This window comes from Streptomyces thermodiastaticus, from assembly GCF_014656135.1.
Classification (GTDB): Bacteria; Actinomycetota; Actinomycetes; order Streptomycetales; family Streptomycetaceae; genus Streptomyces; species Streptomyces thermodiastaticus.
Map to the genome: position 1 here is coordinate 398,070 of NZ_BNBV01000001.1, position 55,050 is coordinate 453,119.

The following is a 55,050-nucleotide window of genomic DNA, read 5'->3' on the forward strand; positions in this document are numbered from 1 at the left end:
TCGAACCTGTCCTGGCGGAGGAACAACCAGCACAGGCCGACGACACCGGTTGCCGCGGTGAGCATGCTGCCCGACTCCCGGCCCAGCCGGATGCCCTCCGCGAGCGCCTGGTACGCCAGGTCGCACTGCCTCACCTGGGTCAGGTACTTCCCGGCCAGGAGAAGGGCGTCCGCTCGCACGAGTACGGCCTTGTGACGAGTCTCGTCATCTCCGGCCGCCGCCGTCGCAGCCTCCGCGGACCGCAGCAGGGCGGGGAGCGTCCGGGCCACACTGTGAGTGGGCCATACCGGGACCTCCCGTCCAGACGTCGACACTCCCACGGTACTGCCGTCAACGCCCCGTCGTGGCGCCGAGTTGACAGGGCGTCGATGTCCTGGCATGCCGGGCGGGCCGGTGATGGCCGCGGCCTTGGCGCGGTGGCGGACTTGGCGGATCTTGGGCGACTTGTTCTGGACGAGTTCACGGCGCGCCGGGAGGTGGCCCGGATGGAGACGCGGCTGGTGTGCCGGCAGGGCACCGCGGCCCCGTGCCGCCGCCGGGCACCGCGGCCAGGCCGCCCGGCAGCGGCAGGTGCGGGGATCGGATCTCGGACGTCCCGCGGCACGCCCTCGCCTATGAGGGCTGACGTGGGCCGTGTCCTCGTACGAGGATGGTCCGCATGTCAGAGACCAACAGCCTGCTGCCCCGTCAGGTCGCCGACGCCTATGTCGACGACCTCATCGCCCTCGACCCGATCACCGGCACCTACCTGGGGGTGAAGGAGAGTTCGAGCAAACTGCCCGACACCTCCCCCGCGGGCCAGGAGGCACTGGCCGAGCTGGCGCGGACCACCCTGGCCCGGCTGGACGAGGCCGAGCGCCTGCCCGGAGCGGACAGCGCCATCGAGCGCCGGTGCGCGCGCCTGCTGCGCGAGCGGCTGACCGCCGAACTCGCCGTGCACGAGGCCGACGAGGGCCTGCGTGTGGTCAGCAACATCCACAGCCCCGTCCACTCGGTGCGCGAGGTCTTCACCGTCACCCCCGCCGAGACCGAGGAGGACTGGGCGGCGATCGCCGAACGGCTGCGTGCCGTGCCCCAGGCGCTGCGCGGCTACCGCGAGTCCGTCGCGCTCGGCCTGGAGCGCAAGCTGTACGGCGGTCCGCGGCCGACGGCCACCTTCATCGACCAGCTCACCGAGTGGGCGGACACCGGGAAGGGACGCGGCTGGTTCGAGGACTTCGCCTCCGCCGGTCCCGAGGCGCTGCGCGCGGAACTGGACGAGGCCGCCCGGGCGGCGACCGCGGCCGTGGCCGAACTGCGCGACTGGATGCGCGACGTGTACGCGCCGGCGATCGAGGGCGCGCCGGACACGGTCGGCCGGGAGCGCTACGCCCGCTTCTCCCGCTACTTCAACGGCACCGACCTGGACCTGGACGAGGCGTACGCCTACGGCTGGTCGGAGTTCCACCGCATCCTCGGCGAGATGAAGCAGGAGGCGGAGAAGATCCTGCCGGGTGCCGAGACGCCGTGGGTGGCGCTGCAGCACCTGGACGAGCACGGGGCGCACATCGAGGGTGTGGACGAGGTGCGCACCTGGCTCCAGGGGCTGATGGACGAGGCGATGGACGCGCTCGACGGCACCCACTTCGATCTCGCCGAGCGGGTGCGGAAGGTGGAGGCGCACATCGCGCCGCCCGGCGGTGCCGCCGCCCCCTACTACACGCCGCCGTCCGCCGACTTCTCCCGCCCGGGCCGCACCTGGCTGCCGACCATGGGGCAGACCCGGTTCCCCGTCTACGACCTGGTGTCGACCTGGTACCACGAGGGCGTCCCCGGCCACCATCTGCAGCTGGCGCAGTGGGTGCACGTGGCGGACGACCTGTCCCGCTACCAGGCGACCGTGGGCATGGTCAGCGCCAACGCGGAGGGCTGGGCGCTGTACGCGGAGCGCCTGATGGACGAACTCGGTTTCCTGACCGACCCGGAGCGGCGCCTGGGCTACCTGGACGCGCAGATGATGCGGGCGGCGCGTGTCATCGTCGACATCGGCATGCATCTGGAGCTGGAGATCCCGGAGCACTCGCCGTTCCACCCCGGTGAGCGCTGGACTCCCGCGCTGGCGCAGGAGTTCTTCGGCCGGCACAGCAGCCGGCCGCGGGACTTCGTGGAGAGCGAGCTGGTGCGGTACCTGTCGATGCCGGGCCAGGCGATCGGCTACAAGCTGGGCGAGCGTGCCTGGCTGACCGGCCGGGAGAACGCCCGCAAGCGGCACGGCGACGCCTTCGACGCGAAGGCCTGGCACATGGCGGCCCTGTCCCTGGGATCCCTGGGCCTGGACGACCTGGTGGACGAGCTGTCGCAGCTCTGACGCCCGGCCGGCGTGTGCGACGGGGGACGGCCGGCGCCCGGTCGTCCCCGGTCGTTCCCGGTCTCCGGGTTCGGCGTCCCCGATCGGTCATCCGGACCGCTCGCCGGTGCCTGCCCGGTCTTAGGATCCGTGCCGGACCGCCGCATGTGCCGCGCGACGCCCCGAAGGCGGCCCGTGCCGGTTGTCGTTCAGCCCGCCCCGTGCTGCCGCAGCGACGACCCCGAGCGGTCCTTGACGACCTCCAGGCGGGCGTGGATGCGCCGGCGCAGGTCGGCGACGTGGCTGACGATGCCGACGCTGCGGTCGCGTTCCCGCAGGGAGTCCAGTACGTCCAGAACCTCGTCGAGGGTCTGCTCGTCGAGGCTGCCGAAGCCCTCGTCGATGAAGAGGGTGTCCAGGCGCACCCCGCCCGCCTCCTCGGTGACCACGTCGGCGAGGCCGAGGGCGAGGGCGAGGGAGGCGAAGAACGTCTCGCCGCCCGAGAGGGTGGCCGTGTCCCGCTGCCGGCCGGTCCAGGCGTCCACCACGTGCAGGCCGAGGCCGCTGCGGCCGCGTCCGGTGCGGTCGTCGGAGTGGACCAGGGTGTAGCGGCCGGAGGACATGCGCTGCAGCCGTACGGAGGCAGCGGCCGCGACCTGTTCCAGCCGGGCGGCCAGGACGTAGGACTCCAGGCGCATCCGGCGTTCGTTCTCGGCGGAGGTGCCCGCGGTGAGGGCGGCGAGGCGGGCCACACGGTCGTACTCCTGCCGCAGCGGTGCCAGGCGGGCCGCGCCGCGGGCGGCGCGAGCGGAGAGCCGGTCCAGTTCGGCGCAGCGGCGGGCGGCGGCGTCCCGCGCGGAGACGGCCTCGCGCAGCAGGCGGCCGCCCTCGGCCTCGGCGGCCTCGGCGGCGGTGACGTCGGCGGGCGGCTGTGCGGCGGCGGCCACGGTGTCGGCCTCGGCGAGCACCGCGCGGACGTTGGCCTCCTCGCGCTGCCAGGCGTCCAGACGGTGCTGCAGCTCACGGTGCGTGGCGTCGTCGAGGAGGGCCGCGGCGGCGGCCTCGGGGGTGTCGAACCCGGCCTTGAAGGCGGCCTCGGCGAGCCGTCCGTCGGCTTCCTTGAGCCGCTCGGCGCTCTCCGCGGCGACGCGCGCGGCCTGTGCCGCCTCGGTGAGCAGGGCCGCCTGCCGTTCCAGCTGTGCGGCGCGCGCGGCGACGCTCGGCGCGTCGCCCCGTGCCTCGGCCAGTTCGGTTTCCAGGGCGGCCTGTTGCCGCTCCAGTTCCTCCCGGCGGGTGAGCCGGGCGGCGGCCCGGACCTCGGCCTGCCGCCGGTCGGCCAGGCGCCGTTCGCGTTCCTGCTCGGCGCGGCGCAGCTCCTCCTGCGCGGCGTGCAGTCCGGAGGCGGTCTCGCGGGCCCGGGTGAGCTGCCGTCGCAGGTCCTCGGCGGCGTCGGCGAGTTCGCCGACGGGGGTGTGGCCGGCCTCGGCGCCGGCGGCGGCCAGGGCGGCGCGCAGGTCGCCCAGGCGGCGTTCGGCGGTGCTGCGCCGTTCCTCTGCGTCCTGGTAGGCGGCCAGCGCCTGTTCCTCGGCCTCGGGGTCGACGTGCCCGGCGGTCTTCCGGGCCGGTGCGGGGTGTTCGGTGGCGCCGCACACGGCGCAGGGCTCGCCGTCGGTGAGGTGGGCGGCCAGCTCGGCGGCGATGCCGTTCAGGCGCTGTTCCTTCAGGTGCAGCCAATGGTCCTTGGCGCGGGCCGCGTGCTCGGCCGCGTCGAGGGCCCGCTGCCGTGCCTCGTCGGCCTCCTCGGCCAGCCGGTCCCGGGTCCGGGCCGCCTCCAGGCGCGTCCGTGCGGTGTCGTACCGCACGGCGAGCTGTTCGGCCCGCGCGGCGGCCTCCTGGGCGGTGTCGATGCGGCGCCGCAGCGCGGCTCGGGTCGTCTCCCATCCGTCGAGCCAGGCCTCGGCCTCGCGCAGGGCGTCCTCGTCGGCGCGTTCCTGGCGGTCGGCTTCGGAGCGTTCGGCGACGAGGGCGGCGAGGCGGCGTTCGGCGCGGCGGGCGGAGTCCAGGCCGCCCAGTTCCTCGGTGGCGCGACGTGCGGCGGCGGCGAGCCCGGCCGCGCCGTCCTCGGCGTGCTCCCGCGGAAGCCGGGCGCGAGCGCGGGCCTCGGCGGCGGCGGCCCGCCGGTGCTCGGCGTCGGCGGCCTGCCGCAGCTCGAACGCCGGGGCCACGGTCTGCGCCCTGCGGCCGCGTTCCATGCGTTCCACCGCTTCCCGGTGCGCGCCGGCCCGTTCCTGAAGGCGTGCGGCGCGCTCGCGGGCCTCGGCGAACCGGCGCTGCAGACGGCCCCGTTCCCGCACCTCGGCCAGGGTGTCCTCGGCGGCCCGCTGGGCGGTCTCGGCGGCCGTGAGCCGCATCTCGGCGATCGTCAGCTGCTCGCGTGCGGTGCTGCGGGCGACAGCCGCGGCGCTCAGCACGGTCTCGGCCAGCCCGGGCTCGCCGGGGGCGAGGTCCGGCAGGGGCAGGGTGTCCCCGGCCTCCTGCTGCATGCGGTGGGCGTCGGCGAGCAGTGCGGCGTCGCCCTCGCGTACCTGGGCCTCGGTGGCGCGGCGGCGGTCGGCGAGGCGTTTTTCGACGTCGGCGAAGCGCTGGGTGTCGAACAGCCGGCCCAGCAGCTTGCCGCGGGCCTCGGCGTCGGCGCGCAGGAAGCGGGCGAAGTCGCCCTGCGGCAGCAGCACGACCTGGCAGAACTGGTCCCGGCTCATGCCGATCAGCTGGGTGATCTCCTCGCCGATCTCCTGGTGGGAGCGGCTGAGGTCCTTCCAGGTGCCGGTGCCGGCGTCCCACTCGCGCAGCCAGGTCTGCGCCTTGTCCACGGTCGTGCCGGTGCCGCGACGCTTGGGACGCTCCCACGGCGGCTGCCGGGTGATCTCCAGGCGGCGTCCGGCGACGGTGAGGTCGAGGGTGACCTGGGTGCGGGTGGACGCGGCGGCGTGGTCGCTGCGCAGCGTCATGCCCTGCCCGCTCTGCCGGGCGCCGGGCACCGAGCCGTACAGGGCGTAGCACACGGCGTCCAGGACGGAGGTCTTGCCGGCGCCGGTCGGCCCGTGCAGCAGGAACAGCCCGGCGGCCGAGAGCGCGTCGAAGTCGATGCTCTGGGTGCCGGCGAAGGGGCCGAAGGCGGTGATGTCGAGCCGGTGCAGCCTCATGCGGTCCGCCTCAGCTCGTCACCGCCGGGCACGCGCCCGCGGACCGGGCGGGAGTGCGCCCCCGTGCCGCGCGCCTCGTCACCGCCTACCTGTGTGCTCACCTGTGTGCTCACCGGCGTGTTCACCGGGCCACCGCCTCTCGTTCCGCGGCGTCCACGCGGACGGCGTCGAAGGCCTCGCGCAGGATGTCCCGCTCGTACGGGTCCGGGCCGGCGCCGCGGACGTGGGCCACGAAGTCCTCCGCGATCTGCTGGTCGCTGCGGCCGGCGAGCCGGCGGGCGTAGGTGAGGACCGGGTCGCCGGGGGCGCGTTCCGGGGCGAAGACCAGGCTGAGGATGTGCGGGAAGCGTTCGGCGAGCCGGGCCATGGGCTCGACGGGCCGGACCGCGTCGGTGAGCGTGGCCTCCACCCACGATGCCTCGTGACGGGCGAGCGCGGGATCGGCGAGCAGCTCCTCCAGGGTGCCGCGGATGCGGGCCAGCGGGCGCGGCACGGGGCAGTCGATCCGCTCTGCGCTGACCTGCCCATCGGCGTCCAGGTCGACCAGCCACATGCTCTTGCGGTGGCCGGCCTCCGAGAAGGAGTACGGCAGCGGGGAGCCGGAGTAGCGCACCCGCTCGGTGATGGTCTGGCAGCCGTGCAGGTGGCCCAGCGCGACGTAGTCGACGCCGTCGAAGACGCCCGCGGGGACGGAGGCGACACCACCGACCGTGATGTCCCGTTCACTGTCACTGGGCTCGCCGCCGGTGACGAAGGCGTGCGCGAGGACGACGGAGCGGGTGCCGGGCGCACGGCCGGCGAGGTCGGCGCGCACCCGGTCCATGGCGGCCGTCAGCACGTCTTCGTGGCCGGCCCGGTCCACCCCGAACTCGCCCTTGACGACAGCGGGTTCGAGGTAGGGCAGCCCGTAGAAGGCGACGTCGCCGAAGGCGTCGCGCAGCACCACGGGGGTGCCGCAGCCGGCCGGATCGGTCCGCAGATGTATGCCGGCGCGGTCGATGAGCCCGGCGCCGACACCGAGCCGGCGCGCCGAGTCGTGGTTGCCCGAGATCATCACCGTGGGCACACCGAGGCCGGCGAGCCGGTGCAGCGCGTCGTCGAACAGGTCGACCGCGGCCAGCGGGGGCACCGCCCGGTCGTACACGTCTCCCGACACGACCACCGCGTCGACGTCCCGTTCCCGCACGGTCGTCACGAGGTGGGCGATGAAGTCGGCCTGGGCGCCGAGCATGTTCACGCGGTGGAACGCCCGGCCCAGATGCCAGTCGGAAGTGTGCAGCAGCCTCATGGTCGTCGAAGACTATCGGCCGGGTCTGACAGCGGGGGCGGCCGCTCCTCCGCGCGGCCGCCGCGTGCACCTGCCGCCGCCCCGCCGGGGCACTCCGTCAGGGGGGAAGCCGGCCGCCGTGCCATCGCACGACCGCCCGCCGCGAGGTTCGCACCGCCGGCTCCAGCTCGCCGCCCGGCTCGGCCTCACGATTCCGCCGACGCTGGTCGCCAACGACGTCTCGAGCGCGCCCGCAAGTCCGCCGCCGGCCACGGCGCTGTCGGCTCCAGAACTCGCCGCGGCCTCCCGCGATGAGGACGCACACACCGGCGCGGTCTGGGCCCAGCGCGTGGACTGCGGGACTTCGACGAGACGCTCGCGGGTGGCCGCCCACCTGTTCCAGGGAGAACTGAGGTCGGTGACGTCTTCGATGACGCCACCGCCTGCCTGACCGATGAACTGTGCGGTACAGCGGTGCGGAAGGGTCTGGCATGAACACCTACGGCATGCGCGAGTCGCGGGGCGAGCGCGAGCATGAGCCGCGGCGTTTTCTCATCGCCACCGCCGTCTCCCGCTGCCCCAAGAACCCCGCGTGGGACCGTGCCGGCCTGGAGCAGGCCCGCCAGGACGTCATCGAGCTGTTCACGACCCAGCTGGGCTGTCGCCACGAGACCGCGCTGGGCCTGGACCCGACCGGTACTCAGCTCACTGGCCATCTGCGAGCCTTCTGCACCTCTCCTCGAAGGCGGAAGGCTCACACGTCCCCGTACGTCTCCCCGCCCAGCTCGAAGCCCGCGGTGCCCGCGGTGGCGTCGGCCAGCCAGGTCCGGAAGGCATCGACCTCGGCGTCCGGCAGACCGATCTCCAGGGTGACCGCCTCGCCGTAGCGCACGTCGCGCACCACGCGGCCGGTGGCCCGCAGGTCGTTCTGCACCTTGCCCGCCCGCTGGTGGTCCACGGTCACCGTGGCGAGCCGGAAGCGCCGGCGGGTGCGGGTGCCGAGCACGTCCAGGGTTTCGCCGACCGCGCCCCCGTAGGCCCGGATGAGGCCGCCGGCGCCGAGCTTGACGCCGCCGAAGTAACGGGTGACGACGGCCACCACGTAACGCATCTCGCGGCGCAGCAGCATCTGGAGCATGGGCACGCCGGCGGTGCCGCCCGGTTCGCCGTCGTCGCTGGCCTTCTGGATGCCGGCGTCGGCGCCGATGACGTAGGCCCAGCAGTTGTGGGTGGCGGTGGCGTGCTCCCTGCGGACCGCCGCGATGAAGTCCTGTGCCTCCTGCTCGGTGGCCGCGGGCGCGAGGGAGCACAGGAAGCGAGAGCGGTTGATCTCGATCTCGTGCGTGCCCGGGCGGGCGACGGTGCGGTACTCGTCCTGCATCCGGCCAGCCTATGCGCACCGCGCGGGCGCCCGGTCCCCCGCACCGGCCGAGCGGGCGGCGCGGTGCGGGGAATGGGCGGCCCGGGCGCGCTGTTGCCTGGACGCACCCCTTTCGGGGCGCCGCGGGCGGCCGCGACGGGCGCACGCGTCGCGAGGCTGAAGGAGACCGGAGCAGTGGGGTACGGTGACGAGGCGACGATCCGGAGGATCCTGACCGAGGCCGGTGACACGTGGGCCGTGGTGGGCCTGTCGAACAACCGCGACCGCGCCGCGTACGGGGTGGCGCAGGTGCTGCAGCGGTTCGGCAAGCGCATCGTCCCGGTGCACCCGAAGGCGGAGACCGTGCACGGCGAGCAGGGGTACGCCTCGCTCGCGGACATCCCGTTCGACGTGGACGTGGTGGACGTGTTCGTCAACAGCGCCCTGGCCGGTGCGGTGGCCGACGAGGCGGTCGCCAAGGGCGCGAAGGCGGTGTGGTTCCAGCTCGGGGTCGTCGACGAGGACGCCTGCGCACGGACCCGGGCCGCGGGGCTGGACATGGTGATGGACCGCTGCCCGGCGATCGAGATCCCCCGTCTGCGGTAGCGCGCCGCCCTGCCGGCAGCCGCCCTGGCCAGGGCCTGCGGACGTGGGGCCGGCCGGGGGGCGGCGACAGGGATGCACCCGGAGCAGGGAGCTGACCGTGCACCGTCATAATGCGCGGGTGATACACGATTCCCAGCACCCGGACACGTCGTGCCGTCCTGAATACGTCCCGGTCGTCGTCCTCGGCGCCGGTCCCGCGGGACTCACCGTCGCCGGCATCCTGCGTGCCGCCTCCATCGACTGCCTGGTCCTGGAGACCGAGTCCCGGTCGTTCATCGAAGAGCGGCCGCGCGCCGGGGTCCTGGAGGAGCCGGCCGTCCGCGGGCTGATGCAGCGCGGCCTGGCGGTGGAGCTGCTGCGGCACGCCGAACGGCACACCGCGTGCGAGTTCCGCTTCGACGGCGAGGCCCGCCGTCTGGACTACGCCGGGCTGACGGGGCACCACCACGTGGTCTGTCCGCAGCCGCGGCTGGTGAAGGCCCTGGTGCACGAGTACGCCGACGTCCGGGGCGGCGCCATACGCTTCCAGGTCCGGGACGTCGCCCTGCACGACATCGACACCGGCCGGCCGTCGGTGTCCTACGTCTGCCCGGAGACGGGCCGGCGCCGGCAGGTGCACTGCGACTTCATCGCCGGGTGCGACGGTGCGCGCGGCGTGAGCCGGGCGGCGCTGACCGGTGCCGGGCACGCCCGGATCGCCCGGTACGACCACGGCGTCGGCTGGCTGGCGCTGCTCGCCGAGACCCCGCCGTCCTCCGACTGCGTCCTGTTCGGCGTCCACCCGCGGGGCTTCGCCGGCCAGATGCCCCGCAGCCCCGAGGTCACCCGGTTCTACCTGCAGTGCCCGCCCGGCGACGACCCCGAGGCCTGGCCGCACGAACGGGTCTGGGCCGAGCTGCGGGAGCGGCTCGCGGCGGCGGACGTGCCGCCGCCGCAGGAGGGCAGACTGCTGGAGAAGCGGGTCCTCGGCATGCACGACTACGTCGTGGAGCCGATGGCGGCCGGCCGTCTCTTCCTGGCCGGTGACGCCGCCCACCTCACCGCGCCCATCGCGGCCAAGGGCATGAACCTGGCCCTGTACGACGCCTTCCTGCTCGGCGACGCGCTCACCGCCCGTCTCACGAAGGACGACGACAGCGGCCTGGCGGGCTATTCGGCGGCGAGCCTGCGGCGGGTGTGGGACTACGAGGAGTTCTCGCACTGGCTGTCCGACGTCTTCCACGGCGCGGCCTCCGGCGACCCGTACCGCGCGGGCACCGCCCTGGCCCGTCTGCGCCGTCTGTTCGCCTCGCGGGCCGCCGCCTCCGCCTTCGCCGAGCGGTACCTCGGCACGGCGAGCCACTACTGAGGAATGGTTCCTGCCGGGGGCGGGTACGCCGGCGCCCGTGCCCCGAGTGCCAGGCCGGGCGCCGGCGCGGTCAGATCCCGAGCCCCTCCAGCACCTCGGCCCCGGGCAGCTCGGCGAAGGCCTTGCCGGGCACGAGCAGCTTGCCGCGGCGGCGGCCGCTGCCCACCAGGACGTACGGCAGCTCGACGACCGCGGCGTCGACCAGGACGGGCCAGTGTTGCGGCAGGCCGATCGGCGTGATGCCGCCGTACTCCATGCCGGTCTCGCCCGTGGCCACCTCCCTGGGCGCGAACGAGGCCTTGCGCACGCCGAGGTGCCGGCGCACGAGCCCGTTGACGTCGACACGGGTGGTGGACAGTGCCAGGCAGGCGGCCAGCCGGGTCTCGCCGGCGCGCTTGCCCGCCACCACCACGCAGTTCGCGGACGTGTTCAGCAGGTCGCGGCCGTAGTGCTCGACGAAGACGGCGGTATCGGCCCAGTCCGGTTCGGTGTCCACGTACAGGATCTGCCCGGCGGGCACGCCGCCGCGCCAGTGCCGTACGGCGTCGGCGACGGGACGGATCAGCTCGCCGAGGCAGTCGGGAGCGGGGGTGGCCTGGTCGAAGTTGCCGATGGGTGCACGCATGACGGCACGCTAGCAGTGGTCTCGCCGGGCCGGGCGGCGTCCCGGGTGCCCGGGTCCGCCCGCGGTGACCGGGCTGTCCCGCGCCGCGCGCATCCGGCCCAGCGGGACGGAGCCTCAGGGCCGTGCGCCCTGGCTCCGCTGGGTCTCGCCGAGCGCGGACAGCCGGGCGGCGGCCTCCTCGTCCAGCTCGTCCAGGGCGATCAGCTGCTTCGAGGTGACCCCGTCCGGTATCGGCACCGGCGGCGGGGTGCGCAGGGGCGGCTGCCAGCCCTCGTCCGGTGTCCAGCGGCGGACGACCCGGGCGGGTGCCCCGGCCACGACGGCATGGTCGGGCACCTCGCCGCGGACCACCGAGCCGGCCGCGACCACCGCGTTCCGTCCGAGCCGCGCGCCGGGCAGGATCACCGCGCCGGTGCCGATCCAGCAGCCGGGTCCGATCTCCACCGGTTCCATGCGCGGCCACTGCTTGCCGACGGGCTGGTGCGGGTCGTCGTAGGAGTGGTTGGTGGAGGTGATGTAGACGTACGGGCCGATGTAGCAGTCGTTGCCGAGGGTGACCGTGGTGTCGGCGACGACATGGCTGCCGCGGCCGAGGACGACGCCGTCGCCGATGCGCAGGATCGGGTCCGGGCCGAGGTCGAGGTCGGGCATGAGACCGGCGGTCAGGGTGACCTGTTCGCCGATGATGCAGTGGGCGCCGAGATGGATCCACGGTTCGCCGAAGACCGTGCCGAGCGGGAAGGCGAGTCTGGTACCTGTTCCTATCGCCCCGAATCGGAACCGCCCGGGATGCTCGGCCGTGACGGAGCCCGTGCGCTGCACCCAGGACCAGGCCGCATGGACGGCGCGCTGGGCGAGGCGGCGCCGCCAGGACGAGAACGTGTTCTTGCGCGTGGGCACCCGCAGACTGTACTCAGCCCGAACGGCCGCCCGGGCTGCGGGCACCTGTGATCTTCGCCCCACCCGATGTCGTACGGTTCCGGTGGGGCGGTCCGGACGGCGGGACCGCCGGCCGACTCGGGAAGGCGGGACAGATGACGCACGAGGAGCTGATCATCGGGATCGGCGGCCGGTGGCCGCGCGTGGACGAGCAGGCGTTCGTCGCGCCCACGGCCACGGTGATCGGTGACGTGGTGCTCGGCGCGGGGGCGAGCGTGTGGTACGGCGCGGTGCTGCGGGGCGACGTGGAGCGGATCGCCGTGGGCGCGCACAGCAACGTCCAGGACAACTGCACCCTGCATGCCGACCCCGGGTTCCCGGTCGAGGTCGGCGAGCGTGTCTCCATCGGCCACAACGCGGTGGTGCACGGTGCGACCGTGGAGGACGACTGCCTGATCGGCATGGGTGCGACCGTGCTGAACGGCGCGGTGATCGGCACCGGTTCCCTGGTGGCCGCGCAGGCGCTGGTGCCGCAGGGGATGCGGGTGCCGCCTGGGTCGCTGGTCGCGGGGGTGCCCGCGAAGGTCCGGCGGGAGCTGACGCGGGAAGAGCGCGAGGGGATCACGCTCAACGGCACGATGTACGCGGAGCTGGCCATGGCGCACCGGGACGTGTACGCCTGAGCCATGAGCCGCGGCCGGGCCGCGCCGGCGGTCACTCGCGGGCGGCGACCGGCTCGGCCTCCTCCGTCTCCTGGTGCGCGGCCTGCGCCTTCTTCGCCCGGCGCTTGACCACCAGCATCGACACCAGGCCGATGAGCACGGCCGCCACCAGGCCCAGATAGGAGAACTTCTTCAGCCAGGACTCGGCGACGACGCCGACGTAGTAGATGACGGCCGTGGTGCCGCCGGCCCAGCACAAGCCGCCGAGCATGTTGGCGATGAGGAACTTCCAGTAGGGCATGTGCAGCACGCCGGCGAGCGGGCCGGCGAAGATGCGCAGCAGGGCGACGAAGCGGCCGAAGAACACCGCCCACATGCCCCACTTCTCGAAGGACCGCTCGGCGGTGGCCACATGCCCCTCGCCGAAGTGCTTGGGGAACTTCTTGCCCAGCCAGGCGAGCAGCGGCCTGCCGCCCTTGCGCCCGATGGCGTAGCCGATGGAGTCGCCCACCACCGCGCCGGCGGTGGCGCAGGCGCCCAGCACGACGGGATTGATGTGGGAGTGCTGGGAGGACATCAGGGCGGCCGACACCAGAACGATCTCGCCCGGCAGCGGGATGCCCAGGCTCTCCATGCCGATCACCAGGGCCACCACGGCGTAGACGGCACCCGGTGGCACCGTGTCGAGCCATTCCTGGACGTGCACCGCCGGTTCCTCCCCGTTCGCGTCCGTGCCATGCCTGGGCGTCGCGAGAGACGCCCCGAAAAGCGTACCCGGTCGGCCGCACCGGACGGCGTGTCACCGTCGCCCGGGGACCGGCCCGGACACCGTCCGCTACCGCCCTGTCCATGCCCGGTGACCGAATCGTGTCCCTGGCCTTCTAGGGTTGCTGCCCATGTGGCCAGGACAGCAGCCGCCCGGGGGCGAGCAGAACCCGCAGAACAACCCGTACCAGCAGCCGCCCGGGGGCGGGGGGAACCAGCAGAGCAACCCGTACCAGCAGCCGCCCGGCGGGGGAACCCAGCAGAACAACCCCTACCAGCAGCCGAACCCGTATCAGCAGCCGGGTTATCAGCAGCCCAATCCGTACCAGCAGCCGGGCTACCAGCAGCCCGGCCCCTACGCCCAGCAGCAGCCCTGGGGCAGTGCCGTGCCCGCGGGAACGCCGCAGCCGGGGCCCGGCGGGTCCGGCCCGGGCGGTGACGGCCGCAACCGCACCAAGCTCGTGGCGATCGTCGCGGCCGCGGCTGTCGTGGTGGCCGCCGGTGTCACCGGATTCCTGGTCCTGGGCGGCGGGACGTCGGACGACGCCAAGGGCGGCGGCGGGTCCGCCTCCCCGACGGTGACGACGAGCCCGTCCGCATCGGCATCCGAGGACAACCCGCGCGGCACCGAGACCCTCAAGCCGGAGATCGCCGGCTGGAAGGTCGTCGTCAACTCGAAGTGGGGCGTGGCCTACGACGTGCCGCAGGACTGGGAGGTGCTGCCCCCCGGCATGAGCGTCTACGTGGAGGACCTGAAGGAAGGCAAGCCGCTGCAGGTGATGGGCGGCGCCTCCCAGTACAAGTCGAAGTGGTGCACCTCCGACGACGACAAGGACGGTTACACGGACGACACCTCGCTGGGGACGGCGGGTGTCAAGGGCGGCCGCGGCGCGAAGAACACCGACGAGGTCGCGGTCAACACGGCCGGATGGTGGGTCTACGGCGCCTACACCCAGCCCGACAAGAAGAGCCTGGTGCTCCCCGACAAGGCCGAGCCGTACACCACCACGTCGGGTCTCGAGGGCAGCATCGCCTGGGCCAGCTCGAAGAACACGCCGCAGAAGGGCAAGTGCGCGAGCGACGGCCAGGCGGTCAGCTTCGGCTTCAAGAACTCCGCCGGTGACTTCGTGTCCTGGAGCTTCTACGGCGCCACGGGAGTGGAGGGCGCGGTGTCCAAGGAGACCATCGTGAAGATCCTCAGCACCGTGCGCCTGCACGGCACGCCCAACTCCGACTGACCGCCTGCCGGCCGCCCGCCGCCGTGGACGGCCGCGTCCTCAGCCGATGGTGAAGGCGCCGTCCGGCGGCTGCGGCGACGGTACGGCGTTCTCGTCCCGCACGACGGCGGCGTCGCCGGTGAAGTCCCGCAGGGCGTCGCCGTGCGCGACGCGGGCCGGGAACGCGTCGGCCGCGGTCAGCCGGGCCAGGGCGGCGGTGTCGACGGGCCGGTGGGCGGCGACGAGCACGGCGTTGCCGAAGCGCCGGCCGCGCAGCATCGCCGGCTCGGCGATCACCGCCAGCTCCTCGAACACCTCGGCGAACGTGGCCAGCTGGGAGCGGAGGAAGGCGAACGGCGCACCGTCGGGGAGGTTGGCGAGGTAGACGCCGCCGGGCCGCAGCACCCGCCGGACCTCGCGGGCGTAGGCGAGCGAGGTGAGATGGGCCGGGACGCGGGAGCCGCCGAAGACGTCGGCGATCAGTACGTCCGCCGAGCCGTCCGGGGCCTGCCCGAGCCAGGCCCGGGCGTCGGCGGTGTGCACCGTGATGCCGCTGTTCTCCGGCAGCGGCAGGTGACCGGTGACCAGCTCCAGCAGGGCCCGGTCGTTCTCGACGACCTCCTGCCGGGAGCCGGGGCGGGTGGCCGCCACGTACCGGGGCAGGGTGAGCGCGCCGCCACCCAGGTGCAGCACGTCCAGCGGGCGGCCCGGCTCGGCGATCGTGTCCAGCACGTGCCCGACCCGGCGGGCGTACTCGAACTCCAGGTGGGTGGGCGCGTCCAGGTCGACGTACGACTGCGGCGCGCCGTCCACCGTCAGCAGCCATGCCCGCGCTCGGTCGACGTCGGGCATCAGCTTGGCGGTCCCGTGGTCCACGGCACGGGTCACGGGGATCGGTTCGGTCACCGTCCCATTGTGCCGCCGGGCGGCCGGGGCGGTGCGGCGGGTGCCCGCCCGCCCTTCCTGATCGTCCGGCGCGCGGACGGCAGGACGTGCCCCGCCGGGCCGGGCGGCGGCGCTGATCCTCTGCGTGACGTGGCCGGCGCGGCCCGGCCGCGGCCTGCCGCGCGTCGGGCGGTCGGTGTGCGCCGGAGGGGAGTTGAGAGCGCGTCAGCCCCCGGGGTCCTGCGGCGATCACCGCCGTCCGTCGGTTAATGTCACCAGATGTTCGATGCCACCGACCGCTCCGGGGGTGCCGCCACGGCCTCTGATCACACCCGTACCGCGGAATCCGCCGCCGTTCCCGCGGCCGCCGCGCTCCGGACGGGACGGTCGGCCCGCCTGGTCCGTGTCCTGCTGTCGCCCTGGTCCCGGCTGTCGCTGCTGCTGGTGCTGCTCGCGGGCGCCGGATCGTGTGTGCTGCTGTTCCAGCCACAGCGGCTGCTGGCCCACGGCTGGCCGCCGCAACTGGGCGGGGTCGCCGCGGCGGCGGCGTTCGCGGTGGCGTACGGGGTGTGCACGGTGGCGTTCGTGCCGCGGCCGCTGCTGAACCTGGCCGCGGGCGCCCTGTTCGGCACGCCGCTGGGGCTCGCGGCCGCGGTGGCCGGCACGGTCCTGGGCGCGGGGACCTCCTTCGGTCTCGGCCGGGTGCTCGGGCAGGACGCGCTGCGCCCGCTGCTGCGCGGCCGGCTGTTGAAGGCGGCGGACGGGCAGCTCAGCCGGCACGGCTTCCGTTCGATGCTGGCGGCCCGGCTGTTCCCCGGGGTGCCGTTCTGGGCGGCGAACTACGGCGCCGCCGTGTCCCGCATGAGCGCTCCGGCGTTCCTGTGCGCGACCGCGCTCGGCGTGCTGCCGAACACGGCCGCCTATGTCGTGGCCGGTGCCCGTGCCACCGCGCCGGCCTCGCCGGCGTTCCTGATCGCGGCGGCGTGCATCGCCCTGCCCGCTCTGGCGGGCGCGGTGGTGGCCTGGCGCAAACGCCACCGGCTCAGGGGCCGCTGAGCGCCGTTCCCGCTGTTTCGTAGCCGTCCGGTAGCGGAGCGTCAGTGCTTGCCCCTAGGCTTGGGGCATGTCCCCCGATTCCAACGCCTCTGGTTCCGTGCGCTCCGCTGCCGAGCTGAACGAGCAGATCCGGGCGCTGTGGCTGCGTTCGGGCGGCTCCTTGTCCGCCCAGGAACGCGCGGAGTACGAACTGCTGGTGGTCGAGTGGGCCGCCGCCGTGCGCAGCGAGGTGATCAAGGCGGCCTGAGGGCGGCCCGCCGTCGCCGGTCCGCCCGGTGGGGTCAGCGGCCGCCCGACACCCGCAGCACCGCTCCGGAGGTGTAGGAGGCGTCCGGTGACATCAGCCAGGCGACGGCGGTGGCGATCTCCTCGGCCCGGCCGGCCCGGCCCAGCGGGACCGCCGGGCCGACGCGCCGGATCCGGTCCGGATCGCCCGACGCGGCATGGATCCCGGTGTCGATCAGGCCGGGTGCCACCGCGTTGACGCGAATGCCGTCCGGGCCGAGTTCCTTGGCCAGGCCGATCGTCAGGGCGTCGACGGCGGCCTTGGTGGCCGCGTAGTGGACGTAGTCCCCCGGGCTGCCGAGCGTGGCCGCGACGGAGGAGATGTTCACGATCACGCCGTTGCGGCGTGGCGTCATGAGCTGCGCGGCGCGGCGGCAGCAGAGCAGGGTGCCGAGCAGATTGACGTCCACCACCCGGCGCAGGTCGGCGGTGTCCGTGTCGGCGAGCCGGCCGAGCGGGCCGGCCACTCCGGCGTTGTTCACCAGTCCGGTCACCGGGCCGAGGCGTTGCTCCGCCGTGGCGAACAGCCTCTCGACGTCCGCCTCCGCCGAGGTGTCCACGCGGACGGCGATGCCGCGCGCCCCTGCTTCCAGCACCTCGTCGGCCACGGCTTCGGCGGCCTTGGTGTCGAGGGCGTAACCGATCACCACGTCGTGCCCGTCGGCGGCCAGCCTGCGGCAGACGGCGGCGCCGATGCCCCGGCTGCCGCCGGTGACGACGGTGACGAGACGCTTCATGCGGACCTCCGCTGCTTGCCGGGCCGGGCCCCGTGTCGCCGCACGCGCTGCCGGGGCGTCCGCGCACCTCCAGTATGCGGACGGGCCGCGCGCCGCGCCCTGCCTCGCGCCGGGCACCGCGCGGCGCTGTCGTCCGGCCGCGTGACCGGGACGCTGTGCGCGAAGGAGCGCGGCGACGGCCGCTCCGGTCGCCGTGCGGCGAGCGGCGCCGCCGGCCCCGGAGGCGGGCTGCCGCACCCGGCGCCGGAACCTGCACACTGGAGGCGTCGGTGAGGTCGCGGCACGGTCCGGGGTAGGAGGACACACTGTGCAGACCTGCGGCCGCCGGCTCGTCTCCGGCCGGTCACGCTCGCTGCTCGCGGTGCTCGCGGGCAGCCTGCCGGTGTTCGCTTTCCCCGCGCCCTCGCTGTGGTGGGTCGCCTGCGTCGCCCTCGTGCCGTGGATCCTGCTCACCCGTACCGCGCCGACGGGCGGCCGGGCCGTGGTGGACGGGTGGTGCGGCGGGCTGGGTTTCATGCTCGCGGTGCACCACTGGCTGCTGCCCAGCACCCATGTGTTCACGGTGGTGCTGGCGGCGCTGCTGGGGGCGCTGTGGGGGCCGTGGGGGTGGCTGGTGCGGCGGCTGCTGGGCGGGCCGCTGTCGCCGGGCCGGGCGGCGGCAGCCCTGGTGGTGCTTCCGTCGGGCTGGCTGGCGGTGGAGCTGGTGCGTTCCTGGCAGGGGCTGGGCGGGCCGTGGGGCATGCTCGGCGCCGGGCTGTGGCAGGTGGCACCGGCGCTGCGGCTGGCCTCGGTGGGCGGGGTGTGGCTGGTGAGCTTCCTGGTGGTGGCGGTCGATGTGGCCGTCGCCGTCCTGCTGGCCGGCCGCGCGGCCCGGGTGGTCGCCGCGGCCGGGCTGGCGGCCACGGCGGCAGCGGTGTGGGCGGCCTGGGCGTGGGCGCCGCGCCCGGAGACGGCCGGCTCCGTCCGTGTCGCCGTGGTGCAGCCAGGGCAGATCGCGGGCACGGACGGCGCGCTGCGGCGGTTCGCCCGCGCGGAGCAGCTGACGCGCGGCCTGGCCGGGCAGCGGGCCGACCTGGTCGTGTGGGGCGAGAGCAGCGTCGGGTTCGACCTGCGGGAGCGGCCGTATCTGGCGCGGCGGCTGGCGGCGCTGTCCCGGGCGACGGGGGCGCCGGTGCTCGTCAATGTCGACGCGCGGCGCTCGGACCGGCCGGGCGTCTACAAGAGTTCCGTGCTCGTCGGACCGGACGGCCCGGCCGGCGACCAGTACGACAAGATGCGCCTGGTGCCGTTCGGGGAGTACATACCGCTGCGTCCGCTGCTCGGCTGGGCGACCTGGGTGGGCAGGGCGGCCGGCGAGGACCGTGGCCGGGGCCGCGAGCAGGTGGTGATGGACACCGGGCGCGGGCTGCGGGTCGGGCCGCTGATCTGTTTCGAATCCGCCTTCCCGGACATGAGCCGGAACCTGGCACGCCGGGGTGCCGATGTGCTGGTGGCGCAGTCGTCGACGTCCACGTTCCAGCACAGCTGGGCGCCCGCCCAGCATGCCTCGCTGGCCGCGCTGCGGGCCGCCGAGACCGGGCGGCCCATGGTGCACGCCACCCTCACCGGGGTGTCCGCCGGGTACGGACCGGACGGGCGGCCCGCCGGAGCCTGGCTGGGCACGGACGCGAGCACGGCCCGGGTGTACGAGGTGCCGACCGCGCGCGGCGGCACGCTGTACGTCCGCCTCGGCGACTGGCCGGTGCACGCGGCCCTGGCGGTGCTCGGCGTGTTCGGCGTGCGGGAGGGGGTGCGGTCGGTCAGGCGGCGCCGGAGCGTTCCAGCAGCGTCTGCACGACCCGCTCGCACAGCTCATGGGTCTCCAGCGCGTCGCGGGCACTGAGCACCGTGCCGGCGCGGACCGCGTCGAGGAAGGTCAGCACGGCCTGCTCGATGCCGCGCTGCCGGGCCACCGGCACCCAGTCGCCGCGCCGCCGCACGGTCGGCTGGCCCTTGTGGTCGACGGTCTCGGCGAGGTTCAGCACCTGGCGTTTGGTGTCGTGGCCGGACACCTCGAGGATCTCCTCGGTGGAACCGCTCATGCGGTTCATCACTCCGAGCGCGGTGAAGCCGTCGCCGGCGAGCTGCAGGACCACGTGGTGCAGCAGGCCGTCCCGCATCCGGCCGTGCACGGTGACGTCGTCGACCGGGCCGGGCACCAGGAATCGCAGCGTGTCCACGACATGGATGAAGTCGTCGAGGATCATCGTGCGGGGCTCCTCGGGCAGCCCGACGCGGTTCTTCTGCATCAGGATCAGCTCGCGGGGATGGTCGGCGCACTGCACGTATCCGGGGGCGTGACGCCGGTTGAAGCCCACCATGAGGGAGACGTTCCGCTCCTCGGCGAGCGCGACCAGCCGCCGGGAGTCGGCGATCCGGTAGGCCAGCGGCTTGTCGACGTACGTCGGCACGCCCGCTTCCAGCAGCCGGGTGACGAGCTCCGGGTGGGCCGCGGTGGAAGCGTGCACGAACGCGGCGTCGAGTCCCTGGGCGAGGAGACGGTCCAGGCCGGCGTGGCGCTGCGCGGCGGGCAGGTGCAGGCTGTCGGCCACCCGCTGCAGGGTCGCGGGTGTCCGGGTGTGCAGATGCAGCTCCACCCCGGGCAGCATGCCGAGCACCGGCAGATACGCCTTGGTGGCGATGTCGCCCAGTCCGATGCAGCCGACCCGCATGTGTCCTCCCCTGCCGTCCCGCCCACGTTCTCGCCGGTGCCTTTGTGCCTCCGCAGCATACGGGGGCCGTCCGGGCCGCCGGCCGGTGATGCGGCACCCCCGGGACGGCGGCGGACGGGCGTCACCTTCGGGTACCGCACCCAACCCTCCAGGGGCGTGCGGGGTCACCCGTGCGGGGCATCCTCGGCCTGTCCCCCGGCCGCCGGCACGGCGACCCGAGCAGAGTGGCACGGGTGCATCGACCGACGACCACCGCAACGCTTCTCGTCATGGCGGCCGTTTCGGCCCTGACCGGCTGCGTCACGGTCCAGCGGACGCCCGAGCCGGGCCATGCCGCGGCCACCGCACGGCCGCCGGGGCCCCGTCCGGACGGCGCCGCCGCGCCGGATTCGCAGGCCTCGCCGCGGCAGGCGCTGGAACGGACCGCCCCGTCCGCCGCTCCCGACCCGGCCGGCCGGCCCCCCTCCCGGCCCGCGGCCGGGGCCGGCGCCGACGCCGGGGCAGCGCAGCCCGCGGCGCCGGCACCACGCTTGCACGAGCGCCATGAGCGGCCTCAGGCACCACGTCCACGGCAGACGCAGCGCAGCCCGCACACGCACGCCCCGCTTCCCGTGCCCGGTCTGCCGAACCCCGCGGCCCGGGCTTCGGGTCTGTGCGCGCTCGGCACGCAGTACGGCCGCTGGCGGATCGGCAGTCCGGAGGAGAAGATCTGCGGGCAGACCTTCGGCCGCTGATCCGTCCCCGGCCGGGTGCGGCAGCACGCCGGTGCGGCCGCGGTGGTCTCAGGACCGCTGCCGGGGCGGTCCGCCCGGGCCGCCGTTGCCGTCGTCCTGTCCCAGCCGCTGTTCCAGCCGCCGGATCGCCGCGCGCACCGAGGCTCCGTAGCTGTCGTCGGGCAGGGTGTCGGCCGCCGCCCGCGCGCGGCGCAGATGGCTCCGGGCGGCCTCCGCACGGCCGAGCCGGGCGTAGTCGGCGGCCAGGTCGAGGTGGAGGCAGGGGTAGAGGGCGCGGGCGGCCGGCGCTCCGGCGTGGCCGCCGAGCCGGTCGTCCCGCAGTTCCTCGGCGGCGGACAGCGCTCTGAGGTCCCAGGCCAGCGCGTCCGCGGGATCGTCCTGGGTGTCGGCCATGTAGTGGGCCACTGTGCAGCGGTGCAGCGGATCGCCGTCCTCGGCGATCTCGTGCCACAGATCGAGCAGCCGCAGCCGTGCCTCCTCGCGGTCCCCGGCGTGGTGCAGCAGCACGCTCTGGCCGATCCGCGTCAGCACGGCGTCCGCCGCCGTCTGCTCCTGTCGTTCCGTCACCCGGCCTCCAGCCCTGTCCCGACCGACGTGTACGACGCTAGCCGCAGCCACGGGCCATCCAGGTCAGGCGGCCCGGGACACGACGGACACGCCCACGCAATGCGGTCCCGCCTCCCGCCGGCCGCCCCCGGACCGCCCCGGCCGGCGGGAGTGCGGCCTCGCTCAGCCCAGGTCCGGGATCTGCCAGTCGATCGGCTCGTGGCCCTGGCGGGCCACCGCCTCGTCGATCTGGGAGAAGGGGCGGGAGCCGAAGAACTTGCGGGCGGACAGCGGGGAGGGGTGGGCGCCCTTGACGACCACGTGCCGGTTCTGGTCGATCAGCGGGAGCTTCTTCTGGGCGTAGTTGCCCCACAGCACGAAGACCGCCGGGTCCGGCCGCTCGGCGACCGCGCGGATCACCGCGTCCGTGAACCGCTCCCAGCCGCGCCCCTTGTGCGAGTTGGCCTCGCCGGCGCGGACCGTGAGCACCGCGTTGAGCAGCAGCACGCCCTGCCGGGCCCACGGCATGAGGTAGCCGTTGTCCGGGACGGGGACGCCCAGGTCCTCGTGCAGCTCCTTGTAGATGTTGCGCAGCGACGGCGGGATCTTCACCCCGGGGCGGACGGAGAAGCACAGGCCATGGCCCTGGCCCTCGCCGTGGTAGGGGTCCTGCCCGAGGATCAGCACCTTCACCCGGTCGTACGGCGTGGCCTCCAGCGCGGCGAAGACCTCCTCGCGCGGCGGGTACACGGGACCGTTCGCCCGCTCCTTCTCGACGAACTCGGTCAGCTCCTGGAAGTAGGGCTGCTGCAGCTCGTCGCCCAGAACCCCGCGCCAGGACTCGGGCAGCATGGCGATGTCGGTCACGTCGTTCGTCCTTCAACGGTGTGCGGTCACTTGCAGGACTCCGAACCTACCGGCGACCACTGACAACGCCCCACCGCGGCGGAAACGTCCCGCGCCGGCGGCTGTTCCTGCGGGACAGCTCCCCCGTCTCCCTGGTCGACGACGGACCGGGAGCCCGCTCTTGGCCGGCGACGCCGTCGTCGGCCGCCGCGGATGCGGGCGGCGGAGAGCTTCACCGCCCGCCCGTGTCGCGGGCGGCCGTCGGCACCCGGCCTGCCACGTGAGCGGGCCCGGGTGCCGTCCCAGGAGGGCGGCCGTCGTGACCGGATCGCGACCGCCGGCGCGTCTCAGCCGACGCCGGCGTTGAGGAAGATGCCGCCGTCGATGACGAGAGTCTGCCCGGTGATCCAGTCGGACTGCTCGGAGGTGAGGAACGCCGCCGCACCGCCGATGTCGGAGGGCACCCCGAGCCGGCCCAGCGGATAGGCGGCGGCCGCCTCCTCCTCACGGCCCTCGTACAAAGCCGCGGCGAACTTGGTCTTCACCACCGCGGGCGCGATCGCGTTGACCCGCACCTTGGGCGCGTATTCGTGTGCCAGCTGCTGGGTGAGGTTGACCAGCGCGGCCTTGCTGACGCCGTACGCCGCGATGAACGGCGAGGGGGCCAGGCCCGCGATGGAGGCGATGTTGACGATCGCGCCGCCGTTGTCCTTCTGCCAGGCGTGCCAGGTGCGCTGGGCGAACCCGAGCGCGGAGAGGACGTTGGTCTCGAAGACCTTGCGCGCCACGTTCAGGTCGAGGTCGGCGAGCGGGCCGAACACCGGGTTGGTGCCGGCGTTGTTGACCAGGTAGTCGATGCGGCCGAACGTCTCCATGACGCGTTCGACGGCCTCGTGCTGGTGGGCCTCGTCGTGCGCCTTGCCCGCGACGGTCATCACCCGCTTCGAGCCCAGCCGTTCGGCGGCCTCCTTCAGCGCCTCCTCGTTGCGGCCGGTGATGCACACCCGGTCGCCGCGGGCGACCAGCGCCTCGGCCACGCCGTAGCCGATGCCGCGGCTGGCGCCGGTGACGAGGGCGACCTTGCCCGACTCCTCGGGCAGTTCTACGGAAGTCATCTGGTCGTTCCTCAGTTCAGCGGTCCGCCGGCGACGTACAGCACCTGGCCGGAGACGAAGCCGGCCGCGTCGCCCGTGAAGAAGGCGATGGCGTTGGCGACGTCCTCCGGCTCGCCGACGCGCTGCACCGGGATCTGGGTGGCGGCCGCGGCCTTGAAGTCCTCGAAGCCCATGCCGACCCGCTCGGCGGTGGCCTTGGTCATCTCGGTGGCGATGAAGCCGGGGGCGACGGCGTTGGCGGTGATGCCGAACTTGCCCAGCTCCTTGGCCAGAGTCTTGGTGAAGCCCTGCAGACCGGCCTTGGCCGCGGAGTAGTTGACCTGGCCGCGGTTGCCGAGCGCGGAGGACGAGGAGAGGTTGACGATGCGTCCGAAGCCGGCGTCGACCATGTACTTCTGGCAGGCACGGGTCATCAGGAACGAGCCGCGCAGGTGCACGTTCATGACGGTGTCCCAGTCGGACACGCTCATCTTGAACAGCAGGTTGTCGCGGAGCACGCCCGCGTTGTTGACCAGGATGGTGGGCGCGCCGAGTTCCTCGACCACGCGGGCGACGGCGGCCTCGACCTGCGCCTCGTCGGAGACGTCGGCGCCGACGGCGAGGGCTTGGCCCCCGGACGCGGTGATCTTCTCCACGGTGTCCTTGCAGGCGGACTCGTCGAGGTCGATCACGGCGACCGCGCGCCCCTCGGCGGCCAGACGGACGGCGGTGGCCGCGCCGATGCCGCGCGCGGCACCGGTGACGACGGCTACCCGCTGCTCAGTGGTGGACATTGCTGCTTCTCCTCGCCCTAGACATCGCCCTGGGGACAACCCGGTCCGGGTCGTCGGAACCCGGTCCGGCCTACGGTGAGCGACCGCTTAGTACCTTCGGCAGACGTGACGCTAGAAGCCCTCACACCCGGTGTCAACGGGACACCGGGTGTGATGTGATCCATTACCTCACCAGGAGCCGCAGCAACCGTTCCGTCTCGGCCACCGGGTCGGTGGTCAGACCGGTGTGGACCGGGCCGGGCTGCAGGATCGTCGAGCGGGGCGCGACGAGCCAGCGGAACCGCCGCCCGGGGTCGTCGCCGCCCACCGCCCCGGCCGCCTCGCCTCCAACGCACACCTTCTCCACGGCCTCCAGCGCGGCCCGCACCCCCGCCACATCGGCCGCCGGGTCGAGGGCCAGCAGCCGTGCCTCGTCCAGGTGGGTGCGGGCGCCGACGTAGGAGCGGGCCCGGCAGTAGACGACGACGCCCGCATTGACGCACTCGCCGCGCTCCACGCGCGGCACGACGCGCAGCAGCGCGTACTCGAAGACGTCCCGGCCGCGGCCCTGGCCGGCCCGGGTGATGTGACGCTCGCCCGCCTGCCGGCCGCCGAGCACAGGACGGTCGCTCATCGGGTTCCCTCCAGACCGGTGATGCGTTCGTGGACGACGGCCGCGCGGGTCAGCAGCGGGCGCGCGTAGGCCCGGCGCACCTCGTCCGGTGCGGCGAAGCCGGGCTCGTCGCTCAACCAGACGTCGGGGATCTCGGCCGTCACCTCGGCCAGCAGGTCCTCGGTGACGAGCGGGGCGAGATCGGCCGCAGCCGCCGCGACGTCGGGGGCGAAGGCGGCCAGCGCGTGGTCGGAGGCGTCGTAGGGGCGCGCGGCGGAGGCCTCGGCGCCGGGCCAGTTGTGGTGCCAGATCATGGTGGCGCCGTGGTCGATGAGCCACAGCTCGCCGTGCCAGCGCAGCAGGTTGGGGTTGCGCCAGGAGCGGTCCACGTTGTTCACCAGGGCGTCGAACCACACGATCCGCCCGGCCTCCTCGGCGTCCACCGGGAAGGCGAGCGGGTCGAACCCGAGGGCGCCGGAGAGGAAGTCCATCCCGAGGTTTGTTCCGCCGCTGGACCTGAGCAGGTCCTGCACCCGCTCGTCGGGTTCGCCGACGCCGAGCACCGGGTCGAGGCCGATGGTCACCAGGCGCGGCACCCGCAGGCCCAGCCGGCGGGCCAGTTCGCCGCACACCACCTCGGCGATCAGTGTCTTGCGGCCCTGTCCGGCGCCGGTGAACTTCAGCACGTACGTTTCGAAGTCGTCGGCCTCGACGAGCCCCGGCAGCGATCCGCCCTCGCGCAACGGCGCGATGAACCGGGTCGCGTTGACTTCCTTCAGCATCGCCCCAGGTTATCGGCGTTCCGGCCGGGCTGTGGCGCGCGGGTGAACGCGCGGAGGCCGGCGGCCGTACCCCTGTGCGCATCAGCACGGCACGTCCTTGCACATCAGCACGGCACATCCTTGCACATCAGCACGGCACGTCCTGACGAAAGGAACACGGGTATGTCGGTGACCTCGAGCAGCGAAGCGGGTGCGGCGCGCGGTCCGCAGGCGGCGCCGGCCCGCCGCACCGTCGTGGCAGCGGCGGGTGCGGCGGGCCTGGCGGCGGTCCTGGCCGCGTGCGGCTCGGACGACACGTCCGGCTCCGGCGCGGCCCCCTCCCGGAGTGCCGACGGCACCGGCGGCGACAGCGCCGCGGCCGGCTCCTTCGGCACCGTCCTGGCGAAGACCTCCGACATCCCGGAGGGCGGCGGCAAGGTCTTCGGCTCGCAGGGGGTGGTGGTGACGCAGCCGGCGAAGGGGCAGTTCAAGGCGTTCTCGTCGACGTGCACCCACCAGGGCTGCACGGTCGCCCGGATCACCGACGGGAAGATCATGTGCCCCTGTCACGGCAGCGCCTTCTCCGCCACCGACGGCAGCGTCCGCAACGGCCCGGCGACCCGGCCGCTGCCCGCCCGGACGATCTCCGTGTCCGGGGACGAGATCAGGCTCGCCTGAGCCGGCCGTGCCGGCCCGTGCGCACCCGCCGGGCCAAGCGTCCCGACGCCGTCGACCGACCCGCTCCCCCGCCGTCCGCAACGCCTCCACGGCGGCGCGGATCGAGGGCCGCCGGTCGGCGTCGGTGCGCCAGACCGCGTAGACGTGCCGGCGCACCGTAGACGTGCCGGCGCACCGTAGACGTGCCGGCGCACCGCCTCGCGGATCACGTATGTCGTCCGGTCATCGCCACGGCCGCGGGGGTCGCCGTGCTCGGTGGGCAAGCTGACCTGGTCGACACCGGTGGGTGCGGTGATCGTGCCGACGGGCGCGGCCCTGACGCAGGTCCGCTGCCGGGGGCGGCGCCGGGCGGCCGACGCCGTCCAGGCGGCGCACACGGGACGGCCAGCCGGTGCGACCGGTGCCGCGCCGACCGGGGAAGCCCTGACCTGCCCTCAGACGTACCTGGCGTGGTCTGAGATGCAGCTCCGCGCCGGACCACTGTCGCACACAGGTCCGCACCGGACCGCTGTCACACGTAGGTCCGCGCGGGCCCCGGCGCGAGTGCGGCCGCCACCGCGTCCGCCAGGGCCGGTGCCTCGTGCTCCGGGAGTGTGGAGACGGTGATCCGGATGCCCGGGGGCGCGCCGAGCCGGTAGCGCGCGCCGGGGGCGACGGCCCAGCCGGCGTGCAGCAGCCGGGCCACCGCTGTCGTCTCGTCCGGTACCGGCACCCACACGTTCAGGCCGCTGCGCCCGTGGGCGGCGACGCCGCGCTCGGCCAGCGCGCCGCTCAGCGCCCGGCGTCGGCGGTCGTAGGCGGCCGCCACCGCGCTCACGTCGAAGCCGTCGTCGTCCCACAGTCGTACGACGGCGCGCTGCACCAGCAGGCTCACCCAGCCGGGACCGAGCCGCTGCCGTCCGCGCACCCGGTCCACGGTGGTCTCGTCCCCGGTGAGGACGGCCAGGCGCAGATCGGGGCCGTAGGCCTTCGCGGCCGAGCGGACGAAGGCCCAGTGCCGGGTGGCGCCGGCGAGCGGGTGGAGGGGGAGGCCGACGATGCCGTGACCGTGGTCGTCCTCGACGAGCAGGGTGTCCGGGTGGTCGCGCAGCACGGTGCGCAGGACGCGGGCGCGCGGGGCGCTCAGTGCGGCTCCGGTCGGGTTCTGCGCGCGGTCGGTGACGATCAGGGCGCGGGCGCCGCCGTCCAGGGCGCGCGCGACGTCGTCGGGGAGCGGGCCGTCGTCGTCGACGCCGACGGGGGCGAGGTGCAGTCCGAGCGCGGGCACCAGGTCGAGCGTCCGGCCCCAGCCGGGGTCCTCGACCGCGACCGTGTCGCCCGGTTTGAGGTGCGCGGCCAGGATGCGTTCGATGCCGTCCAGGGAGCCGGACACCACCGCGAGCGGGCCTGCGGGCACCCCGTCCGCGTCCAGTGCGGCCCGCGCGCGGCGCTCCAGTTCCTCGTCCAGCAGGGCGTGGCCGTAGAGCACCGGTGCGCGGTCCTGGCGGGCGGCGGCCGCCGCGAACGCCGGGGCCAGCGGCGGCAGCAGCGCGGGGTCGGGGTTGCCGCTGGAGACGTCGCGCACCCCCTCGGGCACCTCCACACGGATGTGATGTCCGGTGGTCGCGGGCGCGGGGCGGACCCGGCTGCCGCGGCGCCCGGCGGTCTCGACGACCCCGCGTTCGCGCAGTACGCGGTACGCGGCCGCCACGGTGTTCGGGTTGACCTGCAGACGGGCCGCCAGCTTACGGATCGGCGGCAGCAGGTGACCTGGTTCCAGCGTCCCCGAGCCCACCGCGCGCTCGATGCTCGCGGCGATGTCCGCCGCACGACGCCCTTCGATCGGATATTCTCCTAGCACAATGTGCATATTGTACTAGTACAGAGGAGTCGTCATGGGGACCCCGCCGCCCTCCGCCGTCTACGAGCCCACCGACCGCACCGTGCCCACCCGCAGCGCGCACCGGGTCTCGTACGACCGGGAGCTGGTGCACGCGATCCTGGACGAGGGCCGGGTCTGCCACCTCGGCTTCGTGCGCGACGGGGCGCCCGTGGTGCTGCCGACGCTGTACGCGCGGGCCGGCGAGCGGCTGTACGTGCACGGCTCGACGGGTTCGCGTCCGCTGCGCACGGCCGGCCGGTCCGGTGCCGGACTGCCGGTATGCCTGACGGTCACCCATGTCGACGGTCTGGTCCTGGCCCGTTCCGCCTTCCATCACTCGGTGAACTACCGCTCCGTGGTGGTGCACGGCACGGCCCGCCCGGTCACCGACGAGCAGGAGAAGCGGGCGGCGCTGGACGCCCTGGTCGACCATGCCGTGCCGGGCCGCTCCGCCGACTGCCGCCCGGCGAACGCCAAGGAGCTGGCCGCGACCGCCGTGCTCCGCCTGGACCTGGCGGAGGTGTCGGCCAAGGTGCGCACCGGCGGCGTCCACGACGAACCGGAGGACCTGGCGCTGCCCCACTGGGCCGGGGTGATACCGGTGCGGCAGCGCTACGGCACCCCGGCCGCCGCGGAGGACCTGGCCCCCGGCGTCGCCGTCCCCGCATACCTGGCGGCGCTGTGATGCTGATCCCTCCCCGGGACGCGCCCCTGGAGACACCGCGTGGCAGGACTGGCCGGCCGGCCGCGACGTCGGCCGGCTCGCCGCGCCGGCGCGGAGGCTGAGGCGGTCCTGGGCGTGTCCACGGCGGAAGGCCGGCGGTGTCCGTCCCGTGGTACGCCCCGGCCCCGGACCGGACGGGCGGGGGCCGGTGAGGTCTCCGGCCCCCGCCGACCGGACGGACGGCGGTCACACCACGGCCGGCTCCTCGGCGTGTCCTGCTCCGTCGTGGTCACCGGGTCCGCCGCGGATGCCGCGCGCCTCCGCGAGGGCGAGACCGGTGACCGACCCGAGCAGCAGCACGGCGCCCAGGCAGGTCGCCGCGGTCAGCCGCTCGCCGAGCAGCGCGACGGCCAGCACGGCCGCGCCGACCGGCTCCAGCAGCATGATCACGGAGACGGTGGCCGAGCGGACGACGGCCGCGCCCGCGAAGTACAGGGCGTAGGCGAGGGCCGTGGGCACCGACCCGATCCAGGCCAGCAGCGCCAGCAGCCGGACGGGGTCCCCGGTGTGCGGCACCAGCCCCTCCGCCAGGGCGAACGGCAGCAGGCACACGCAGCAGACCGCGAACGTCTCGACGGTGGTGGCCGCGTCGCCGGCGCCGCCCGACCGGCCCCAGCGCCGGGTCAGCAGCGTCATCGCGCCGTAGCCGGCCGCCGAGGCGAGGGCGAGCAGCACGCCGAGCGGGCGCACCTCTCCCCCGCCGTTGCCCAGCACCAGCACGCCCAGTCCGGCCAGCGCCCCGCCCACGGCGGCCGCTCCGCCCCGGCCGAGCCGTTCGCCCAGGGTGAGACGGGCGCCGAGAGCGATGAGGACGGGCCCGGCGCCGAGGGTGACGACGGTCGCCACGGCGAGCCCGGTGGCCTCGACGGCGGCGAAGTACGCCGTCTGGAACACGGCCAGCCCGGCACCGGTGGCACAGGCCCGCAGCAGCCGCCGGGCGAGCGGCAGGGACGGCGCGGGGCGCCGGGTGCGCGGGCGCAGCAGCCGCACGCCGGCCAGCAGGGCGGCGCCGGTCACGCAGCGCCAGAAGGACAGGGCGGCGGGGCCCATGTCGCTGACCCGGTAGACCAGGGAGCCGGCCGCACCCGCGGTGCCCCACGCGGTACCGGCGACGATCAGGTAGAGCAGGCCGCGCCCGACGGGCAGGCCTGAGGAAGCTTGTGACACGTTTTCTCTCCGCAGAGCAGAAGCACACAGGGGAAACCCCGGTGCGTCGGGGTCATGGAACTTCCTTCTGCGGGCAGCACCGTTCGGGCCTGTCGCAGCGCGCGGCGGTCACCGCCTGCGCGACAGGCCGACGCCTCTCGCCGGACGCAGAGGTCTGGTCCGGTCGCAAGGCCATCAGGCCCGGCGTCGTGCCGGGCCGTCCACCGGGGCCCGCCTCAGGCGGCGGGGGGCGGAAGAACGAGTGCTTTCGCGTGCATGAGCGGAACCTTAAGCCGTGGTCCCCCGCGCCGGCAACGTCCGGTCCGCGCCGCCGTCGGCCACCGGTTCCGCCGCGCCCTCGGCGGGGGTCGAGGACTGTGCGATGAACGCGCCCAACAGCACGACGGCACCGCCGGCCGCCTGGGGCGCGGAGAGGTGCTCGCCCAGCAGCACCCAGGCCAGCACCGTGGCGACCACCGCTTCCAGGCAGGCCACGACGCCCGCGACCTGCGGGGTGAGCCGGCGCACCGAGACGACCCCGGTGACATAGGCAAGGACGGTCGCGATCAGCACGATCCAGCCCAGCAGGACGGCGGCCGGGACCGGGGTGCCGTCGAGGTGTGCGGTTCCGCCGAGCACCGTCCAGTCCATGGTCCAGGGCCGGGACACGGCGGTCAGTGCGACGGCGCCGACGAGCAGCCCGTAGGCGATGACGCCGAGCGGGTCGGGGGCGGCGCGGCCGCCGCCGGCGCCCTGGTCGGAGAGCACGAAGTAGCCGGTCTGGCAGCCGGCCGCGCCCAGCGCGAGCAGCAGCCCGAGCGGATCGAAACCCAGACCCGACCAGACCTCCACGACGCAGGCGAGTCCGCCGGCCGCGAGGACCACGCCGAGCACGGCGGCCCGGGACACCGGCCGCCGCCGCACGAACCGCACCCAGCCCAGCACCAGCGCGGGAGCCAGGTATTCGATGAGCAGGGCGACCCCGACGGGGATCCGGGAGAGCGCGGCGAAGTAGCAGGCCTGCACCCCGGCGACCGCGAGCAGCCCGAATCCGGCCAGCAGCGCGGGCCGTTGCCGCAGCAGCGCCCGGTGGCGCACCGCGAGCGGCAGCATGACCAGCGCCGCGCCGGTGACCCGCAGCCACACCACCTGCAGCGGGTCGAGACCCGCCTCGATCAACGGCTTGGCCGCCACTCCGGACCCGCCGAAGGACAGGGCGGACACCAACGCGACACCGAGCCCGACAGCCTTGCCGGGCGGCCTGCGACCGATCGACGACGTCACCACCGGCACATGATGACAGGCGCAGACACCAGCGTCACCCCCGTTGACACCTGTCTCACCGGCCGGACGGTGCCGCCGTGCGGCTCACCGGTCGTCGGACGATCCAACGGCCGGGTCAGGCGGGATCGGGGAGGCCGGCGTGGTTCCCGTGCGAGGTGTCGTGGGGCCGGGTCCGGGCGTCGTCGTCGAGCCGGGCGGCCAGTTCGTCCAGGCAGGCCCCGGCGCGGGTGAGCACCTCGGCGGCCCGCGACCGGGGGTCGGCGAGGAGGCCGGCGAGCAGATCCAGGCCGCACGCCGCATCCCGGCCGTGCCGTGCGGCGCGCCTGCGGGCGTGGGCGAGGGCGGCGCAGGCCGCCGGCGAGCAGCGCCGGCCGTCCGCCCCGGACCGCGCGTCCTCGGTGAGCACGGGCAGAGCCCCAAAGTCCTCGACGCTGCCGCGCCAGCGCAGCCCGTAACCGATGCTGCGCTGGACCAGTTAGCCGAGCAGCCGGGCGATCAGCGGGCCGTCGCCTAGGACGGCGCGCACCTCGGGGTCGGCCTCCAGCAGGGCGTGCAGCAGGTGGGCGGTGTCGGTGTGCCGGTCCGCGTCGCGGACCGCCCTCCTGCGGGCGGCGGTGACCACGGCCGCCAGCTCGGCGCCGAGCCCGGCGCCCTCACCGGGAGCGCAGCCGTCCTCAGGGGCCGGCTGCCTGGGGATACGGGGTTGCACCCCTCCACCTCATCAGTCCCGCGGCCCGCACGCATCGCCGACGGGAAGCATCCGCGCGTCCCTCGCCAAGCGGATCCGACCGGCCGGAATCTCCTCCTTACGGATGAGATCAGGCCAATGTTCGCAGGCTGCGCACAGCGGACCGGCCGCACGCGGGTGCCCCGCGCGTCCCGCACGAGGCACCCTGCACCGACGTACCGTCACCCGGCAGCCCTGCCTCCCCGGTGGCCGGGTCAGTCGTCGCCGGCGAGGATCAGGTACAGCTTCTTGCGCGTCTCGGCGAGGACGGCGAGCGCCTTCTCCCGCTGCTCCTCGGTGCCGGTCCTCCAGACCTGCCCGAAGGCCTCCATCACACCGAAGCCGGCCTGGCGTATCTCGCCGAGGGCCTCCCGGTCGATGCCGCGGGCGGCCTCCTCCCAGGGGGCGTCCGGCCCCTCGTCGGCCGCGGCGCGGCCCGCTTCGGTGAGCGAGTACAGCTTCTTGCCGCCCTCGAAGGCGCCGACGACGAGCCCCTCGTCCTCCAGCAGCTGGAGGGTGGGGTAGACCGAGCCGGGGCTGGGTTTCCACGCCCCGCCGCTGCGCTCGGTGATCTCCTGGATCATCTCGTAGCCGTGCATGGGCCGGTCCTTGAGCAGCGCCAGGATCGAGGCCCGCACATCACCGCGCCGTGCCCTGCCGCGGGGCCCGCCGCGCCCCCGGCCGCCCCAGGGGCCGGGACCGAAGCCCGGACCGAATCCCCCGAACGCCGGACCGCCCGGGCCGAACGGTCCGAAGGCGGCCCGCCGGCCGTCGAAGCCGGACGGCCCCCGCCACAAAGCGCCGCGCCGGTGCCCGCGGCCGAAACCGTGGACCTGCATCTCCCCCACTTCCTTCCCTCGTTTGCCGATCCGTCGCGATGCCTCGACGATATATCGGTGACTGTAGAGCGACAAGACCCCGATCCGGCCCCGCCCGAGCCGTGCCGGCCCGCGTCCGCCTTGGCCGCGGGCCGTGTCCACCCGTACCGTCAGGGCATGCGCATGCGAATCGTGGACGCCTTCACCGACCGCCCCTTCACCGGCAACCCCGCCGGGGTCCTCCTCCTGGACGCCTTCCCGGAGGACGACTGGCTCCAGCGGGTGGCACGGGAGGTCAACCACTCCGAGACGGCGTTCGCGCACCCGCTGCCCGAGGACGCGGAGGCGGACTGGGCGCTGCGCTGGTTCACGCCCGCCACCGAGGTCGCGATGTGCGGTCACGCCACGCTCGCCACCGCCCATGTCCTGCACACCACCGGCGCCCACACCGGGCCGGTGCGCTTCGCCACCCGCAGCGGTGTGCTGACGGCGACCCCGGCGGACGACGGCTCGATCACCCTGGACTTCCCGACCGCGCCGCTGACGCCGGTCGAGGTGCCCGACGGTGTCGCCGACGCGCTGGGCGCCGCACCGAGCACGGCCATGGACACCGGGGCAGCCGTCGGCGACCTGTTGGTGGAGCTCACCGACGAGAAGACCGTCCGCGCACTGGAACCGGATCCGAAGGCCCTGGCCGCCTACTCCGCGCGCGGCATCATCGCCACCGCCCGCGCCGAGGACCCGGCACGCGGCTACGACTACGTCTCGCGCTGTTTCTTCCCGAACGTCGGCATCGACGAGGACCCGGTGACCGGCAGCGCCCACACCGCGCTGGCCCCGTTCTGGTCCGCGCGCCTGGGCCGCGACGACCTCACCGGACTGCAGGCCTCCGTCCGCTCCGGGCTGGTGCGCACCACCGTGCGCGGCGAGCGCACCCTGCTGACCGGGCACGCGGTCACCGTCATCGAGGGCGACCTGCTGGCGTAGCGGCCGCGGCTGTTCTGCGGCGGGGCGGGTCCTGCGTGCCCCCTTTTGCGGCCGAACGCCCTGCTCGCGGCGGGCCGGTGCCCGCGCTATGCCGTGGGGAGCCAGCCGACCTTGCCGGCGAGCAGGGCGTAGCCCACGAAGGCACCGATGTCGAGCAGGGAGTGCGCCACCACCAGCGGGCCGACCCGTCCCCACCGCCGGTACAGCCGCACGAACACCAGGCCCATCACCACGTTGCCGAGGAAGCCGCCGACGCCCTGGTAGAGGTGGTACGAGCCGCGCAGGACGGAGCTGGCCGCCAGCGACCGCCCCGCCGTCCAGCCCAGCTGATCCAGCCTGCGCAGCAGGAACCCGACGACGATCACTTCCTCCAGCACCGCGTTCTGCACCGCGGACAGGATGAGCACCGGGTACTTCCACCACACCGAGGGCAGTGCCTCGGGCACGACGGTGAGGTTGAAGCCCAGGCCGCGCGCGGCCAGGTAGAAGGCGATGCCGGCGCTGCCGATCAGCGCCGCGATCACCGCGCCGCGGCCGAGGTCCGGCCAGGGACGGGAGCGGTCGAAGCCGAGGGTGCGCAGGCTGCGTCCCTCGCGCAGCAGCAGGTGGGCGACCAGCGCCACCGGCACGAGCGCGGTGGCGATCCCGAACAGTTGCCAGGCCAGGTCGAGCCAGGGGCGGCCCGGCGCGGCGGAGGCGTTGAGGGTGGCCGCCTGGTCCTTCAGACCGCCCGGCTTCGTCACCGAGCCGACGAAGCTGATCACGGCGGACACCCCGCTGGCGCCCAGCGAGAGCGCGAGGACGAGCAGTGTCTCGTCCCGCAGGATCCGCCGTGACGGCCGTTCTCGGGACTCGGTTGCGGCCATCGGCCCGGTCTCGGACTGCACGCGCGCCTCCACTCCACCGTCTCGGGACGTCTCAGCTTGCCCGATCAGCCCGGAAGGGGAGCGACCGGGGCCCGGCGGCGCGCCCGGACGGTGCCGGCGGCACTCAGGTCAGCGGCACCACTTCCGGCTCCGGAACACCGACCGGCCAGGTGTGCACCGGATCGTCGCGCCACATCAGCTCGCGGTAGCGGCGTGTCGTGGCGGCCAGCGCCTCCTGCCGGTCCAGGCCGCGTTCCATGGCCCGGTGGAAGGTCGCGGCCTGCCACTGGGCACCGTTGGCCCTGAGCCGGCACCGTTCCTCGATCACCCCGAGATACCGGTCCCGGTCCGCGGGCTCCACGCCCCACGCATTCAGCCCGGCCTCGGCCAGCGGCAGCAGTTCGTCCCGGACGAGGGTGACGGCATCGACCTCGGCGGTGCCGGACAGGCGGCCGCGCCGGGGCCAGACCAGCCGGGCGTCGATCCCGTGCCGGCAGGCGGCGTCGAAGTTGGCGGCCGCGGCCCGGAACGGCAGCCGGGTCCACACCGGGCGCGGCTCCTCCGCGAGGGCGCGCACCAGGCCGTAGTAGAAGACGGCGTTGGCGATGACGTCGGTGACCGTCGGCCCGGCGGGCAGCACCCGGTTCTCGACCCGCAGATGCGGGACGCCGTCGGCGATGTCGTACACCGGCCGGTTCCAGCGGTAGACGGTGCCGTTGTGCAGAACCAGCTCGGCCAGCCGGGGCACCCCGCCGGCCTCCAGCACCTCGAGCGGGTCCTCCTCGTCGCAGATCGGCAGCAGCGCCGGGAAGTAGCGCACGTTCTCCTCGAACAGGTCGAACACCGAGGTCACCCAGCGCTCGCCGAACCAGGTGCGCGGACGCACCCCCTGGGCCTGCAGTTCCGGCGGCCGGGTGTCGGTGGACTGCTGGAACAGCGGCGGGCGGGACTCCCGCCACAGCTCACGGCCGAAGAGGAAAGGGGAGTTGGCGCCGACGGCGATCTGCGCCGCGCTCGCCGCCTGGGCCGCGTTCCACACGTCCGCGAACCGGCCGGGGGTGACCTGCAGGTGCAGCTGCACGGAGGTGCAGGCGGCCTCGGGCACGATCGACTGGGAGGTGCAGGTCAGACGCTCCACGCCGTCGATGTCCAGGGTGAAGTCCTCGCCGCGGGCCGCGACGATCTGGTCGTTGAGCAGGGTGTACCGGTCGACGGCGGACAGATTCGAGGAGACGAGGTCGTCCCGGTTGAGGGTGGGAAGAATGCCGATCATCGCTATTCCGGCATCGACCTCGGCAGCCTTGCGGTCGGCATATGCCAGCGACGTGCGCAGCTCCTCGGCGAGCCGGTCGAATACCCGGCCGCCCAGCCGGTGGGGCGCTATGTTCACTTCAAGGTTGAACATGGCGAGTTCCGTCTGGAAGTCCCGGCTGGCGATGCGCTCGAGTACTTGCGCATTCAGCATTTTCGGCAATCCGTCGGCGCCGAGCAGATTCAATTCGATCTCCAGCCCCATGAGGTTCTGGGGCCGGTCGAACCGTTTCTGTTCCAGCAGCCGCGCCAGTGCCTCCAAGCACCGCCTGAGCTTCTCACGGTAACGGTTGCGATCGGACAGGTCGAACTCGCCTGCGACGACCTTCTCGCCCATCGCGGCGTCCTCCCTCGCTCGGGCCGGCCCTGGCTCCGGCCGCCGGGATCGAAGTCAGGTGGGATGATGCCCCGCATACACGATCGATAACGTCCCGTTCTCCCCGCTTCCCCGGGCCCCGGACCGCTGGAGCGGAGGCACATTCGACGGGCATGAGGCGGCGGCATCTCCTGGTACCCCCGGCACCCGGAGAAAAACACCGACGGCGACGGACCCGCCACGCGGCAGCGGCGGCGACGGGAGGGCCACGCACGGCACCCGGCACCCGGCACCCGGCACCCGGCACCCGGCACCCGGCAAGAGACCATCGGCACTCAGAATTCCGGCCGAATAGCGCCTTGTTGTACCCGCCGGAAACAGCTACCGAAACACCATCTGAACATGTGTCGTATAAACTCTCCACCAGGCAGAAGGTCGGCACCCGTGGCGCTGGACCGCGGGCGGGGTCATGTCCGGATACCTTGTCGTCCGTTTTCCTTCCTTCGTCACGGACCCGGGATCCGAGGCACCAGGCGGCCTCGTTCGCCCCCTTCGCCCTCCGAGAGCTGACAGCGCCGTCCGCCCCCACCCCTCGCGTCATCGTGCCTGTCGAACGAGAGGCGACCCACCATGCCGCTGCACATACCCCCGGCTCCCGCTCCCGCCCTGCGCTCCGTCCTCACGGCCCTCGACTCCCCCACCGCGGTCCGCGAGGCACCCACCCCCGCCCTGCGGTCCGCCCAGGAACCGGCGACCCCGGACCGTGCGCTTCCGGTGCACGTCCTGGAGCAGTTCACCCCTCAGGGGGTCTCCGCGACCCGGCTGGCCGGGTGGCGGTTCCTCATCCGCTGCGGCGACCGTGCGGTGGCCGCCGCCGAGACCAGGCTCACCCCTGACGGCTGGGCCTTCGCGCACTTCTTCGAAGGCCCCTACGTCGCCTCCACCGAGCGCGCGCTGCGCCAGGCGGAGTCCCTGAGCCAGCACTACCAGCCGCGGCTGCTGTCCATGCCCAGCCTCTACATGCTCACCCTGTGGCTGCACGGCGACCTCTCCGACGACGGCGCCGGCGGCCATCCGGCGGCCACGGATCTGCTGGTGCCGCTGGCCCCGGCCCCGCCCGGCATCCCGTCCCATGTGCCGCACCGCGTGGCCGACCTGCTCCCGGTCCTCACCCACCGGGTGACTCCTGTCCGGCTCATGGGGTCGCCCGCCTGAGCGGCCCCCGTCCGGTCCGGCAGACCCGCCGCGTGCCTCGCTGCCCTGCGTCGCAGTGGGGCACGCGGCGTCCAGTGCGGGCCTCGTCCCCCGGCGCTCATGCTGCGCCGCCGGCCAGGCGGTGCACCGGCGCACACCGCCTGCCGGTGGCGAACCCCATGGCCGCCGGATGCGCCCTGTTCCGCTGAACCGCGGACGCCGCCGGCGCGTCCTGTACCGGTGAGCAGCGCTGCGGCGACCGGCCCGCGGGCACCGCACGCGCGAGCTCAGCACGGGTATCGGTCCCACTCACTGTTTCGGGGGACGGCCATGGAGCATGCCACCAGCCGCAGGACAGACAATACGAGCGCCCAGGGCCCCACGGCACAGCACGTCCCGCCCCGTGTGTGCCCGCACCAGCCGCCGTGCCCGCCGGCCGACTCCGCCGGCCGGGAGTCCGCCCGCCGTGTGGCGCACCATCCGGAGCAGGGCTGGAGCCTGCTCTGCAACGGCGTCCTGCTCTTCGAGGACACCGGTGAGCTGCTGCCGGACGGCCGGATCATCGACCCGCACCGCCCGCTGGACGGCGACCAGGCGGTGACCACCGTCTGACCTCCCGGGCGCCGGGCAGGGCCTGCAACGACGTGTCAGGGCCGCACTGCCGCCCGTTCCGCCGGCGTGCACGCCGTGCTCGGCACGGCACATCAGGCGGGGCGGAAGCGGGCGGGCCGGGGCCGTCCCCGCGCACGGTCCCCGGCGGACGGTCTTGACGGAAGCTTGACGTCCGTTCGTCCCGGATGCCATAGGCCGCGGCGGCACGGGCGCCTACGCTGGTGCTCTGCGTGCAGGCCGGAACCACCTATGCCGGGCCGCATGCCGGAAAGCAGGCCGATGGCCGTCACCCACCACCCGCCGGGCCGTCTCCGCACCTGGATGCTGAAGGGCCTGTCCGACATGGGCAAGGGCGTCCAGCAGGCCCCGCACGCCGCCGCGGAACACCCCCACCGGGGACAGCGATGGTGGCGGGTGATGTGCCTGACGGGTGTCGACTACTTCTCCACCCTCGGCTATCAGCCGGGCATCGCGGCTCTGGCGGCCGGTCTGCTCTCCCCGGTGGCGACGCTCGTCCTGGTCCTGGTCACCCTCGCCGGTGCCCTGCCCGTCTACCGCAAGGTGGCCGAGGAGAGTCCGCACGGCCAGGGCTCGATCGCGATGCTGGAACGGCTGCTGTCGTTCTGGCAGGGCAAGCTGTTCGTCCTGACCCTGCTCGGTTTCGCCGCCACCGACTTCCTGATCACCATCACCCTGTCGGCCGCCGACGCCTCGACCCACCTGGTGGAGAACCCGCACCTGACCGGGGTCCTCCACGACCACCAGCTGCTGATCACCCTGGTGCTGCTGGCCCTGCTCGGCGCCGTGTTCCTCAAGGGATTCCTGGAGGCGATCGGCGTCGCCGTCGCACTGGTGGGCGTCTACCTCGCGCTGAACGTGGTCGTGGTGATCACCGGCCTGTGGCACGTCCTGACCGCCGAGCACGTGGTCACCGACTGGTCCGGTGCCCTGACCGCCCAGCACAGCAGCGTCCTGGTCATGGTCGGGGTGGCGCTGCTGGTCTTCCCCAAGCTGGCGCTCGGCCTGTCCGGCTTCGAGACCGGCGTCGCCGTGATGCCGCACGTGGCGGGCGACCCCGGCGACACCGAGGAACGGCCGGCCGGACGCATCCGGGACACCAGGAAGCTGCTCACCACCGCCGCGCTGATCATGAGCGGTTTTCTGATCGCCACGAGCTTCATCACCACGTTGCTGATCCCGGCGGCGCAGTTCCAGCCCGGCGGCAAGGCCAACGGCCGCGCCCTCGCCTATCTGGCGCATCTGTACCTGGGGAACGCCTTCGGCACGGTGTACGACGTGTCCACCATCGCGATCCTGTGGTTCGCGGGCGCCTCCGCGATGGCCGGACTGCTCAACCTGATGCCCCGCTATCTGCCCCGCTACGGCATGGCCCCGCACTGGGCACGGGCGGTGCGGCCGATGGTCCTCGTGTTCACGCTGCTCGGTTTCCTGGTCACCTGGATCTTCGACGCCAGCGTCGACCGGCAGGGCGGGGCCTACGCCACCGGTGTCCTGGTGCTGATCTCCTCGGCGGCGATCGCGGTGACCATCTCCGCCCACCAGCGGGGCCGGCGGGCGTGGACCGCCGTGTTCGCGGTGATCTCCACGGTGTTCCTGTACACCACCGCGGCGAACGTGGTGGAACGCCCGGACGGTGTGAAGATCGGCGGCTGTTTCATCGCCGGGATCATCCTGGTGTCGCTGCTGTCCCGGCTGGCCCGCGCCTTCGAGCTGCGGGTGACCGGGGTGACCCTCGACCCCCTGGCGGAGCGCTTCGTCAGGGACATCGCCAGCCGCACGATCCGGTTCATCGCCAACGAGCCCGACCGCCAGGACCGGGCCGCCTATCACGACAAGATCGAGCAGATCCGCGACGACAACGGCCTGCCCGGCACCGAGGACTTCGTCTTCGTCGAGGTTACGGTCACCGACCCCTCCGAGTTCGAGACGGGCCTGTGCGTCCACGGCGGCGTCATGCACGACCGCTACCGCGTGCTCTCCCTGGAGTCCACCTCCATCCCCAACGCCCTGGCCGCCCTGCTGCTGTACGTCCGCGACACCACCGGCCGCATCCCGCACATCTACTTCCAGTGGACCGAGGGCAACCCCTTCCACAATTTCCTGCGCTTCTTCCTCTTCGGCCAGGGCGAGGTCGCCACCGTCACCCGGGAGGTCCTGCGCGAGGCCGAGCCGGACCCGGGCGGACGGCCCCGCGTGCACACCGGTTGATCCTCGCCCGGCCCGGGGCGCGGCGGCCACCGTCCGCGTCCGGCCGGCGGCCGGCCCGTGTCCGCGCCGGCCGCGGCGCGCCCTGTCGTGACGGGCCTCTATCGTGACGGGCATGCAGTCCTACACCATCGGTCAGGCGGCCCGCCTGCTCGGAGTCAGCCCGGACACCGCCCGCCGGTGGGCGGACGCGGGCCGGATGGCCACGCACCGCGACGAGAGCGGGCGCCGGGTCATCGACGGCCGGGACCTGGCCGCGTTCTCCGTGGAACTGGCCCGCACCGGCGACGAGACGGCCGAGACGTCCCGCACCTCCGTGCGCAACGCCTTCCCCGGCATCGTCACCGCGATCAAGCTCGGCGACGTCGCCGCCCAGGTGGAGATCCAGGCCGGCCCGCACCGCCTGGTCTCCCTGCTGACCCGGGAGGCCGTGGAGGAACTCGGCCTGGAGGTGGGCATGGAGGCCACCGCCCGGGTGAAGTCCACCAACGTCCACGTCGACCGCGGCTGACCGTCCACCGGCACGACAAAGGCTGTGCCCCGGCCTCGTGCGCAGTGCACGCAGGCCGGGGCACAGCCCTGTCGCGGGGCGCGGCCACCGCGGCCGCGCCGTCCGTCCGGTGGATCAGTCCTCGTAGGCGTCCGGCGGCGGGCAGGAGCAGACGAGGTTGCGGTCGCCGAAGGCCTGGTCGATCCGGCGCACCGGCGGCCAGTACTTGTCCGCGGCCGGCACTCCGCCCGGGAAGGCGGCCTCCTCACGGCTGTAAGGGTGCTCCCAGGCGCCGGCCAGGGAACCGGCGGTGTGCGGGGCGTTGCGCAGCGGGTTGTCGTCCGCCGGCCACTCGCCCGCGCCGACCTTGTCGATCTCGGCCCGGATCGCGATCATCGCGTCGCAGAAGCGGTCCAGCTCGGCCAGATCCTCCGACTCGGTCGGCTCGATCATCAGCGTGCCGGCCACCGGGAAGGACATCGTCGGCGCGTGGAAGCCGTAGTCGATCAGCCGCTTGGCCACGTCGTCCACGGTCACACCGGTCGCCTTGGTCAGCGGGCGCAGGTCGATGATGCACTCGTGCGCCACCAGGCCACCGGGGCCGGTGTAGAGCACCGGGTAGTGCGGCTCCAGGCGCTTGGCGATGTAGTTCGCGGACAGCACCGCCACCTGCGTGGCCCGCTTGAGACCCTCGCCGCCCATCAGGCGCAGGTACGCCCAGGAGATGGGCAGGATGCCCGCGCTGCCCCACGGCGCCGCCGAGACGGGGCCGACGCCGGTCGCCGGGCCGGCCGACGGCTGCAGCGGGTGGTTGGGCAGGTACGGCGCCAGGTGGGCGCGCACCGCCACCGGGCCGACGCCGGGGCCGCCGCCGCCGTGCGGGATGCAGAAGGTCTTGTGCAGGTTCAGGTGGGAGACGTCGCCGCCGAAGTGGCCCGGCTTGGCCAGGCCGACCAGGGCGTTGAGGTTGGCGCCGTCGACGTACACCTGGCCGCCGGCCTCGTGCACCTGGGCGCAGATGTCCGCGACGTGCTCCTCGAACACCCCGTGCGTGGACGGGTAGGTGATCATGAGGACCGCCAGCTCGTCGCGGTGCTTGTCGATCTTCGCCCGCAGGTCCTCGACGTCGATCTCGCCGTTCTCGGCGGTCTTGACGACGACGACCTTCATGCCGGCCATCACCGCGCTGGCTGCGTTGGTGCCGTGCGCGGAGGACGGGATGAGGCACACGGTGCGCTGCTCGTCGCCGTTGGCCCGGTGGTAGCCGCGCACGGCCAGCAGGCCCGCCAGCTCGCCCTGGGAACCGGCGTTCGGCTGCAGGGAGACCTTGTCGTAACCGGTGACCTCGGCGAGCCGGTCCTGAAGCTCATGGATGAGCGTGAGGTAGCCCTCGGCCTGCTCGGCGGGCGCGAAGGGGTGCAGCTGCCCGAACTCCGGCCAGGTGACCGGCTCCATCTCCGTGGTCGCGTTCAGCTTCATGGTGCAGGAGCCGAGCGGGATCATGCCGCGGTCCAGCGCGTAGTCGCGGTCGGCCAGCCTGCGCAGGTAGCGCAGCATCGCGGTCTCGGAGCGGTGCTGGTGGAAGACCGGGTGGGTCAGGCAGGCGTCGGTGCGCTCCAGCGCGGTGGGCAGGGCGTCCTCGGTGGCCGCGTCCAGCGCGTCGATGTCGCCCTCGGTGCCGAAGGCGGCCCAGACGGCCTCCAGGTGGGCCCGCCGGGTGGTCTCGTCGCAGGCGACCAGCACCTGGTCGGCGTCGACGAAGTGCAGGTTGACGCCCTTGTCCCGGGCGGCGGCGACCACCTCGGCGGCCTTGCCGGGCACCCGCGCGGTGACGGTGTCGAAGAAGGCGTCGTGCACGATCTCCACGCCGCCGGAGCGCAGGCCCGCGGCGAGGATCGCGGCGTAGCGGTGGGTGCGCCGGGCGATGTCCCGCAGGCCGTCGGGGCCGTGGTAGACGGCGTACATGCCGGCCATCACGGCGAGCAGCACCTGCGCGGTGCAGATGTTGCTGGTGGCCCGCTCGCGGCGGATGTGCTGCTCGCGGGTCTGCAGCGCGAGACGGTAGGCCTTGGCACCGTCGGCGTCGACGGAGACACCGACCAGACGGCCGGGCAGGTTGCGGGTGAACTGCTCGCGGACGGCCATGTAGCCGGCGTGCGGTCCGCCGAAGCCCATCGGCACGCCGAAGCGCTGGGTGGTGCCGACGGCGATGTCGGCGCCCAGCTCGCCGGGGGACTTCAGCAGGGTCAGGGCGAGCAGATCGGCGGCGACGGTGACCACGGCGCCCAGCTCGTGCGCCTGGTCGATGACCGGCTTCAGGTCGCGCACCACGCCGGAGGCGCCCGGGTACTGCAGCAGGACGCCGTTGATCTCGCGCTCGGCGACATCGGCCGGGATGCCGTCGCTGAGGTCGGCGACGACGACCTCGACGCCGGTCGGTTCCGCGCGGGTACGGACCACGGCGACGGTCTGCGGCAGGGCGTCCGCGTCGACCAGGAACAGTCCCTTCTTGTTCTTGCCGACGCGCCGGGACAGCGCCATCGCCTCCGCGGCGGCGGTGCCCTCGTCGAGCAGGGAGGCTCCGGAGGTCGGCAGCCCGGTGAGGTCCGCGACCATGGTCTGGAAGTTCAGCAGCGCCTCGAGCCGGCCCTGTGAGATCTCCGGCTGGTACGGCGTGTAGGCCGTGTACCAGGCGGGGTTCTCCAGGACATTGCGCAGGACGACCGGCGGGGTGAAGGTGCCGTAGTAGCCGAGCCCGATCATCGAGGTGAGGACCTGGTTGCGGCCGGCCAGCGCGCGCAGCTCGTCCAGCACCTCCGCCTCGGTGCGGGCGCCGGGCAGGTCGAGCCCGTCGGCACTCTTGATCACTTCGGGGACGGCGGCGGCGGTCAGCTCGTCGAGCGAGCCGTACCCGACCTGCGCGAGCATCTTGGCCCTGGCTTCCTGGTCGGGGCCGATGTGGCGGTGTTCGAAGGGCGTACCCCGTTCGAGCTGCGAGAGGGGGATGCGCTGGGCGGTCATGCGGAGGCCTCCTGGTCTGACGCGACCTTCGAGGGACACCACGGCTCGGGTGTCCCGACGGCCTCCCCCTCTGTCATCGACCTGAGAGCTTCACCGGACTGCCCTAGGGCACCCGGTTTTCACCGTCGGTGAGAGCGGAAGCCGTCGACACCCGCTCTGCTTTCCAGAGTGACCTCGTCCGTGCGGTACAGGGGCCTGAGAGTTTCCGGGGAGGATTTGCTCCTTCGGCGCCTCCGGCGGTCGCCGGGGGACTCTCCCGCACGGGGTCAGCAGCCGCTGTCAGCGTACCAGCGGGCAGGACGGCCGACTCGGGTGGCCGTCCGGCCGATTCTGCCTTTTTGTTGTGCTTACGGATGAGATGCGACCCAGTGGAGGATACGTGCAGAGCGACATCGATCCGCGCAGTCTGATCGGCCGGAGAGCCATCGACCGCAACGGCCGCAAGATCGGCACCGTCCACGAGGTCTACCTCGACGACGCGACCGGCGAGCCGGAGTGGGCGGCCATACGCACCGGCCTGTTCTCCCGTGACGCCTTCGCGCCGCTGGAACCGAGCGAACTGGTGGACGGCGTCCTGCGCATCCCCTTCGAGCGGGCCGTGATCAGACAGGCCCCGGACCTCGGTGTCGGCCGCCATCTCTCCCCCGAGCAGGAACTGCGGCTCTACCGCCACTACGGCCTCGACGTGTCCGCCCCCGAGCCGCTGCCGGACCGGGACTTCGGCAAGCTGGCGGGGTCGGGCTCGGAGGAGACCTGACCGGCGGCTGCCCATCCGGACGGAGCATCCGGCACCGGCCCGGCACCGTGCCCAGGTCCGCCGGTGCGGGTGCCGGGCACCCCGGGAGCCCTCAGGCCGCCGTGCCCCCTCCGAGCCCGGCGTCCTCCGGCGCGCCGGAGGGACCGGTGCACACCAGCGGCAGCGGTTCGGCGGGCTGCAGGGCCGGGTCGTCGACGAGGAACGTGCGCACCCGGCCCGGTGCCGAGTGCGGCGTCTCGAACCGGACGGTGACCCGGCCCAGGCCGCTGCCCTGCACCCAGCCGTGCCCGTACTCCTCGTGCCGCACGTCGTGGCCCGCGCGCCACTGCCGCTCGGCGGGTCCGGACGGCTCCGGGACCGTCTCGTCCGCGGGCTCCTCGCCCGGCGGTGTCCGCTGCCCTCCGGCCGCCTGCGCGAACAGGTCCTCCTGCGTGTAGTCGGCGAGCCCGGTCACCCCCACCCCGAGCAGCCGTACGCCGCCCGTGGTGTCCACCGCGTCCAGCAGCCGGGCGGCCGCCTCGCGCACCACCGCCACGTCGTCGGTGGGGCCGCGCAGGGTCTCGGACCGGGTCAGGGTGGAGAAGTCGTACCGCCGTACCTTCAGCACGATCGTGCGTCCCGACAGCCCGGCCGCGCGCAGCCGTCCGACGCAGCGGTCGGCGAGCCTGCGCACTTCCAGTCCCACCCGCAGCCGGTCGTGGATGTCGACGTCGTAGGTGTCCTCGACGGACACCGACTTCGCCTCCCGCTCGGCCACCACCGGCCGTTCGTCGTGGGCCAGCGCCATGGCGTACAGCGCGTGCCCGTGGGCCTTGCCCAGCAGCCGGACGAGTTCGTCCTCGCCGGCCTCGGCGAGTTCGCCGACGGTGTGAATCCCGGCCCGGCGCAGATGATTCTGGGTGGCCGGGCCGACGCCGGGCAGGGTCCGCACCGGCATCGGCGCGAGCAGGTCGCGTTCGGTGCCGGGCGGGATGAGGACCAGCCCGTCGGGTTTCGCCTGCTCCGAGGCGATCTTGGCGAGCATCTTGGAGGCCGCGAGGCCCACCGAGCCGGTCAGTCCTGTGACGGCCCGGATGTCGGCGCGCAGCTTCCTGCCCACCCGTTCGGCCGAATCCGCGTCCCAGGCGGCCTGGCCGGCTTCCAGGTCCACGTACGCCTCGTCCAGGCTGAGCGGCTCCACCAGCGGCGACAGGGTCCGCAGCAGCCCCATCACCTGCTCGCTGATGGAGCGGTAGAAGGCGAAGCGCGGCACCAGGTAGGCGGCGTGCGGTGCCAGCCGCCGCGCCTGGGCCATCGGCATCGCCGAGTGCACCCCGAAGGCACGTGCCTCGTACGACGCGGTCGACACCACCCCGCGCGGTCCGAGGCCGCCGACGACGACGGCCTTGCCGCGCAGGCTCGGCTTGGACGCCTGCTCCGCCTGGGCGAAGAAGGCATCCATGTCGAGATGCAGGATCGTCGGTGTGGTCCTCACGTGTTAGATGCTGCACCACACCACTGACACCGCGCGGGCACCTGGAGGACCGCGGAAGAGCGGGCCGGGCGGGCGCGGTCAGACGGCCCGGTTGCGGCGCCGGGCCAGCTCGTCGCCCGGGTTGTGGCCGATCAGGGTCTCCCCGGTGTCGATGCGCTCCCCGTGCAGCTGGGACAGCGCGCTCTCCACGTCGCGCCACACCACGCCGACGGCGATCCCGAACACGCCCTGGCCGCCCTGGAGCAGGGCGTGCACCTCGTCGGGCGAGGTGCATTCGTAGACGGTGGCGCCGTCGCTCATCAGCGTCATGCGCTCCAGGTCGCGGAAGCCGCGCTCGCGCAGGTGCTGGACGGCGGTCCGGATGTTCTGCAGGGACACCCCGGTGTCCAGGAACCGCTTGACGATCTTCAGGACGACGACGTCCCGGAAGCTGTACAGACGCTGCGTGCCGGAGCCGTAGGCGGGCCGCACGCTCGGCTCGACGAGCCCGGTGCGCGCCCAGTAGTCCAGTTGCCGGTAGGTGATGCCGGCCGCCGCGCAGGCCGTCGGGCCGCGGTAGCCGATCTGGTCGGACCCCACGGTCGCCGCCCCGGTGCTGCTGCTCGGGGCGGGCAGGGGCCGCAGCGGAGAGTGATCGGCCGCCCCGCCCTGCTTCGGGTATCCCGTGGAGCGGAGCCGGGAGCCCGGGGAAGAGTACGTGCCGCTCTTTCCGACACCGCGTCCGGGAACGCCCCCAGCCGTACCGTCGCCGCTGCTTCTCACGCCGACCTCCGTCCTTGACCTGCCTCCTCGACGGTAGGCAGTCACCGGGGGTGCGTCAACGATCGCCACACTCGGCACGCCGAGTGATAATCACCCTACGAGTGGTTTCTCGTGCCTCACCGCGGGGAAAGGCTAGCCGAATGCCGTCCGGGGGCCGGACGGGCACCCCCGGTCACCGCGTGTGACCACGCGACCGGCGGCGGGCCCCGGAGGTCACTGGTTGCTGGTGCCGAAGTCCTCCGGCGAGATCTGGTCGAGGAATTCGCGGAACTTCTCCACTTCGTCCTCCTGCTCGTCGGGAATGGCGATGCCCGCGTCGTCGAGGACCGTCTCACTGCCGAAGATCGGCGAGCCGGTGCGCAGGGCCAGCGCTATGGCGTCGGACGGCCGTGCGCTCACCTCGACTCCGCTGGCGAAGACCAGCTCCGCGTAGAAGACGCCTTCCCGCAGGTCCGTGATCCGTACTTCGGTCAGTTCCTGGCCGACGGCCTCCAGCACGTCCTTGAACAGGTCGTGGGTCAGCGGTCGCGCGGGGGCCATCCCCTGCTGGGCGAAGGCGATCGCCGTCGCCTCCCCCGGTCCGATCCAGATGGGGAGGTACCGATCGCCTCCCACTTCACGCAGCAGCACGATCGGTTGGTTGGAGGGCATCTCGACCCGGACACCTACGACATCGAGCTCGTTCACACAGCAACCCTAGGCCGACCCCGGGACGTTTGGGTAGTCGGGCCGGGAACGGGACGGTGCTCCGGTCGCGGCGGCGCCGACGGCTCAGGGCAGCCGCACCCCGAGGGCGCTCTGCACCAGCGCGGAGTGCAGCTTCAGGGTCAGTGCGGCCAGCTCCTTGGCACGGGCCTCGGCGTGCGCCCTGGTCTGCGGGTTGCGGTGCCGCCTCAGCGGCGCCACCACCTGCTCGACCAGCCCGGCCTCCCGGTCCGCGGCGGCCTTCATCAACCGCAGGTGCCTGGGCTCGATGCCGAAGCCGCCCAGGGCCCGCACCAGCGAGGCCACGGTGACCGCCTCGGCGTCGTAGACACCGTCCTCCATCGGGGTGAGCAGCCCCCAGGACTCCCACTCCTCCAGCTCCCCTTCCGCGATCTCCGCGGCCTCGAGCAGCTCGTCCCGCCCGATCCGGGCCCCCGGGGGAGCCTCGGGGGGCGTCGGCAGCGGCTCGCCGTCGCGCTGCCGGCCGAGCACCGGCAGCTGGACGGCCTCGCCGCGCTCGACGGCGTCCAGGTACTCGCGGATGACCTTCAGCGGCAGGTAGTGGTCCCGCTGCATCCGCAGCACCCGGCCGAGCCGCTCGACGTCCTCGGCGCTGAACTTGCGGTACCCCGCCGGGGTCCGCCGTGGCTCGACGAGCCCCTCCGACTCCAGGAAACGGATCTTGGAGATGGTGACCTCGGGGAACTCCTCGCGCAGCACGTTCAGCACCGCGCCGATGCTCATCAGCTCGCCGTCCGCGGCGGCGGCGCCGCTGCCGACGCCACCGCTCGGTGTTCGAAGCATGGACCTTCCCTGGGGTCTGGCCGGATGGAGGACTGGCCGGCCGGGCACCGGCAGGTTCAGTAGCCCTGCCGGCTCGCGAAGAAGACCAGCCGGTACTTGCCGATCTGCACCTCGTCACCGCTGGACAGCGCGACCTCGTCGATCTGCTCCCGGTTGACGTAGGTGCCGTTCAGGCTGCCGACGTCGGCCACCCTGAACACGCCGTCCGGACCGCGACGGAACTCCACGTGGCGGCGCGAGACCGTCACGTCGTCCAGGAAGATGTCGCTCTCCGGATGACGCCCCGCCGTGGTCACCTCGCCGTCCAGCAGGAAGCGGCTGCCGGAGTTCGGACCGCGGCGCACCACCAGCAGCGCCGAGCCGGCCGGCAGCGCCTCCACGGCGGCCAGGGCCTCCGGCGAGAGCATCGGCGTCTGGCCGGTGCTCTCCGAGTCGTAGGCCTCCAGACCGGAGATGGAGATCGTCGACGTCGTCTCCGACGCACGCTCCGGCACGGCACCGGGCCGCAGCGGCGCACCGCAGTGGGAGCAGAAGCGGCTGTTCTCCGCGTTGTGGTGAGCGCACCGCGAACACACCAGGGCGGACATGGACGGATCCTCCTGCCGCGGCTGCCCCGCCGGGGCGGGTGACGCGTACGGGTCGCCGGCTAGCCCTCCACCCGTACGTGAGGTTGACGGTTGGCCGAAACCTATGCCGCCGGCCTGGGCAGGGTCAACAGACGCCGCGCCCGGTGTGCCGGAATTGCCTCCGGCCGGCCCCGGGACCTGGTCGCGGAAGAGCGGACGCTGGCCTTCCGCATCGGGCTGGGCGCGGTGGCGGGCGGTCGCGTTGCCGCTGTCCTCTCGCGCGCTCTTGCCGAACAACTTCGCAAACAACTTCACGGGCGATTCCCCTTGACCGAAACAGACCCGCCCGTGGGGCAGGACGAACCCTGACTGCATAGGCCGGTCGAACCGGACATCCTCACAACGTCCGTATCCACCAGACAGTTTCCATCACGCACCGCCGAGCCGGTGCGCCGACCCCCCGCAACCTCATGCCCTCGCCGGACGGTCGTCATGCACCCCCGGGTCACTGGGAGGACGACCGAGCGTAGTCAGGCTGCTTCGCCGCTCGCAAGGCGTCCACGACGATCTTGTCCGACCGCTCGATGCTCACGGTGGCCTGCTCCTTCTCCAGCGTCTGCACCACGCCTCCAGGGATGTTGAGCGCCGGTTCCAGGTCCTGCGGTTTGCCGATGACCTTGAAACGATACGGCGCTTCGATCTTGTTCCCGTCGACGTCCACGTCCTTGCCGGAGTCCGTCAGGTACGTGCTCGCGACCACGCGTACCCCGTTGACCTGGATGGCTTCCGCTCCGGCCGCGCGCAGCTCCTGTATCGCGTCGAGCAGCATGTCCGCCTGGACCGTCCCCTTCGTGTCCTCGATCGTCATGGTGATGCCGGGTCCCTGCGCGGCCACCGTGCCTGCCAGCACGCCGAGTTGCCTCTCCTTCTCGAGCGTCTGCTTCCGGGCCTCCTCGGCCTGGTCGGAGCTGTTCTCCAGCTCCTGACGCTGTTTTTCGAGACCCTGCTTCTCGTCCTCAAGACGCTGTGTGCGGTCGTCCAGTTCATCGAGGATGCGCACAAGATCCTCCTGACGGGCGCCCCGCAGCGCACTGCTGCTGTCACTGGTGGAGGCGACCTGCACCGCCAGCCCGAAGCCCAGGCCGAACAGCAGAACGGCGACGACGAGTTGGTTGCGGGTGAAGCGCGGCGGCCACAGCCCCTGGACCAGGCGCTGCCGGCCGGTCAGCTCGGGCTGCTGTTCCTCAGCGGCACCGACGGGCTCCTCGGGTGCCCGTCCGGGCACCTCCGGGGGCAGCTCTCGGCGCAGCCTGTTCTCGCGGCTCTCGGGTGGTGCGGGCACCGGCTGTGCGCCGGGCAGTTCTTTCGCGTCGCTCATCGTTGTCGTCTCACGCCCGGAAGACGTGCCGCCGGATGGCCGCGGCATTGGAGAAGATACGGATGCCGAGCACGACCACGACGCCGGTGGACAGCTGGGCTCCGACCCCCAACTTGTCGCCCAGGAACACGATCAGCGCGGCGACGACCACGTTCGACAGGAACGACACCACGAACACCTTGTCGTCGAAGATGCCGTCGAGCATGGCCCGCAATCCGCCGAAGACGGCGTCCAGCGCCGCCACGACGGCGATCGGCAGGTACGGCTCGACGACCGCCGGAACCTCGGGCCGGACCAACAGTCCGGCCACGACTCCCACGATGAGGCCCAGTACGGCGATCACGATGTGCCCTTCTCAGTCTTCTGTGCGTTCGGCTGTCCGGACGTCCCGGCCGGCTGTGCGGTGCGCAAGATCACACTCGGTGCGGCGGGCAGCTTCAGGTCGTTCTCCACGGAGATCGCGGTACGGATGCCGTAGTCGTCCTGGAGCGCGTGCAGGTACAGCCCGTCGGCGCTGTTCTGGAACCTGCTGCTCAGCCGCTGCCCGTCCCCCACCGCGAGCACCGTGTACGGCGGCACCAGCGGCCTGTTGTCGACCAGTATGGCGTCTCCCGCGGCCCTGATCGCCGACAGGGCGGTCAGCCGCTGCCCGTTGATGGCGATCGCCTCGGCCCCGGACTGCCACAGTCCGTTGACGACGCGCTGCATGTCCCGGTCGCGCACCCGGCCGGTGTCGGAGAACCCGGACGACACCCGGGGACCGCCGTCCGCGCCGGTGGAGGCCTCCTTGGCGTCGTCGACGACGAGTTCGACGCCCGGCCCGTGCACGGCCGTGGCGCCCGACAGGACTCCCACGAGTTCGGCGCGGGCGTCGCCGCCGCTGTGGCTGAGGGCCTGCCGCTGCCGCGCGCCCACATCCGCGCGCAGCGCGTCGACGCTGCTCTGGAGCTTGTCCGCAAAGGCCGTCTCACGGTCGATGCGGTCGATCAGCTCCTGACGCTCCTTGGCGACCACCGGGGCCGCCTCGCGTGCCTGCGCGGCGCCCAGGGTCACGACCGCGGCCGCCAGCACCAGGCCGCCGGCCAGCCCCAGCCGCGCCCGCAGGGTCTTCGGCAGGCCGCGCCGGCCCGGGTCCTTCTTCCGGGCGGCTGCCTCGGCATAGCCGTCGTCGAGGCTGTGATCCATCACGTTGGTGATCAACGACATGGAGGCGTCCGGACGGGAAGGCCGCGCGGGGGTACGCCGATCGAGGGGTTGCTGCGGCATGCCGCACATCGTCGCACGTGCCGGGCCGTACCTCCGAACGGCCCCACCGGCGTGCCGGACAGGCCCGTTGCAGGGACACTTGTCCGGCACGCGCGTGCTGTCCGTTTGACCGGGACATACGGTCCGTCCGGACGGCCGGCGCACGGGCACCGCCCAGCGCGCCGGCCGTCACCGGTGCCTTGCCGTCAGCGTCCGGCGCTGTCGACGACCGCCGACCACTCGTCGAGCAGGGCCTGGGCGGAGGCGTCGTCCGGTCCCTCGGCCCACAGGTGGGTGACCGCCTCGGCCGGGTCGGGCAGCACCATCACCCAGCGGCCGTCGCTCTCCACGACCCGCACGCCGTCGGTGGTGTCGACGTGCCGGTCTCCGGCCGCCTCCACCACGGTCCGCATCACCAGGCCCTTGACCGCCCACGGCGTGGCCAGGTCCTTCTTGAGGACGTGGGCGCGCGGGATCCGGGCGTCGATCTGGCTGAGCGTGAGCTGGGTGCGGGCCACCAGCCCGATGAGCCGGACGAAGGCCGCCGTGCCGTCGTAGACGCTGCTGAACTCGGGGACGATGAAACCGCCCTTGCCGTCGCCGCCGAAGATGGTGCCCTCCTGGCGGCCGGCCCGTGTCAGGTCGTCCGGCGAGGTGGTCGTCCACTCGACCTGGGTGCCGTGGTAGGCGGCCACCTGCTCGGCGATGCGGGTGGTGGTCACCGGCAGCGCCACCCGGCCGCTGCGCCGTTCCGCGGCGATCAGGTCGAGCATGACCAGCAGCGCCCGGTCGTCCTCGATGATGCGGCCTTTCTCGTCGACCAGCGACAGCCGCTCGCCGACCGGGTCGAAGCGCACACCGAAGGCGGCCCCGGAGGACGCGACGATCTCACCGAGGCGCACCAGGCCCTTGCGGCGCATGTCCTCGGTCTCCGTAGGCCGGGACTCGTCGAGGCCGGGGTTGATGGTCAGGGAGTCGACGCCGAGCTTGCCCAGCAGGCTCGGCAGGACGAGGCCGGCGCTGCCGTTGGAGGCGTCCACGACGACCTTCAGCCCGGACTCGGCGATCCCGGTGGTGTCGACGTTGCGCAGCAGCGAGCCGGTGTAGGAGTCGAAGACGCTGGAAGGGAAGTACAGGTCGCCGATCTCGCCCGGGAAGGCCCGCCGGTACTCCTGGCGTGCGAAGACTCGGTCCAGCTTGCGCTGCCCGGCCTGGGACAGGTCGGCGCCCTGCCCGTCGAAGAACATGATGTCCACCGAGTCCGGCACACCGGGCGTCGTGCGGATCATGATGCCGCCGGCGCTGCCGCGCGCGGTCTGCTCGCGGGCGACGGGCAGCGGCACGTTCTCCAGGTCGCGGACGTCGATGGCGCTGGCTTGCAGTGCGGAGATGACCGCCCGCTTGAGGGCGCGGGCGCCGCGGGAGTGGTCGCGGGCCGTGGTGACGGTGGCGCCCTTCTTGAGCGTGGTCGCATAGGCGCCGGCGAGGCGTACGGCGAGCTCCGGGGTGATCTCCACGTTCAGGATGCCGGAGACCCCGCGGGCGCCGAACAGGTGTGCCTGGCCGCGCGATTCCCAGATGACGGAGGTGTTGACGAAGGCACCGGCTTCGATCGTCTTGAACGGGTAGACCCGCACATTGCCCTGCACGATCGATTCTTCACCGATGAGGCATTCGTCGCCGATGACGGCGCCGTCCTCGATGCGGGCGGCGCGCATGATGTCGGTGTTTTTGCCGACGACGCAGCCGCGCAGGTTGCTGTGCTGGCCGATGTACACGTTGTCGTGGACGACGGCCTTGTGCAGAAAGGCGCCGCTCTTGACGACGACATTGGAGCCGATGACCGTGTGCTCGCGGATCTCGGCGCCGGCCTCCACCTTGGCGTAGTCGCCGATGTAGAGCGGTCCGCGCAGGACGGCGTCGGGGTGCACTTCCGCGCCCTCCGCGACCCAGACGCCCGGCGAGATCTCGAAGCCGTCGAGCTGGACGTCGACCTTGCCCTCCAGCACGTCGGCCTGCGCCTTCACATAGCTTTCGTGGGTGCCGACGTCCTCCCAGTAGCCCTCGGCGACATAGCCGTAGATGGGCTTGCCTTCCTTCATCAGTTTCGGGAAGACGTCGCCGGACCAGTCGACGGGGACGTCGGGTTCGACGTAGTCGAAGATTTCCGGCTCCATCACATAGATGCCCGTGTTGACGGTGTCGGAGAAGACCTGTCCCCAGGTCGGCTTTTCCAGGAAGCGCTCGACCTTGCCTTCTTCGTCGACGATGGTGATACCGAATTCCAGGGGGTTGGGCACCCGGGTGAGGCACACCGTCACCATGGCGCCTTTTTCCTTGTGGAACCGGATGAGATCGGTGAGGTCGAAGTCGGTCAGTGCATCGCCGGAGATCACCAGGAAGGCATCGTCTTTCAGCGCCTCTTCGGCGTTCTTGACGCTTCCGGCGGTACCGAGCGGCTTCTCCTCGTTGGCATAGGTCAACTCCATGCCGAGTTCTTCGCCGTCACCGAAGTAGTTCTTGACGAGCGACGCGAGGAACTGCACTGTGACGACGGTCTCGTTGAGCCCATGCCTTTTGAGCAGCCGCAGCACATGCTCCATGATCGGCCGGTTGGCCACTGGCAGCAGCGGCTTCGGCATGCTCGAGGTCATCGGACGAAGGCGCGTGCCTTCTCCTCCGGCCATCACGACGGCCTTCATGTCGGAAGCGTCCTCCTCCAAGAGACGACGATCTAGCCGACTTCACCCGTTCCGATTGTCCCGCACTTTTTCGAGGCGAGCCATCGGAGCCCGTCACGGCTGCCGGAATGTGCGAGTTCAGTCGGCCATGGCGTCCGCACGGACCAGGCGGCGGACTTGAACCACGTAGAGGACTCCTGCCCACCAATAGAGCGTCGTACCCCATCCGGCGAACGCCCATCCGAAAATAGCAGCGAGTGACGGGATCCATCCACGTCCGTCACTGAGCAACAGCAGGGGGAAGGCGTACATGAGGCTGAAGGTCGCGGCCTTGCCGAGGAAGTTGACCTGCGGCGGCGGGTAGCCGTGGCGCCGGAGCACACCGACGGCCACCAGAAGCATCAGTTCCCGGGCGAGGAGTACCGCGGTCAGCCAGATCGGCAGGATGTCGCGCCAGGTCAGGCCGACGAGGGTGGACAGAACGTAGAGGCGGTCCGCCGCGGGGTCGAGCAGCCGGCCCAGGCTGCTGATCTGGTTCCACCGGCGTGCCAGCTTGCCGTCCAGATAGTCGCTGACACCGCTCAGGGCGAGCACCAGCAGCGCCCAGCCGTCGCTCTCGGGGCCGCCGAACTCAGGCCTGAGAATCAGCCACAGGAAGAGGGGCACGCCGACGAGCCGTGCCATGCTGAGGATGTTGGGGATGGTGAGGACCCGGTCCGTCTGGATCCGGGTCTCCTGGACCTCCACCCGGGAGCCTCCTGGAGGAATGTGACGACATTGCCTCCTGACCTTACCGCAACGCAAAAAAGGCTCTGGCTCCTGGGCTGTTGCTGTTGCCCAGGAGCCAGAGCTCCAAGAATTGTCCGGCGGCGTCCTACTCTCCCACAGGGTCCCCCCTGCAGTACCATCGGCGCTGTAAGGCTTAGCTTCCGGGTTCGGAATGTAACCGGGCGTTTCCCCTACGCTATGACCACCGAAACACTATGAAACAATCAACCAACCAGCCGTTGGCTGTTCATTGCTTCAGAACCAACACAGTGAACGCGAGCACCTGAGGACAAGCCCTCGGCCTATTAGTACCGGTCACCTCCACACGTCACCGTGCTTCCAGATCCGGC

49 protein-coding genes, 1 rRNA gene, 3 pseudogenes and 1 riboswitch are annotated in these 55,050 nt (G+C 73.0%); of the genes and pseudogenes, 18 read left to right on the forward strand and 35 right to left on the reverse strand.

Features of this window, described 5'->3' with window-relative positions:
- Nucleotides 1-413 precede the first annotated feature (413 nt).
- Both IE286_RS26975 and IE286_RS01770 read left to right on the forward strand, forming a co-directional pair.
- Nucleotides 414-625, forward strand: a pseudogene (locus IE286_RS26975) (hypothetical protein); the annotation flags it as partial.
- A gap of 33 nt (nucleotides 626-658) precedes the next feature.
- The gene (locus tag IE286_RS01770) at nucleotides 659-2,347 is read left to right on the forward strand and encodes a DUF885 domain-containing protein (protein ID WP_189794750.1); all 1,689 of its coding nucleotides are present in this window, start codon (nucleotides 659-661) and stop codon (nucleotides 2,345-2,347) included.
- 188 nt (nucleotides 2,348-2,535) lie between these two features.
- Here IE286_RS01770 and IE286_RS01775 read toward each other — a convergent pair whose 3' ends face one another.
- From IE286_RS01775 to IE286_RS01785, 3 genes are all read right to left on the reverse strand, one after another.
- The gene (locus tag IE286_RS01775; protein WP_189794751.1) at nucleotides 2,536-5,529 is read right to left on the reverse strand and encodes an AAA family ATPase; all 2,994 of its coding nucleotides are present in this window, start codon (nucleotides 5,527-5,529) and stop codon (nucleotides 2,536-2,538) included.
- Nucleotides 5,530-5,650: 121 nt separating this feature from the next.
- Nucleotides 5,651-6,817 (reverse strand): exonuclease SbcCD subunit D, encoded by a 1,167-nt coding sequence (locus IE286_RS01780; protein WP_189794752.1) that lies wholly within the window; start codon nucleotides 6,815-6,817, stop codon nucleotides 5,651-5,653.
- Nucleotides 6,818-7,550: 733 nt separating this feature from the next.
- Nucleotides 7,551-8,177, reverse strand: a complete 627-nt coding sequence (locus tag IE286_RS01785; RefSeq protein ID WP_189794753.1) for a YigZ family protein — start codon at nucleotides 8,175-8,177, stop codon at nucleotides 7,551-7,553.
- 174 nt (nucleotides 8,178-8,351) lie between these two features.
- Here IE286_RS01785 and IE286_RS01790 point away from each other — a divergent pair, with 174 nt between their 5' ends.
- Both IE286_RS01790 and IE286_RS01795 read left to right on the forward strand, forming a co-directional pair.
- Entirely contained in the window at nucleotides 8,352-8,762 is a 411-nt protein-coding gene (locus IE286_RS01790) for a CoA-binding protein (protein ID WP_189794754.1), read from the forward strand.
- Nucleotides 8,763-8,883: 121 nt separating this feature from the next.
- Entirely contained in the window at nucleotides 8,884-10,110 is a 1,227-nt protein-coding gene (locus IE286_RS01795) for a 4-hydroxybenzoate 3-monooxygenase (protein WP_372462533.1), read from the forward strand.
- A 70-nt stretch (nucleotides 10,111-10,180) separates the two neighbouring features.
- Here IE286_RS01795 and IE286_RS01800 read toward each other — a convergent pair whose 3' ends face one another.
- Complete coding sequence (locus tag IE286_RS01800) at nucleotides 10,181-10,735, reverse strand: YbaK/EbsC family protein (RefSeq protein WP_189794756.1); 555 nt, start codon at nucleotides 10,733-10,735, stop codon at nucleotides 10,181-10,183.
- Nucleotides 10,736-10,849: 114 nt separating this feature from the next.
- Nucleotides 10,850-11,635, reverse strand: a complete 786-nt coding sequence (locus tag IE286_RS01805) for an acyltransferase (RefSeq protein WP_189794757.1) — start codon at nucleotides 11,633-11,635, stop codon at nucleotides 10,850-10,852.
- Nucleotides 11,636-11,769: 134 nt separating this feature from the next.
- Between IE286_RS01805 and IE286_RS01810 the strand changes: the two genes are divergently transcribed.
- Complete coding sequence (locus IE286_RS01810; protein ID WP_189794758.1) at nucleotides 11,770-12,297, forward strand: gamma carbonic anhydrase family protein; 528 nt, start codon at nucleotides 11,770-11,772, stop codon at nucleotides 12,295-12,297.
- Nucleotides 12,298-12,328: 31 nt separating this feature from the next.
- On the opposite strand, the gene IE286_RS01815 is transcribed toward IE286_RS01810, so the two are convergent.
- On the reverse strand, nucleotides 12,329-12,982 hold the full coding sequence (locus IE286_RS01815) for a DedA family protein (protein WP_189794759.1): 654 nt from the start codon (nucleotides 12,980-12,982) through the stop codon (nucleotides 12,329-12,331).
- A gap of 190 nt (nucleotides 12,983-13,172) precedes the next feature.
- Here IE286_RS01815 and IE286_RS01820 point away from each other — a divergent pair, with 190 nt between their 5' ends.
- Nucleotides 13,173-14,279, forward strand: a complete 1,107-nt coding sequence (locus tag IE286_RS01820) for a DUF8017 domain-containing protein (protein ID WP_189794760.1) — start codon at nucleotides 13,173-13,175, stop codon at nucleotides 14,277-14,279.
- Between the two features lie 39 nt (nucleotides 14,280-14,318).
- Here the strand turns inward: IE286_RS01820 and IE286_RS01825 are convergent, their stop codons facing one another.
- The gene (locus IE286_RS01825) at nucleotides 14,319-15,164 is read right to left on the reverse strand and encodes a spermidine synthase (protein ID WP_189794761.1); all 846 of its coding nucleotides are present in this window, start codon (nucleotides 15,162-15,164) and stop codon (nucleotides 14,319-14,321) included.
- A 258-nt stretch (nucleotides 15,165-15,422) separates the two neighbouring features.
- Here IE286_RS01825 and IE286_RS01830 point away from each other — a divergent pair, with 258 nt between their 5' ends.
- Together IE286_RS01830 and IE286_RS01835 are read left to right on the forward strand one after the other, a co-directional pair.
- Nucleotides 15,423-16,199 carry a TVP38/TMEM64 family protein gene (locus IE286_RS01830; RefSeq protein ID WP_189794762.1) on the forward strand — a complete coding sequence of 259 codons (777 nt, stop codon included), beginning with the start codon at nucleotides 15,423-15,425 and terminating at the stop codon, nucleotides 16,197-16,199.
- 67 nt (nucleotides 16,200-16,266) lie between these two features.
- A complete protein-coding gene (locus tag IE286_RS01835; RefSeq protein ID WP_189794763.1) occupies nucleotides 16,267-16,446 on the forward strand; it encodes a hypothetical protein in 180 nt (59 codons plus the stop codon).
- A 34-nt stretch (nucleotides 16,447-16,480) separates the two neighbouring features.
- On the opposite strand, the gene IE286_RS01840 is transcribed toward IE286_RS01835, so the two are convergent.
- Nucleotides 16,481-17,221 (reverse strand): SDR family NAD(P)-dependent oxidoreductase, encoded by a 741-nt coding sequence (locus tag IE286_RS01840; RefSeq protein ID WP_189794764.1) that lies wholly within the window; start codon nucleotides 17,219-17,221, stop codon nucleotides 16,481-16,483.
- Nucleotides 17,222-17,528: 307 nt separating this feature from the next.
- Here IE286_RS01840 and lnt point away from each other — a divergent pair, with 307 nt between their 5' ends.
- Entirely contained in the window at nucleotides 17,529-19,103 is a 1,575-nt protein-coding gene (lnt, locus tag IE286_RS01845; RefSeq protein ID WP_189794765.1) for an apolipoprotein N-acyltransferase, read from the forward strand.
- Here lnt and IE286_RS01850 read toward each other — a convergent pair.
- Nucleotides 19,021-19,932 (reverse strand): Gfo/Idh/MocA family protein, encoded by a 912-nt coding sequence (locus IE286_RS01850; RefSeq protein WP_189794766.1) that lies wholly within the window; start codon nucleotides 19,930-19,932, stop codon nucleotides 19,021-19,023. The two genes, lnt and IE286_RS01850, sit on opposite strands and share 83 nt — an antisense overlap.
- 611 nt (nucleotides 19,933-20,543) lie before the next feature.
- On the opposite strand from IE286_RS01850, the gene IE286_RS27550 reads away from it, so the two are divergent.
- Nucleotides 20,544-20,666: a hypothetical protein gene (locus tag IE286_RS27550; protein WP_267969628.1), complete on the forward strand. Its 123-nt coding sequence runs from the start codon at nucleotides 20,544-20,546 to the stop codon at nucleotides 20,664-20,666.
- A gap of 48 nt (nucleotides 20,667-20,714) precedes the next feature.
- Here the strand turns inward: IE286_RS27550 and IE286_RS01860 are convergent, their stop codons facing one another.
- The 6 genes from IE286_RS01860 to IE286_RS01885 all read right to left on the reverse strand — a co-directional run bounded on the left by IE286_RS01860 (nucleotide 20,715) and on the right by IE286_RS01885 (nucleotide 25,320).
- Nucleotides 20,715-21,233 carry a hypothetical protein gene (locus IE286_RS01860; protein ID WP_189794768.1) on the reverse strand — a complete coding sequence of 173 codons (519 nt, stop codon included), beginning with the start codon at nucleotides 21,231-21,233 and terminating at the stop codon, nucleotides 20,715-20,717.
- Nucleotides 21,234-21,395: 162 nt separating this feature from the next.
- The gene (gene ung, locus IE286_RS01865) at nucleotides 21,396-22,079 is read right to left on the reverse strand and encodes a uracil-DNA glycosylase (protein WP_189794769.1); all 684 of its coding nucleotides are present in this window, start codon (nucleotides 22,077-22,079) and stop codon (nucleotides 21,396-21,398) included.
- Between the two features lie 326 nt (nucleotides 22,080-22,405).
- Complete coding sequence (locus IE286_RS01870; RefSeq protein WP_189794770.1) at nucleotides 22,406-23,173, reverse strand: SDR family oxidoreductase; 768 nt, start codon at nucleotides 23,171-23,173, stop codon at nucleotides 22,406-22,408.
- Between the two features lie 11 nt (nucleotides 23,174-23,184).
- On the reverse strand, nucleotides 23,185-23,946 hold the full coding sequence (gene fabG, locus IE286_RS01875) for a 3-oxoacyl-ACP reductase FabG (protein WP_189794771.1): 762 nt from the start codon (nucleotides 23,944-23,946) through the stop codon (nucleotides 23,185-23,187).
- 163 nt (nucleotides 23,947-24,109) lie between these two features.
- On the reverse strand, nucleotides 24,110-24,559 hold the full coding sequence (locus IE286_RS01880) for a DUF3037 domain-containing protein (RefSeq protein ID WP_189794772.1): 450 nt from the start codon (nucleotides 24,557-24,559) through the stop codon (nucleotides 24,110-24,112).
- Entirely contained in the window at nucleotides 24,556-25,320 is a 765-nt protein-coding gene (locus tag IE286_RS01885; protein ID WP_189794773.1) for a HipA family kinase, read from the reverse strand. The genes IE286_RS01880 and IE286_RS01885 overlap by 4 nt, the downstream gene beginning before the upstream one ends.
- A gap of 162 nt (nucleotides 25,321-25,482) precedes the next feature.
- Between IE286_RS01885 and IE286_RS01890 the strand changes: the two genes are divergently transcribed.
- The gene (locus IE286_RS01890; protein WP_189794774.1) at nucleotides 25,483-25,977 is read left to right on the forward strand and encodes a Rieske (2Fe-2S) protein; all 495 of its coding nucleotides are present in this window, start codon (nucleotides 25,483-25,485) and stop codon (nucleotides 25,975-25,977) included.
- 57 nt (nucleotides 25,978-26,034) lie between these two features.
- Here the strand turns inward: IE286_RS01890 and IE286_RS26980 are convergent.
- Together IE286_RS26980 and IE286_RS01895 are read right to left on the reverse strand one after the other, a co-directional pair.
- Nucleotides 26,035-26,136 (reverse strand): annotated as a pseudogene (locus IE286_RS26980) (LysR family transcriptional regulator); the annotation flags it as partial.
- Between the two features lie 352 nt (nucleotides 26,137-26,488).
- Complete coding sequence (locus IE286_RS01895) at nucleotides 26,489-27,817, reverse strand: aminotransferase class I/II-fold pyridoxal phosphate-dependent enzyme (protein ID WP_189794775.1); 1,329 nt, start codon at nucleotides 27,815-27,817, stop codon at nucleotides 26,489-26,491.
- A gap of 34 nt (nucleotides 27,818-27,851) precedes the next feature.
- Here IE286_RS01895 and IE286_RS01900 point away from each other — a divergent pair, with 34 nt between their 5' ends.
- Entirely contained in the window at nucleotides 27,852-28,523 is a 672-nt protein-coding gene (locus IE286_RS01900; protein WP_189794776.1) for a pyridoxamine 5'-phosphate oxidase family protein, read from the forward strand.
- 225 nt (nucleotides 28,524-28,748) lie between these two features.
- Here the strand turns inward: IE286_RS01900 and IE286_RS01905 are convergent, their stop codons facing one another.
- The 4 genes and pseudogenes from IE286_RS01905 to IE286_RS01920 form a co-directional block, all read right to left on the reverse strand.
- A complete protein-coding gene (locus IE286_RS01905) occupies nucleotides 28,749-29,729 on the reverse strand; it encodes a DMT family transporter (protein WP_189794777.1) in 981 nt (326 codons plus the stop codon).
- A 267-nt stretch (nucleotides 29,730-29,996) separates the two neighbouring features.
- The gene (locus IE286_RS01910; protein ID WP_189794778.1) at nucleotides 29,997-31,001 is read right to left on the reverse strand and encodes an EamA family transporter; all 1,005 of its coding nucleotides are present in this window, start codon (nucleotides 30,999-31,001) and stop codon (nucleotides 29,997-29,999) included.
- A 106-nt stretch (nucleotides 31,002-31,107) separates the two neighbouring features.
- A pseudogene (locus IE286_RS01915) lies at nucleotides 31,108-31,701 on the reverse strand (peptidase).
- 233 nt (nucleotides 31,702-31,934) lie between these two features.
- The gene (locus tag IE286_RS01920) at nucleotides 31,935-32,558 is read right to left on the reverse strand and encodes a PadR family transcriptional regulator (protein ID WP_189794779.1); all 624 of its coding nucleotides are present in this window, start codon (nucleotides 32,556-32,558) and stop codon (nucleotides 31,935-31,937) included.
- Nucleotides 32,559-32,714: 156 nt separating this feature from the next.
- Here IE286_RS01920 and IE286_RS01925 point away from each other — a divergent pair, with 156 nt between their 5' ends.
- Nucleotides 32,715-33,524, forward strand: a complete 810-nt coding sequence (locus tag IE286_RS01925; protein ID WP_189794780.1) for a PhzF family phenazine biosynthesis protein — start codon at nucleotides 32,715-32,717, stop codon at nucleotides 33,522-33,524.
- Between the two features lie 86 nt (nucleotides 33,525-33,610).
- Here the strand turns inward: IE286_RS01925 and IE286_RS01930 are convergent, their stop codons facing one another.
- Together IE286_RS01930 and IE286_RS01935 are read right to left on the reverse strand one after the other, a co-directional pair.
- A complete protein-coding gene (locus tag IE286_RS01930) occupies nucleotides 33,611-34,411 on the reverse strand; it encodes a CPBP family intramembrane glutamic endopeptidase (protein ID WP_372462532.1) in 801 nt (266 codons plus the stop codon).
- A 103-nt stretch (nucleotides 34,412-34,514) separates the two neighbouring features.
- A complete protein-coding gene (locus IE286_RS01935; RefSeq protein ID WP_189794781.1) occupies nucleotides 34,515-36,038 on the reverse strand; it encodes a glutamate-cysteine ligase family protein in 1,524 nt (507 codons plus the stop codon).
- A gap of 609 nt (nucleotides 36,039-36,647) precedes the next feature.
- On the opposite strand from IE286_RS01935, the gene IE286_RS01940 reads away from it, so the two are divergent.
- From IE286_RS01940 to IE286_RS01955, 4 genes are all read left to right on the forward strand, one after another.
- Nucleotides 36,648-37,232 (forward strand): hypothetical protein, encoded by a 585-nt coding sequence (locus IE286_RS01940; protein ID WP_189794782.1) that lies wholly within the window; start codon nucleotides 36,648-36,650, stop codon nucleotides 37,230-37,232.
- Between the two features lie 384 nt (nucleotides 37,233-37,616).
- Nucleotides 37,617-37,823, forward strand: a complete 207-nt coding sequence (locus tag IE286_RS01945) for a DUF5999 family protein (RefSeq protein ID WP_189794819.1) — start codon at nucleotides 37,617-37,619, stop codon at nucleotides 37,821-37,823.
- A 279-nt stretch (nucleotides 37,824-38,102) separates the two neighbouring features.
- On the forward strand, nucleotides 38,103-40,052 hold the full coding sequence (locus IE286_RS01950; RefSeq protein WP_189794820.1) for an APC family permease: 1,950 nt from the start codon (nucleotides 38,103-38,105) through the stop codon (nucleotides 40,050-40,052).
- 112 nt (nucleotides 40,053-40,164) lie between these two features.
- Nucleotides 40,165-40,560, forward strand: a complete 396-nt coding sequence (locus IE286_RS01955; protein ID WP_189794783.1) for a TOBE domain-containing protein — start codon at nucleotides 40,165-40,167, stop codon at nucleotides 40,558-40,560.
- A 114-nt stretch (nucleotides 40,561-40,674) separates the two neighbouring features.
- Here the strand turns inward: IE286_RS01955 and gcvP are convergent, their stop codons facing one another.
- The gene (gene gcvP, locus IE286_RS01960; protein WP_189794784.1) at nucleotides 40,675-43,560 is read right to left on the reverse strand and encodes an aminomethyl-transferring glycine dehydrogenase; all 2,886 of its coding nucleotides are present in this window, start codon (nucleotides 43,558-43,560) and stop codon (nucleotides 40,675-40,677) included.
- 173 nt (nucleotides 43,561-43,733) lie between these two features.
- Nucleotides 43,734-43,829: riboswitch (glycine riboswitch) on the reverse strand.
- A gap of 110 nt (nucleotides 43,830-43,939) precedes the next feature.
- Here gcvP and IE286_RS01965 point away from each other — a divergent pair.
- A complete protein-coding gene (locus tag IE286_RS01965; protein ID WP_189794785.1) occupies nucleotides 43,940-44,317 on the forward strand; it encodes a PRC-barrel domain-containing protein in 378 nt (125 codons plus the stop codon).
- 91 nt (nucleotides 44,318-44,408) lie between these two features.
- Here the strand turns inward: IE286_RS01965 and IE286_RS01970 are convergent, their stop codons facing one another.
- From IE286_RS01970 to rrf, 11 genes are all read right to left on the reverse strand, one after another.
- On the reverse strand, nucleotides 44,409-45,791 hold the full coding sequence (locus IE286_RS01970; RefSeq protein WP_189794786.1) for a DNA polymerase IV: 1,383 nt from the start codon (nucleotides 45,789-45,791) through the stop codon (nucleotides 44,409-44,411).
- A gap of 78 nt (nucleotides 45,792-45,869) precedes the next feature.
- Nucleotides 45,870-46,553 carry a MerR family transcriptional regulator gene (locus tag IE286_RS01975; RefSeq protein WP_189794787.1) on the reverse strand — a complete coding sequence of 228 codons (684 nt, stop codon included), beginning with the start codon at nucleotides 46,551-46,553 and terminating at the stop codon, nucleotides 45,870-45,872.
- A 213-nt stretch (nucleotides 46,554-46,766) separates the two neighbouring features.
- The gene (locus tag IE286_RS01980; protein ID WP_189794788.1) at nucleotides 46,767-47,240 is read right to left on the reverse strand and encodes a bifunctional nuclease family protein; all 474 of its coding nucleotides are present in this window, start codon (nucleotides 47,238-47,240) and stop codon (nucleotides 46,767-46,769) included.
- Nucleotides 47,241-47,324: 84 nt separating this feature from the next.
- A complete protein-coding gene (ftsR, locus tag IE286_RS01985; RefSeq protein WP_189794789.1) occupies nucleotides 47,325-48,062 on the reverse strand; it encodes a transcriptional regulator FtsR in 738 nt (245 codons plus the stop codon).
- 56 nt (nucleotides 48,063-48,118) lie between these two features.
- On the reverse strand, nucleotides 48,119-49,003 hold the full coding sequence (locus IE286_RS01990; protein WP_189794790.1) for an FHA domain-containing protein: 885 nt from the start codon (nucleotides 49,001-49,003) through the stop codon (nucleotides 48,119-48,121).
- Between the two features lie 130 nt (nucleotides 49,004-49,133).
- A complete protein-coding gene (locus IE286_RS01995; RefSeq protein ID WP_189794791.1) occupies nucleotides 49,134-50,006 on the reverse strand; it encodes a DUF881 domain-containing protein in 873 nt (290 codons plus the stop codon).
- 10 nt (nucleotides 50,007-50,016) lie between these two features.
- Nucleotides 50,017-50,349 carry a small basic family protein gene (locus tag IE286_RS02000; protein WP_006134295.1) on the reverse strand — a complete coding sequence of 111 codons (333 nt, stop codon included), beginning with the start codon at nucleotides 50,347-50,349 and terminating at the stop codon, nucleotides 50,017-50,019.
- The gene (locus IE286_RS02005) at nucleotides 50,346-51,212 is read right to left on the reverse strand and encodes a DUF881 domain-containing protein (RefSeq protein ID WP_229861911.1); all 867 of its coding nucleotides are present in this window, start codon (nucleotides 51,210-51,212) and stop codon (nucleotides 50,346-50,348) included. Before IE286_RS02005 ends, IE286_RS02000 begins: the two co-directional genes overlap by 4 nt.
- Before the next feature lie 245 nt (nucleotides 51,213-51,457).
- Nucleotides 51,458-53,953 carry a mannose-1-phosphate guanyltransferase gene (locus tag IE286_RS02010; protein ID WP_189794793.1) on the reverse strand — a complete coding sequence of 832 codons (2,496 nt, stop codon included), beginning with the start codon at nucleotides 53,951-53,953 and terminating at the stop codon, nucleotides 51,458-51,460.
- A gap of 117 nt (nucleotides 53,954-54,070) precedes the next feature.
- Nucleotides 54,071-54,679, reverse strand: coding sequence for a cardiolipin synthase ClsA (gene clsA, locus IE286_RS02015; RefSeq protein ID WP_189794794.1), 609 nt, complete (start codon nucleotides 54,677-54,679; stop codon nucleotides 54,071-54,073).
- 114 nt (nucleotides 54,680-54,793) lie between these two features.
- Nucleotides 54,794-54,910: ribosomal RNA gene (gene rrf, locus IE286_RS02020) — 5S ribosomal RNA — on the reverse strand.
- Nucleotides 54,911-55,050 lie beyond the last annotated feature (140 nt).

What these genes read in the sequence shown, in the direction of transcription:
- IE286_RS01850 (WP_189794766.1), bottom strand. Translation starts at nt 19,932, where the DNA reads ATGCGGGTCGGCTGCATCGGACTGGGCGACATCGCCACCAAGGCGTAT.
- ftsR (WP_189794789.1), bottom strand. Translation starts at nt 48,062, where the DNA reads ATGCTTCGAACACCGAGCGGTGGCGTCGGCAGCGGCGCCGCCGCCGCG.
- IE286_RS01935 (WP_189794781.1), bottom strand. Translation starts at nt 36,038, where the DNA reads ATGGGCGAGAAGGTCGTCGCAGGCGAGTTCGACCTGTCCGATCGCAAC.
- IE286_RS01775 (WP_189794751.1), bottom strand. Translation starts at nt 5,529, where the DNA reads ATGAGGCTGCACCGGCTCGACATCACCGCCTTCGGCCCCTTCGCCGGC.
- IE286_RS01950 (WP_189794820.1), top strand. Translation starts at nt 38,103, where the DNA reads ATGGCCGTCACCCACCACCCGCCGGGCCGTCTCCGCACCTGGATGCTG.
- IE286_RS01940 (WP_189794782.1), top strand. Translation starts at nt 36,648, where the DNA reads ATGCCGCTGCACATACCCCCGGCTCCCGCTCCCGCCCTGCGCTCCGTC.
- IE286_RS02010 (WP_189794793.1), bottom strand. Translation starts at nt 53,953, where the DNA reads ATGAAGGCCGTCGTGATGGCCGGAGGAGAAGGCACGCGCCTTCGTCCG.
- IE286_RS01955 (WP_189794783.1), top strand. Translation starts at nt 40,165, where the DNA reads ATGCAGTCCTACACCATCGGTCAGGCGGCCCGCCTGCTCGGAGTCAGC.
- gcvP (WP_189794784.1), bottom strand. Translation starts at nt 43,560, where the DNA reads ATGACCGCCCAGCGCATCCCCCTCTCGCAGCTCGAACGGGGTACGCCC.
- IE286_RS01820 (WP_189794760.1), top strand. Translation starts at nt 13,173, where the DNA reads ATGTGGCCAGGACAGCAGCCGCCCGGGGGCGAGCAGAACCCGCAGAAC.
- fabG (WP_189794771.1), bottom strand. Translation starts at nt 23,946, where the DNA reads ATGTCCACCACTGAGCAGCGGGTAGCCGTCGTCACCGGTGCCGCGCGC.
- IE286_RS01900 (WP_189794776.1), top strand. Translation starts at nt 27,852, where the DNA reads ATGGGGACCCCGCCGCCCTCCGCCGTCTACGAGCCCACCGACCGCACC.
- IE286_RS01800 (WP_189794756.1), bottom strand. Translation starts at nt 10,735, where the DNA reads ATGCGTGCACCCATCGGCAACTTCGACCAGGCCACCCCCGCTCCCGAC.
- IE286_RS01810 (WP_189794758.1), top strand. Translation starts at nt 11,770, where the DNA reads ATGACGCACGAGGAGCTGATCATCGGGATCGGCGGCCGGTGGCCGCGC.
- IE286_RS01995 (WP_189794791.1), bottom strand. Translation starts at nt 50,006, where the DNA reads ATGAGCGACGCGAAAGAACTGCCCGGCGCACAGCCGGTGCCCGCACCA.
- IE286_RS01890 (WP_189794774.1), top strand. Translation starts at nt 25,483, where the DNA reads ATGTCGGTGACCTCGAGCAGCGAAGCGGGTGCGGCGCGCGGTCCGCAG.
- IE286_RS02005 (WP_229861911.1), bottom strand. Translation starts at nt 51,212, where the DNA reads ATGTCGTTGATCACCAACGTGATGGATCACAGCCTCGACGACGGCTAT.
- IE286_RS01830 (WP_189794762.1), top strand. Translation starts at nt 15,423, where the DNA reads ATGTTCGATGCCACCGACCGCTCCGGGGGTGCCGCCACGGCCTCTGAT.
- IE286_RS01770 (WP_189794750.1), top strand. Translation starts at nt 659, where the DNA reads ATGTCAGAGACCAACAGCCTGCTGCCCCGTCAGGTCGCCGACGCCTAT.
- IE286_RS01880 (WP_189794772.1), bottom strand. Translation starts at nt 24,559, where the DNA reads ATGAGCGACCGTCCTGTGCTCGGCGGCCGGCAGGCGGGCGAGCGTCAC.
- IE286_RS01920 (WP_189794779.1), bottom strand. Translation starts at nt 32,558, where the DNA reads ATGCAGGTCCACGGTTTCGGCCGCGGGCACCGGCGCGGCGCTTTGTGG.
- IE286_RS01870 (WP_189794770.1), bottom strand. Translation starts at nt 23,173, where the DNA reads ATGACTTCCGTAGAACTGCCCGAGGAGTCGGGCAAGGTCGCCCTCGTC.
- IE286_RS01990 (WP_189794790.1), bottom strand. Translation starts at nt 49,003, where the DNA reads ATGCAGTCAGGGTTCGTCCTGCCCCACGGGCGGGTCTGTTTCGGTCAA.
- IE286_RS01840 (WP_189794764.1), bottom strand. Translation starts at nt 17,221, where the DNA reads ATGAAGCGTCTCGTCACCGTCGTCACCGGCGGCAGCCGGGGCATCGGC.
- IE286_RS01925 (WP_189794780.1), top strand. Translation starts at nt 32,715, where the DNA reads ATGCGCATGCGAATCGTGGACGCCTTCACCGACCGCCCCTTCACCGGC.
- IE286_RS01885 (WP_189794773.1), bottom strand. Translation starts at nt 25,320, where the DNA reads ATGCTGAAGGAAGTCAACGCGACCCGGTTCATCGCGCCGTTGCGCGAG.
- IE286_RS01785 (WP_189794753.1), bottom strand. Translation starts at nt 8,177, where the DNA reads ATGCAGGACGAGTACCGCACCGTCGCCCGCCCGGGCACGCACGAGATC.
- IE286_RS01835 (WP_189794763.1), top strand. Translation starts at nt 16,267, where the DNA reads ATGTCCCCCGATTCCAACGCCTCTGGTTCCGTGCGCTCCGCTGCCGAG.
- IE286_RS01780 (WP_189794752.1), bottom strand. Translation starts at nt 6,817, where the DNA reads ATGAGGCTGCTGCACACTTCCGACTGGCATCTGGGCCGGGCGTTCCAC.